We start from the raw sequence: 57,671 nt of genomic DNA on the forward strand, positions 1-57,671 counted from the left end.
ACCTTGCTCGATTACAAGTTTAACGGCATCGATTTTAAATTGTTTCGAGTAGCTCTTTTTCTTCGTTGTCATTTTGCACCTCCAAAAGTTTTATTCTTATAACACACTTTTCGAGGTGTCCACTATACCTGTACCACTTCACTTCAAACTTTTTTCTGTTTCGTGCTTTCCTTATTTTGTGTTTTCGTGATTGTTTTTTAATTTTTTGCCGTAAAATCCACAAAATTTATTGTTAAGAAACTAAAACCTGAATTAGTTTCCTATTTTTTTCTTAAAACTTGCTATTGTTTTTTTATAATTAGGGCTTCCAAAAATCGCTGATCCAGCCACAAAGACGTCCGAACCCGCAATTGAAATATCTTCAATGTTTTCTTCGCACACCCCGCCATCTATTTGGATCAGGGTGGACAGGTTCCGCCCCTCAATCATGCTGCGCATGGTTCTGATCTTCTCGAGCGTGTTTGTTATAAATGTTTGCCCTCCGAATCCGGGGTTAACGCTCATTATTACCACAAGATCGACATATTCCAGAATCCAGTCTATTGATGAAATAGCTGTTGAGGGGTTTAGCGCTATTCCGGCACGGCAGCCGGATTCTTTTATCATCTGGATAGTTCTGTTTGCATGAACACATGCTTCAATGTGGATGGAAATCAGGTCTGCTCCGGCTTTTGCAAAATCCGGAATGTAGCGGTCAGGCGCTTCTATCATCAGATGCACGTCTATGGGCAGCGATGTAGCACTGCTTGCCGCTTTAACGATTAATGGCCCCATTGTTATGTTTGGGACAAAATGACCATCCATAACATCAACATGTATCCAGTCTGCCCCTGCATCTTCAACAGATCTTATTTCATCTCCGAGCTTTGAAAAATCGGCAGATAGTATTGAAGGCGCAATAAGTTTCTTCATTATCATATCTCCTGAAGTTTGTTCTATTATGAGTCAAAAACCTGAGTTTTAACCAGTTTATTGTTTTCATATAGAAGAATGGTTGAATCATGATTTTTGGGGACTATCAGCAAGATTTCTTCACCGGGTTTTGCAAAGTTATCAAAAAGATCAATTGAAAGCCCGGAGCTGTTTAAGTGTACAAGAATATGTCTTTTTAGAAATCCGTTACTTAAGCTGTATCTGAAAATGCTTGCCCCTTTTTCAGCATGCAAATATGGCTCTTTTATCCGGTCGTGTTTTTGGTTTATGATAATATTTATAAATGTACCCTCTACAACCCGATGTCCATATAACGGTTCCTGGCCGACAACGACATTTTTTGGTTTGTCTTCACGGGGATAAAATTTAATTTCTCCAAGTAATAGATTGTTTTTTTCAATTAAAAATATTGCATCCTCAAGAGAAAGCCCTTTTAGATCAAGCATCTTATATGCTTTTGGCCGCATACCACCGCTTACAAGAATATCTACATGTGCGCCACGCTTAATAATGCTGCCATGGGGGGCGGACTGGCCGACAATTTCCTCTTTTTTAATATTTTTACTATATATTGTCGATAATTCTCCTGAATGCAATCCGTTTTCTTCAAGAATTATTCGTGCCTGCTGAATGGAAAGACCTTGAAGATTAGGCATTGAAATAGTTTTTGTTCCTTTTGAAATAATTATTCTGACATCACGCCCAATTTTTATTTCCGAGCCTGGTTCGGGTTCCTGAAAGATTACATAGTCTGCTGGAATATCTGAGCTGTATTCAGACCCCTTGATTTTTACATTAAGTTTAAGGTCTGTTAAAATTTCAAGAGCATACAATACTTTTTTTCCGACAAGAGCAGGGACGACAACCGTGTCTTCACTCTTAATAATGAGTGTGAGAGTAACATAGGCAGATACTACGATGATAATGATTAATGCGATAATGAAGGTTGAAATTTTTACAATTCGTGTGATCACTTCAATAGCCGGTATACATATTAGCAGGTTGCAAAATCTTTGTGTCTACCTCTTCCCTGATAGGTTGGAATTCAATCCTCAGGTATGTTGCAAACGCGATTCTAAAAAACTCTGTTGCCCTGCGTCTGAGTTTTAGAAAATCATCGGTCTTGATCCTATGTGTTTTTCTGATTTCTTCAAGCTTTTTTATATGTTCGGCCTTTTCTATTTCCCTGCCGTCAAGACCATATTGGACGACCTTTAAGCCAAGGGCGAAGAGATCTTTAATTGCCTCAAAATATTTTTCTTTAAATTCTACATAGTGAATTAGACTGTCGCCCCAAAAATCGGGATTTTCGATCCGGCTTTCCGTGGTTTGTCGAAAATTATCGGATGGTATGAGGGATTCAAGGAGACTGTAAATTTTTTTTAAAATCGGTTTAACAAGCGCTGTATTGCCGGCCATTGGAAATACCAGCTCGTTCATGATTTCCTGAAATTCAATACTGAGTCGTTCACATTCATAAGACAGGGCTTGACCGAGCTTTTCCATTCGATTTTCATCTACCTTGTTTTCTTGCGGCTGAATATCCGGAAGCTCGGAGTGTTCATTAATTGAGCGAAATATTAAAAAGTTAGCCATTATAGATACAATATACAATAGCCCTGATGCGTTATTTATATCAATATCTCGTTTCAATAAGAAGCCCTTGATTTCCGTTGTCATTGGGTGTTTTTTTGCTGTTTGAGATTGGTTTTTTGCTCTTTCTTGTTTAAATCGACTTTTTCTTCCCATAATTTATCCCCAATCTCCCCAATCTGGATTAATCTGAACCGCAATAGCGAGCGCATTCCCCGTAGCTTGCTGCCGGGTTAGCAAGCGAATCCTCAATTTATCGCAACTTGTTATTTACAACTATCAAAAAAGACTGTTACTGTCAATTATGTTGGGCTGTTTATGTTCGGCATAAAAATGTTTTTGTTTTTTTTCATGAAATATTCGGGTTAGCGGCAGGAGGATTAGCATGTATGGTTTTTATGGCAGGATTTTAAAGGTCGATCTTTCCACGGAAAGATTTAATATAACAACAATAGACGAGAAAATTTATTGTAGATATCTTGGCGGAAAGGGGCTTGCTTCTTATCTTCTTTATACTCTTAATCCTGAAGGGGTTGACCCTCTTTCTCCTGCCAACTGCCTGATTTTTGCAACCGGCCCTGTTACCGGAAGTGTTATATGGGGTTCGAGCAGATACGGGGTTTTTACCAAATCACCTCAGACAGGCCTTTATTCAGAATCCTACTCAGGAGGCAGAGTGCCGGAAGCCATTGATTCAACAGGATTTGACGCTATTGTTATTGTGGGTAAAAGTAAGAAGCCAGCTGTTCTGGAAGTACACCCTGAAGGGGCTGTTTTTCACGATGCCGGTGATATATGGGGAATGGAAACTTATGAAGCAGAAGATGCTGTTAATCATCGGTTTGGAATCGCCGGAAGTAAAAGAAAAAAGACAGGTTCAGTAGTAATAGGGCCTGCCGGCGAAAAGCTTGTTTGCTTTGCTGTTATCGAAAACGACTACTGGCGTTCTGCCGGAAGGACCGGAGTGGGAACGGTCATGGGATCAAAAAATCTCAAGGCAGTAGTTTTTAAAGGCGATAAAAGGCGTTTGCTTTTTGATAAAGAGAATATCAAACCCTTTTCAAGGCAGGTTGCGGAAAAATCAAGGGATAATCCGTCGGTTCTGGCTTTCAAATCCTGGGGGACTCCAAACATGGTCAGGACCGCTAATTTGGCCGGGGCATTTCCAACAAGATACTGGGCGCAGGGATTTTTTGACGGATGGGAAAATATCAGCTCACAGGCGCTGCATGAGCGCTGTAGCGTTACACCTCATGCCTGCCCCAAATGTTTTATTTCATGCGGAAGGATGACCACGGTTGTCAGCGGCCGCCATGCAGGGCTTAAGATCGAAGGGCCTGAATACGAGACTATCTATGCCTTTGGCGGCCTTTGCCTGATTGACAGTATCGAGGAAATCGCTTATTTAAACGATATTTGCGACAGGCTTGGTATGGACACAATAACAGCCGGCAACCTTTGCGGGTTTACAATCGAAGCTGCAAGAAAGAAAAGCATAGAATTTCATATAGATTATGGCGATGTAGACGGCATTGCCGGTTTGCTTAAAATGATTGCAAAAAGAGAAGGGATCGGGGATGTTCTTGCAAGGGGGATTAGATATGCCGCAAAAGAATGGAACCTGGAGGATTTGGCAGTTCATGTTAAGGGCCTTGAGCCGCCAGGATATGATCCAAGAAGCCTTAAGGGAAGCGGGCTTGGTTTTGCGGTATCTGACAGGGGCGCATGCCATTTAAGAGCAAACTTCCATAATCCGGAATTAACCGGCCTGATCGATCCTGCTGTTATTAAAGACAAAGCAAAGCTCTTTGTTGATTTCGAGGATCGTCTGACCCTCATGGATGTCCTGATACTGTGCCGGTTTTACAAAGACCAGTGTTCCTGGGAAGGGCTGAGCCGGCTCATTCAAATTACAACAGGGTTAAAGGAAAGCAAAGAGTCTCTTCAGAAAAGAGCTGCGGAAATAAAGAACCTGATCCGTTGTTTTAATATTCGTGAAGGCATGAGGCCGGAGGATGACAATCTTCCCAGTCGTTTATACAAAAAGTTTAATAAAACCAAAAGCAGAATAACTGAAGATGAGCTCAAGGCCATGCTGAAGGATTACTATAACCTTAGAGGATGGGATCAAAACGGTCTGCCGAAAGTTAAACAATAACTCAAGGTTTGCACCCTTATTATTTATTAAAGCCCTTAACCCTACTAAGGCGGATAAAACGGTAATGGCCAAAATAAATTTTTAAAGCGAAATATTATTTCTTAAGCTTCGACAACGGCACCGATAACAAACATCAAGACAATACTTGAAACAAGGTATGAGTTTAGCAAGTTATATATCCTTTGTGCCTGTTCTTGGCACAAGTCATGGAGTGCTGGTTAAAAAAGACAGATAAATCATTTTTGCTTGAAAAATTGAATTTGGCTCCTTTACCGCCTTGACTTTGATAGAAATCAAGAGTGCGAAATTTGAGTAATAAAAAATGATTACTAAAACGCAAAAGCTTTCCGGTGACCGTGCTATCCATCAGTTCAGAGGCAAAACCAGCAATATTTATATTGTTGAGGCTAACAGGGAAGATGCTACATTCCTTATTGACTGCGGAATGCCGTCCGATGCAGAGGTTTTATTTGACACTTTAAAGCGATTGCCGGAGTTGAGGCGCATTGTTTGCACACACTTTCATGTGGATCATGTTGCAGGATGGATCAATCTTAAAAAAGTCTTCAAAAACTGCGAAATCTGGTTTCACGAAAGGGCAAAACCTTTTGTTGCAGGCCGCAGACGCATCCCTTGTCCTTCATTTGGCGATTATATTAAAATACTCCTGCCGTGTATGAAAGAGTATGGTTATTCCCCGAAGTTTGGTGATCTGTTTAATGGCGGGCTGTATGGCACGCCGTTTAAAAAAGGATTTCCCCTGGATCGAGTCGAATTCTTTGCAAATGAACAAAAAGTGCTGCCGGGCTTTATTACAATACAGACTTCTGGTCACAGACCCGGCTCGGTCTCCTTTTTTGACCCTGACAGCGGAATACTTGTTTCCGGAGACTTCATTGTGGTGATTCAGGATAAGCTTGTAAACAATTCATTTGTGGCAAGCAGGAAGGATCAGAAAAATTCAATCGATAAAATCAAGCAGATGAATGGTATAAAGTTTATCTATCCAGGGCATGGTTATTGTCGGCGGTTCAATGCGGATGAATTATAATTTTGAGGATATATTTAATGATTTAAGATAATACCTGTTGTCTTTATGTTTTACCTGCAAGTTATACATTTTGATTGTTTCAGTTAAAGGACGGCCAAACATAAAATCAATCATATCAGGGTTTATTCCAGCCTTTTCAGCAAGCAAAGGGCGCAGATGAATGTCATATCGGATAATATCGAGTATGTCTTCAACGGCCTTATTTTTTTTATCACAATTTAATTGACTTACAAACCCGCTGACCTTTTTATATGAGCACCGGGCCTGATGATCTTCGATCAGATTCCACAGTCCATTGATTTTTGATAACAGGTCTTTACGGGTCAGCCGGTTTTTTGAATAGATCCTTTCTAATTCTTCAGTATCCCAGCATTTAAGGGCTCTGCATTCAATCGGCCTGTTCTTATATATTTTGCAGTTATTATCATCTTCGTTGAAAAAGATGCACATCCATGAATGCTTGCCCCCTTTTATTTTTATTATGTCGGTGGTTGCCGTCAGAAACCGGCCTTGAACATTATCAAAGACAGGTTCACCCTCTCTGATAGTATAAATATATTTTGATAAAATAATACCCTTTTCAATCAGGTTCTTATCTTCAATGTGAAAACATGGTCCCCCTTTTTTGCAACAGGTTCCACATCGGTTACAATTAGATTGTTTAGGTGCCGATACCATAAAATTATCATAGCAAAATAAATGCTGGTTTACAATTGTCGTCCTGTTTAATTTTGCATAACATGGTGTAATTTGTTAATGTATAAAAAATGTTTTTTTTGACGGGATTTACCGGGCATTTCGCGGCTTCGTCATTTTCGCCTGCCGACGCCTGAGGCAGCATTCAGCTTATGTGCCGGCATCTCTGGAGATAAAACGATTTGTATCTTGCTTTAAAAACGATCAAAGGGGAAACTCATTATTTTATCAGGGAATCCTATCGTGACGGGACATGCCTGCGGAACCGCGATCTGTTTGATTTAGGGACAGACCCATCTCAATATATTATTTATCCTGGAGGAAATGCATTCTATGTCGATGAAACACTTGATGACAGACTCCGGACTTTAAGCTGTAATTATTCTGTTTATGATCTTGACGATCTTTTCTGGCCTTTTTTAAAGCCTGAAATCAGAGCCGCGCTTTCACCGTGTCGTCACAGGGGAGAAATATCGAGAGGGAAAAGAGCCGATAAAGAAAAAGAGGAAAAAACGCTGACAGAGATTCATCTTTTCGACAAGCGGAGAGTTCATTATTTAAAGTTCGGCCATATAGACCAGGGAAGAATTGGACTTGTGTCCCCCAAGCTGTTTAATAGGCTCATAAACAAATCAAGGGATGAGCTCGAACAATACTTTATGGACACGGAGAGGTCTCTTGATAGATCAGAATTCAAGCTATATGTTTATGTAATTTTTGATCTGCAGAAGTATTTTACTGAGTTGATAGCAAAATCAATGCCCCAGGGCCTTAATCAAAACAAGATTGATCAATATTTCCTCGAAGAAATATGCCTGCTGAACAAGGACAGCTCTTTCTGGAGCGGAATGGATACAGAGGGGAACCTGGACGAATATCTGATCAGGTATGTTATTATGTTTTTTGATAGCGAATATGGCAGGAGTTCTTTCCTGGACGACTATATCCGCGACTACATGAACAGCAAAAGAGGTTATGTTCCTCCACGCAGAAGCGCTTCGGTAATTTTAGAGGAGGCAAGTACAATATTTGGTGTAAAAAAGGATGCACTGAGAAAAATAAGCAAAAAGGGTTTAACCCGTATATACCGGCAAATGGCCCAAAAACTGCATCCCGACAAAGGGGGAGAAAAGGAAAAATTTGTCAAATTGTCGGAAGCATATAATGAATTGTTGAAAAGCAAAACATAACGGCTTACATCACACAAAGTAAGGTATCAGGATATGTTCAGCCCACCTGTTTCTTTCGGAGTTTGTGTAAGAATATGGAGAAAATTAATATTAACTCCTTGACGATGTAAACTCATAAGCTGAGGAACGTCCGATAGATTCCGCAGTATTTCGAGTTAGCTTTTATACGAGCAAGCCTATAAATAAAGGAAATTTATGAAATCAAACAGCAAACATTGGGATGAAATATTTTCCAAAACAGAAGATGCAAAGTTGGGGTGGTATGAAAAGGACACTTCTCAGACATTTAAGTTGTTGCATAAAATTCCTGATTGGGAAAAAGCCACAGTATTCCTTCCTGGTGCCGGCACGTCTGTTCTCATAGAAAATCTTATTTCCAGGGGGATCAAACTGATTCTTAATGACATTAGCAATGAAGCCTTAAATCTGGTCAGGCAAAGATTGCAAGACAAATGTGAAAAAATTGATTGGCTTTGCCAAGATATTGCTCAGCCGATCAAAGGGTCCATACCGGAAGTCGATATATGGATTGATAGGGCTGTTTTACATTTTTTAACCAATGAATATGATATCAAAGGGTATTTTGAAAATTTAAAATCAATGCTGAAATCAGGTGGTCATGCCATATTTGCAGAATTCTCAATGATAGGTGCGCCCAAATGTGCGGGTTTGACGCTCCACAGGTACTCTATTGATGAATTGTCGAAAAACTTGGGCTCATCTTTTAAAATTGTGTCTCATTTTGACCATACGTACATAAATCCTTCCGGTGATCCAAGACCATATATTTATGCTCTCTTCAAAAGAGAAAAGTAAAACCATTTGCAACGGCATTAACTTTGTTACCCCATGATTCTATCCGAAGTGGCCACAGTTCTTTATATTTCTTGCGATTATTACTGTCTGCATGAGGATGGTCCCAGCGTTCCCCCCGGTTATTGGAATACTTGTCTATCTTTTCAAAGCATTTCGGGAAATCCTTAATAATATAATTTTCGTCAAAGGTATTAAATCTAATAATTATATGCCAATGTGGGCTGTTTTTCAGCGGTGATGTATCGTGAAAAGCCTGTGCTTGCCTGTCAAATTTCTCTTGTGATAAATGGTGCGCCCGGCTGGATTTGAACCAGCGGCTTTCAGCTCCGGAGGCTGACGCTCTATCCCCTGAGCTACGGGCGCATATTTTTGAAGCTCCTCGCCGCACGCGGACGGGGTGTTTTCGACCGTAAGGAAGCTTGCTGTTTTTGGATTCGCTTGCTAACTCCGCCGCAAGCAGCGGGGAATGAGCTCGCTTTTGCGGTTCAAAGATCTTACATGATAATTATTTAATTAGCGATGATAAGTCAAGAGCCTCTTTTGCTTCTCCAACAAGGTATAGAGAGCCCGCGATGCAAATCGCATCATTAACGGATGTTGTTTTAATTGCATGCTTAATGGCTTTGCCGACGTCAGGGATAATCTCTATATCCTGAATGATTTTCTTTGCTGCGGGAAATAATCTTTCCGGAGATAAAGCTCGATCAACCTTAGGGCGGGTTAATATTGCCTTGCTGCAAAGAGGGAGAAGGCAGGCAAGCATTGCAGCATAAGGTTTGTCGTCCAGTATGCCTGTAACAAGTGTTATCTTCCGTTTAGCCAGATTTTCGGACATAAATTTTGCCAGATAACGGGTGGCGATTAAATTATGTGCTCCGTCAAGGAGGATGAGCGGAGAGGAGGAGACTATTTCCAGTCTTCCGGGCCATCTGTTTTGCGCAAGACCATCTTTGATATTCTGGAAGGAAAGGTTTGCTTTATTCTGGTTGAGTATTTCGCATGCGGCCAGGACAATGGCTGCATTGTCAATCTGGTAGCTGCCGAGCAGACCTGTGCGCATATTTCTCCATACTGTGTTAATACCAAAGTAGGAAAAGCTTTTATCTTTATTTCGCCTGATACGGAATTCATTGCCTAGGCGATAAAAAGGGGCGGATTGTTTTGCGGCCATCTTTTTTAACACCGAGATTGCTTTTTTTTGTTTTACGCCGGCAATAACAGGAACCGATTTTTTTATTATGCCCCCTTTTTCACCTGTTATTTGCGCTATGGTGCTTCCCAGATATTTTTTATGTTCAACAGATATATTGGATATTATAGAAATGACCGGTTTTATAATATTTGTTGCATCAAGCCTTCCTCCCATGCCTGTTTCTATGACAGCCCAGTCAACCTTTTGCCTGCTGAATTCATAAAAGGCCATTGCGGTTGTTAATTCAAAAAAGGTTGCTTCAAGGTCGTTTGGTATAACCTTATTTACAGCCTTATAAGATTCTACAACTTTTTTGTCTGAGACAGGGATGTTGTTTATGCGGATCCTTTCATTAAACTTTACAAGGTGAGGTGAAGTATACAGGCCGACTTTATATCCGGATAGTTGCAGAATTGAGGAAAGAGCAGAGGCGATTGATCCTTTTCCGTTTGTTCCGGCTACATGTATGCATGAAAAACCATCCTGCGGATTATTTAGGCTTTTTAGAATGCCTGTGATGGTTGAAAGACCTAATTTTATCCCGAAATTTCCGAGGCTATTCATAGCCTTCATGCAATTAATATAAGAATCTTTTAGATGCATATTAATAAAAAAAACCCGGCAGAATTAATATTCATGCCGGGTTGATTTTCCATATAAATTTGTATTATCTATATCTCGAAGCTGTAATTCTTCGCCTTCTTAAGGCTTCACGCTGTTTACGACGTTTGTGCTCACTCGGCTTTTCATAGTTTTTTTTGAGTTTTAATCTTTTAAAAAGCCCGTCGTTTTGAATTTTTTTTTTCAAAATTCGCATAGCCTTTTCAATATCATTATCGAAAACTTTGACCTGAATTTCCTTCAAACTCCTCGCCCCCTTCTTTCCATCAGATGATTTAAGATGAGACCTTTGTAAAAAAGACCCTTAAATCATGAATATTTTTTGATGGTTATTAAACATTTAATTTTTTTGAATTAGATAATATAAATTAAAATATATCGTTAAGCAAGAAAAATATTTCCTGTAAACACAAAACATCAAACACAGGGCAAGAAATTGAAGAGTCTTCTCGCACGGTTAGGCTTGTTTTTACAGCTTTGAAACAAGCTCTGCAGTAACATTCCCTACGCTTGGTTTGCCGTCAAGCGTTATATATTTAATAGAGTCGTTTTTAGCGGCAAGATCTTTAAAATAGTAAGATGCTGCAAGTGTGCCGTTTTCGGTGTTATAGTAAATACCGTGTCGTTTGCTGATGGCGGTTTCATCCTGATCGTCTGCTCTTTCGCTTAATCCACCTCCGCACACTCTGCATTTGTCTCCATCAGGTTTAATGGCATCAATATAAATGTTGTTTGGATGGTTGTTGTTATTAACACAGAGCCTGCGGCCCATGATCCTGTTTTTGGCAATTTCGCGGTCAAGAATAATTTCTACGACAATATCGAGTTTCATATTTGCTTTTTTAAGAGATTCGTCCAGCTTTATGGCCTGAGTTTTATTTCTCGGAAACCCGTCAAGAAGCCATCCGTTTTTGCAGTCATCCTTTTGCAGGCGGTCAAGTATCATGGGTATGGTGATTTCATCAGGCACCAGATCTCCTCTGTCGATATATCCCTTGGCTTTTGTGCCAAGTTCTGTTCCACCTTTGATGTTTTCACGAAAAATAGCGCCTGATTCAATATGAGGAGTGTTGTATTTATCCTTTAAAATAGCTCCCTGAGTTCCCTTGCCGCTGCCGTTTGGCCCAAAAAACAAAATGTTCATCAAATTCTCCTTTCTCAATTATAATTAGGTTCTTTAAGATAGTTCGCTGATATTCTGATTTAATTTTTAATTTTCAAAGGTCTCAGATTCAGTTCGTCATCTTTAACTTTACTATTAAAATAGCTATGTTTTGTCAAGAGTTGATGAATCTGATAAATTTAATTTTATCAGAAATTTACAAACTCATTATAAGCTTGACTTGAGGCATCGGACAATTAAATTTAAGAACGGCTGAAACTCGCGCATAAGTGACCCTAAAGAAAGAACTTAGAGCAATCCTTTCATAAAAAGCCAGGCTAAAGTCGGTATTATCCGACTCATAGAAAATTTTATTAAGTCGTCGTTCTTTCTTAACGCTCACTAATACGCTCAAACAGTCAGCTGTTTTAAATCTAAGTGTCCACCACCTCAAGCTGCTAACAGGTTGTTTTTTTGAGTTTGTAAATTTCTGTTTTACAGGTTTGTCAAAAAATTTTTTACCAGGCCGAGGGCTTCCTGTTTGGTGTTGATTTTATCAGACAGCCTTTCTTCTTGAACAATCTTCAGTATTTTTTTAAATAAAGGCGAAGGTGTCAGGCCGAACTCATGAATCAGGTCGTAACCTGTTATAAGGGACGGCTTTGTTCTCCCCGGCATAAAATCCGAAAAAAAATCGTGGAGCATGGTTTTTGCAAATTCGATAAACGCCGCGTCCCTTACATTCTCTTTGTTACATTTTCCTTGAATATCGGCGATTGTATGAAGCAATAAAGCAGGGGCATTATCGCCACATTTTATAAAGAATCGTGTTATACTTTTTTTGGGCAGCATTTTTTTCTGATGAGATATAAAAAGAAATAACGATCTTATATGGTTGCGGACAATAAAATCTATATAATATCTTTCATTAGTTGAAAGTTTCAGCCTTTTGCTGATTTTGTTTGCCATATCGGCTCCCTTTTTACCGTGCCCGTAAAAATGAATATTGCCCTGGCTGTCGATGCTTTGCGCAACAGGCTTTCCTATATCATGCAGAAGTATTGCGAATTTTAGAAGATATCCTTTGTTATTGTTAAGCTGGTTTATGTTTTGGTTATATATTTCAGGCATATACTCCGAATAATCATTAAGGATTTTTTCAAGACAGCAAAAAGCCTTCATTGTATGGTCAAAAACATCATAAGAATGATACCTGTTTTGCATGCATCCTTTTAATGCGTGGAGTTCGGGGAAGATTTCACTAAGAAGTCCGGAGCTAGCCATTTGGGATAGATAGTAATATGCTTTATACGATCGGAGTATCTTGAAAAGTTCTGCCCTGACCCGTTCTCCGGCTGAGTTTTTAATAAGCCCTGCATCTTTTTTAATTGCGCAAACTGTTTGCGGATCGATTTTAAAATCAAGCAATGCACATATCCTGTATGCCCTTATCATTCGTATCGGATCCCTTATAAAGGCCTGTTTTGATACCATGCGAATTTTTTTGTCGGCAAGGTCCTGTATGCCGCCGAGCGGGTCGATAATTCTCCCTGAAGATAAAGAGTATGCTAAGGCATTGATTGTGAAATCTCTTTTATTAAGGTCATCTTCAATCGAGGCGTCATTTATTGATGAAATATCAAAAATTTTATTGCCTGAGACCACACGGATTATCATCCGCCCTGGTTTTCCCATCCTGACAATCCGGCCTGATGTTTTAGAGGCAATATTTTTTGCGAATTGTTCTGGATTTCCTAAAACAGCGATGTCATAATCAATTGGAGATAATCCTAAAAGAAGATCTCTGATTGAACCGCCGACAAGATATGCGTTTTTTGTTTTGGGAATAATATTTGAATTGATTTGAATCATAAGCCTATTAAATTTAACATATCTTAAAATTTAATTTTTTTCAATGAGCCATAATAAACAAAAAAAATCGGGTAAAAATCTATGCTTAAAATTGCCGTGACAGGCTGCGCCGGTTCCGGCAAAACATCTGTTTGCAACCGTTTTAAAGAGTTGGGTGTAAAGGTCATAAGCTCAGACATCCTCGCAAGAGAAGCGGTTGCAGAGGGTTCGCCTGCTTATAATAAGGTTGTTAATTACTTCGGTAAAAAAGTGTTAACAGAGGATGGCGGTTTAAATCGTCGAATGCTGCGCAGAATTATCATTAATGATAATTCTGCAAGAGAGTCTCTTGAGAGCTTTGTGCACCCTGAAATAATAAAACTGATGCATTCACAGATGATTAAAGCAGAAAAGGATGGGAACCATGTTGTGCTGGTAGAGGTTCCGCTTCTTTTTGAGTTAGGCTTAGAGGGTTGCTTTAATGTGGTTATTGCTGTAATCGCAGGTCGTAAACTGCGTGTAAAAAGGCTTATGGATCGTGATGATGTTTCCCGCGAAGATGCCGAAGCCCTCTTGAACCATCAATTACCGGATGAAGATAAAGCAAGGCGGGCTGAATTTGTAATAAAAAATGACGGTTCATTCGCCCGGATGATACGATCTGTTGATCATCTTTACAAAGATCTGGTTCAAAAATATGTAAAAGAGTTTGAAAGTACTTGACAAATACAAAATTATAATTTAGCCTTTTTAGAATTAAAGCAATTGAATTTGCTTGTTGGAGAGAATGCCTCAGTTAATTCCTTCAGTTAAGACCTTTGATTTACTCCCATTTTAAAGCCTTTGATAGATTCTGTTTGATTTTTGCATATGATATATAGAAGATTATATGTTGTGATATTTAATTTGAGATCTTTGCAAAAAACCGTCTTTTGCCTAATTAGTGTTTTAGTAAAGCGTCTATGTCAGGCTCAAGTATAATTTTGAGCTTTCAAATTTTAATTGTGAATGAAGAAGAAACTAGATTTTATGAATAACCCTGTAGCAAGCTAAAGTCCCGCTTTTGCGCGGGATTCGACCGCAAGGAAGTTGGCTGTTTTTAGATTTGCTCGCTAACCCCCTACCTCTGAAGCGGGACTACAGGGGATGCGCTCGCTATTGCGGTTCAAAATTTTCCATGTATTCCTCTGGTTATACGATGGGCAGGAGCCCCTCCTTAAACAGAAAAAACAGAGCAGAAAAAATTGAGTATTTTTCAACGGTTTCAAATAAGAAGGATAAAATATTTTGAGAGGTAATGATTCGATGAATGTAGTTAAACTAAAAGACAAGAAAATAAATGAACTTATGGAGATGGCAAAAAAATTTCAGATTGAGGGCGCTGCTGGAATGAGGAAGCAGGAACTTATTTTTGCATTACTTCAGGCACAGATTGAGAAAAACGGGCAGATATTTGGAGAAGGCACACTGGAGATACTGCCTGACGGTTTTGGATTTTTAAGAGCGCCTGATTACAACTATTTGCCGGGGCCTGATGACATATATGTATCTCCATCACAAATACGTCGATTCAATCTCAGGACCGGCGATACCATATCAGGGCAGATCCGCCAGCCCAAGGAAACCGAGCGGTATTTCGCATTATTAAAGGTCGAGGCCGTTAATTATGAAGATCCGGAAAAGGCCAGGGATAAAATACTTTTTGACAACCTGACCCCGCTTTATCCGGACAGGAAGATGAATCTTGAAAACTCTTTCGATAATTATTCTATGCGTATTATGGACCTTATGACTCCAATCGGGTTTGGCCAGAGAGGGCTGATCGTTTCGCCGCCCAGATCAGGGAAAACAATGCTGCTGCAAAATATTGCAAACAGCATTATAGCGAGTCACAAAGATATTATTCCGTTTGTGCTCCTTATTGATGAACGGCCCGAAGAGGTTACCGATATGGCGAGATCGGTAGATGCTGAAGTTATCAGCTCAACCTTTGATGAACCTGCTGAAAGACATGTCCAGGTTGCTGAAATGGTTATTGAAAAAGCAAAAAGATTAGTAGAACATAAAAAAAATGTGGTTATCCTTCTTGACAGCATAACCAGGCTGGCGCGGGCTTATAATTCCGTTATGCCGCCAAGCGGGAAGATCCTGTCAGGCGGGGTTGATTCAAATGCGCTTCAGCGTCCCAAACGTTTTTTTGGGGCTGCCAGAAACATTGAGGAGGGCGGAAGCCTGACTATTATTGCAACTGCTTTAATTGATACAGGAAGTCGCATGGACGAAGTTATTTTTGAAGAATTCAAGGGCACTGGAAACCTGGAGCTTGTATTAGATCGCAGACTTTCCGACAAACGGCTGTTCCCTGCGATTGACATCAAGAAATCGGGCACACGGAAAGAAGAATTACTTCTTGATAAGGAAACACTTGCCCGCGTATGGATATTGAGAAAAGTTCTTTCTTCATTAAATCCTGTTGACAGTTTGGAGTTTTTGCTTGAAAAAATGAGCGGAACAAAGGATAATAAATCATTTTTGGCTGCTATGAATGCATAAAATTAACAAACAGGGGGTTTAGAAAACATGAAAGCCGGGATTCATCCTGAATATTATGAAACATCAATAAAGTGTGCGTGCGGAAATGTCATCGAGGTTGGTTCTACCAAAGAGGATATTCGAGTTGAAATCTGTTCAAAATGCCACCCTTTTTTTACAGGCAAACAAAAGCTCATAGATACAGCCGGTCGAATTGAGCGTTTCCGCAAAAAATATGAAAAATTTCAGAACAATCAAAAAAAATAGCTTTTTCCTGTATACTTTATATTAGAAAGTCACACCACGAGGGACACGAAGATAGACATTAGTTAAGAACTTCTTCGTGTCCCTCGTGGTTTAATTTAAGATTCCCTGTAGCACAAGCTACAGGGTTCTTCGACTGTAAGGAATTTGGCTATTTTTAGATTCGCTCGCTAACTCCTCAGCTCCGCTGGGAAGCGATCTCCGCTTTGCTCCTACAAGCTACGTGGAATGGGCTCGCTATCGCGGTTCACTTTGTTTTGTTCCTGTATGGGGATATGTAGTTAAAATTATGTTTAATAAATTAAAAGGGGTTGAAGAACGCTTTGTAAAGCTTGAAAAACTTTTAAGCGATCCCGAGATATTGCAGGATCGGGATGCATACCAGAAATATAGCAGGGAGCATTCTGATTTAAACAAGATTATAAGGGTTTTCAGGTTGTATAAGCATACATTGACGGATCTCGACGACAGCATGGAGCTGTTAAGGGATGGAGACTCTGATATAAAGGATATGGCCAGTGATGAGGTTGATGCCCTTACACTTAAAAAGGAAGATTATGAGGATGAGCTAACAAGGCTGCTTATTCCCACCGATCCTCTTGACGAGAAAAATGTTATCATCGAAATACGGGCAGGCACAGGCGGTGAAGAAGCGGGTCTTTTTGCGGCCGATCTTTTCAGGATGTACAACAGGTATGCTGAAAACAGAAACTGGAAAGTGGAGATCATGAACCATCACACAACAGGTGTCGGCGGTTTAAAAGAGATTGTTGCGATGATTCATGGCAAAGGGGCATACAGTCGTTTTAAATATGAAAGCGGCACTCATCGCGTTCAGCGCGTTCCAACAACAGAGGCTCAGGGAAGGATACATACATCTGCCGTTACTGTTGCGGTCCTGCCGGAAGCAGAGGATATTGAAGTTAACATTGATCCTGCTGATATTAGGGTTGATGTGTTCCGGTCGTCCGGCCCGGGAGGCCAATCGGTCAATACAACCGATTCTGCAGTACGCATTACGCATCTTTCCACCGGGTTGGTGGTTACATGTCAGGATGAGAAATCACAGCTAAAAAACAAAATCAAGGCGATGAAGGTACTCAGGGCGCGTCTTCTTGACAATATCACCAAAGAACAGGATGAACAAAGATCAGAAGATCGGAAAAGCCAGATAGGCAGTGGAGATCGGAGCCAAAGAATCAGGACTTATAACTTTCCCCAGGGAAGGGTTACTGATCACCGTATCGGGCTGACATTATACAAACTGGAAAATATTTTGCAGGGTGATATAGACAAAATAATAGACGAGCTTTCAACATTTTATCAGAGTCAGGCTTTACAGCATGCAGAATCAATTGAAGACCAGCGCCAATGAATGGACCATACTTAACATCCTTAAGTGGACCGCTTCCTATTTTCAAACCCACGACATAGACAGCCCAAGGTCTGCAGCCGAAATACTTCTTGCGCATACCTTAAAATTAAACAGAATAGAACTGTATATGCGTTATGATCAGCCGCTTTCAGAAAAAGAGCTTGCGCTTTTTAAGGCTTTGATAAAAAGGAGGATAGCCAGAGAGCCCATTGCTTATATTGTGGGGGTTAAGGAGTTCTGGTTGATGGATATTGCTGTTACAAAGGATGTTCTTATCCCCCGCCCCGAGACCGAACATCTTGTTGAGGCAGCGCTTTCTCTTTTGCCAATAAGTTCAGCGCCTGATTCTTGCAACATCCCAAAACGTATTTTAGAGCTTGGCACAGGTTCCGGAGCAATAATTTGCGCTCTTGCATTGCATCGCCCTGAGCATATTTTTATTGCTTCAGATCGTTCAATTAAGGCTGTTGAACTGGCCGTAAAGAATGCAACACATCATAATCTTAATAAAAAAATCATGTTTTTTTCAGGTGATTGGTTTATGTCGTTAAATGAGGATACTCATCTGTTTGATATGATAATATCAAATCCGCCATATATTAATACCCGGCTTATCAATAAGCTTCAGCCTGAAATCTCTATGTATGAACCAGTCATGGCTCTTGACGGAGGTAAGGACGGACTTTGCTGGCTCAGGCATATTATAAGCGGCGCGCATATCTATCTTAAGCCCGGAGGCAGTCTTTTGTTGGAGATAGGTCATGACCAGAAAGAGGATGTCAGCAGGATTGTCAATTCCTGTGGTCATTATGAACAGGTCGTGTTCACAAAAGACTACAGCGGATACTATCGTGTGGTTCATATGAAAAGGTCGATTAATTGCTGATAGACTTTTTACGAAATTCTCAAATTTATATTGCGAAGTTTATTTAAGTTTGATACAAAAAATAGTTTAAAATAATTCACAGACCTTTGGACCTGTTTCCTGGTGCTTTCATTTTTTGAGGGTCGGAAGCGGGGTTGATGGAGGTGAAAGGAAAAACCAATTAAAAGAGAGGAAAAACTATGGCTTATCTTAAAATGAAGGAGCTTCTTGAAGCTGGGGTACATTTTGGGCATCAGACAAAGCGCTGGAATCCAAAAATGAAACCATACATCTTCGGAGCAAGGAACGGTATTTATATTATCGATCTTCAAAAAACTGTTCGCATGTTTAAAACAGCGTATGATTTTGTAACCGACATCGTCACAGAGGGAAAATCGGTTCTTTTTGTAGGCACCAAAAAGCAGGCCAGGGAATCTATTTATGAAGAGGCTAATCGATGCGAAATGTTTTATGTGCATAACAGGTGGTTGGGTGGAATGCTGACAAATTTTCAGACCATTAAACAGAGTATAGATCGTCTTAACTATCTTAACGATATAATTAATGATGGATCTATAAATTTGTTTCCCAAAAAGGAGCGACTGAAACTTGAGCATGAAAGGGTAAAGCTCGACAACAATCTTGGCGGAATCCGGACCATGAACGGGGTTCCAGGCGCTATCTTTATTGTTGATTCTAAAAATGAGGCAATTGCAGTGCGTGAGGGGAAACGTCTCAATATACCTATTATTTCTATTGTTGATACTAACTGCGATCCTGATGAAATTGATTATATCATACCGGGCAATGATGATGCCATACGGGCAATACGGCTGATTACAGCCAGAATTGCCGATGCCTGTATAGAGGGCAGAAAGCAAATGCTCGAGAAACAGCAGGCAGAGGCCGACAAAGAAATCGAAAAGCAACCTGAACCAGTATCTTTCGGTGAAAAATTAGAAGCAGGTCAAAGGAGAATTGTCTCGGACGGTGCAGATGGACCGATTATAGAGATAATAAAAAAAGTAAAACCTGTGGATGATTCTGGAAGCGAAGAACTGGTAAATATTACTGAGGCAGAATAGACAAGAGGGCTTTGAAAAGCGCTAATCGGGCAAAAGAGGGCGTTTTTTAAGGGTCTCGACAGGAGAAAAAGGATGGCAACAATTAGCGCAGCAATAGTTAAACAGCTCCGTGAAAAGACAGGAGCAGGTATGATGGATTGCAAAGAAGCTCTTACAGAGTGCGATGGTGATATAAACAAATCCATTGATTTCTTAAGAAAAAAAGGGCTGGCAACAGCCTTAAAGAGATCCGGCAGGGTTATGAGTGAAGGCCTGATAGAATCTTATATTCATACGGGCAGCAAACTTGGCGTGTTGGTTGAGATTAATTGCGAGACCGATTTTGTTGCAAAAAACGATGATTTTATTGAGTTTGCAAAAAACATAGCGATGCATATTGCAGCCATCAATCCTGTTGGGATCAGGCCTGAAGATATTTCCGAAGAGACAATTAACAGGGAAAGGGAAATCTATCGTGCGCAGGCTATAGAAACAGGCAAGCCCGAACAGATTATAGATAAGATAACAGAGGGTAAGCTGCAGAAATTTTATAAGGACAACTGTCTCATGAGCCAGGCATACGTACGGGATCCCAATATAACTATTGAGGATCTTTTAAACAGCTTGATTGCAAAGATCGGCGAGAATATTACGATTAAGCGTTTTGTACGGTTCCAGCTAGGGGAGTCTTGAGACTTTGGCATTAGCTCGGTATAAAAAAGTTTTGTTAAAGCTTAGCGGCGAAGCCCTTATGGGCGATAGGGACTTTGGAATCAGCCAGGAAAGGATAAAATATATGGCTGATGAAATCTGTTCGGTATTTAATCTCGGGATTCAGATTGCCGTAGTTATCGGCGGAGGCAATATATTCAGAGGGGTTAGCGCAGGTTCATTCGGCATGGATAGAACAGCTGCTGATCACATGGGCATGCTTGCTACGGTGATCAACAGTATTGCATTGCAGGATGCTCTTGAGAAAAGAGGGGTTCAGACCCGTATACAGTCGGCCATATCAATGCATGAAATAGCTGAACCGTATATACTTCGCAAAGCTATACGCCATCTTGAAAAAGGGCGTGTTGTGCTTTTTGCAGCTGGTACCGGCAACCCATACTTTACTACGGACACCGCTGCTGTATTAAGAGCCCAGGAAATTCATGCTGAGATTTTACTAAAAGCTACCAGGGTTGACGGCTTTTATGATTCAGATCCTGAAATTAACATGGATGCTAAATTCATAAAAAAAATAACTTACATGAAAGTCCTTGAAAAACAGCTTAAGGCCATGGATACGACAGCTATTTCTCTGGCTATGGATAATAAACTCCCAATTGTTGTTTTTAATCTGAAAGAAAAAGGAAATTTCAGAAAGATTGTCTGTGGTGAGGAGATTGGGACACGAATTGACAGTTGAGATAAAGTGCCTAACGTTAAGGAATTCTGCCATTTTATATAGGTTGCTTAAGCCATCAATGCACAGGGGAGCAAACTACTTCTATCTTTGGGTTATCAATTAGCACGCCGAAGGCGTACCACAACTTTAGGCACTTTAAACTTTATGATTAGGTGAAAGAGATGATTGATTCGATTTATCAGGAAACAAGAGATTCGATGGGCAAGTCGGTATCAGCCCTGAAAAATGAAATAAAAAGGGTCAGGACAGGGCGTGCCTCCCAGTCGCTGCTTGACGGCATACGGGCTGATTACTACGGCACTCCGACCCTAATTGCCCAGATGGCATCTATTTCAGTTCCTGAAAGCAGTCTTATTACAATACAGCCGTGGGATAGCTCCGCAATCAAGGAGATTGAAAAGGCGATATTGAAATCGGATCTTGGCCTAACACCTTCAAATGACGGCAAGATAGTAAGAATATCAATTCCATCGCTTACAGGGGAGAGAAGAAAAGAGCTCGTAAAGATCGTGCATAAAATGTGCGAAGATTATAAGATTGCGCTGCGTAATATAAGGCGTGATTCAAAGGATCTGTTAAAAGGTTTAAAAAAGGATGGTGAGATTGCGGAAGATGATGCTTTCAGGGCTCAGGATCATGTCCAGAAAATAACAGATGAGTATATCAAGCAAATCGACGATGTCTATAACGAAAAAGAGAAAGAGATTCTTGAATTTTAGTGAAGCTTACCATGTTTATACAGATCGCAGTACTGCAAATCCCTCTCATGTGGCCATCATTATGGATGGAAACGGCAGATGGGCAAAACAGCGCCTTTTAAACCGTATAAAAGGTCATGAAAAAGGGGCTGAAACAGTTCGAACAATTGTCGAATGCTGCCGTGAAATCGGAATTTCCATCCTGACCCTGTATGCTTTTTCCACAGAAAACTGGCAGCGACCAAAAGTGGAAGTCGCTGCTCTTATGACCCTTCTTGCAAACTTTCTTAAATCAGAGCAAAAAAAATTATTGGATAATAATATCCGGCTCAATGCAATAGGGCAGATTGAGCGTTTGCCGGAAAATGTCCGGAATGTACTATATAAGACCATGGCTTTAACGGAAAAAAATAACGGCATGCTTCTAAACCTTGCGTTGAGTTATGGTGCCAGAGCTGAGATAGTCAGAATGGTAAAAGATATTGCAATAAAGGTTAAAAAGGGCATAATCGATCCTGATTCAATAACAGATGGTGTTATATCTGATTCCCTTTATACAAAAGGGATGCCTGACCCTGATTTGTTGATAAGAACCAGTGGCGAGATGCGCATAAGCAATTTTCTTCTGTGGCAAATCGCTTATACTGAAATTTATGTTACAGATACATTGTGGCCTGATTTCAGCAAGGATGAGTTTATGCAGATTTTGAAAGATTACCAACACCGAAAACGCAGATTCGGCAAAGTGTAAAACACGACGAATAATTGAAAAACAATATGCATTTTAAACGTTGGATTACAGCTATTGCGGCTCTTCCCCTTGTTGTCTTGCTGATTTGCAAAGGGGGGGCAATTCTGTTTGCTATATTTATCTGTATAGTATGCATGCTGGCGCTTGTAGAATATTTTGGCATAACGTTCAATAAAGCTCAAAGCTCAAAGCTGGAAGCTAAAAATCTTTCAGGTTTCAGCTTTCAGGTTTCAGCTTATGTTTTTGGCACTATGATTATTATGGCCGCATATATAAACTCGTTTAATATTATTTTTGGCCTTATTATTTTAAACCTTATTTTTTCCGGACTGATTTCTCTATACTACTTCAAGACAAATCCCTCGGTTGTGGAGCTGATTGCAAGGCAGGCCCTTGGCATTATATACATTCCATTATCTCTTTCCTGCATGGTGTTAATACGAAATGATGCAGATGGCACAGCCTGGATTTTTTTTCTGATGGCTCTTGTTTTTGCGGGTGATACAGGCGCATTCTATGTGGGCTGCCTTTTCGGGCAACATAAACTTTGTCCTGCCGTTAGCCCGGGAAAGACTATTGAAGGCGCTATAGGTGGACTTGCAGCGACTTTGGGGGCAGGGCTTATCTTTATGAATTATTTTTTAAAATCATTGCCATTGGGGCCAGGCATCCTGTTTTTTCTTTGCATCGGAGTTGTCGGGCAGGTTGGCGATCTGTTTGAATCCGAACTTAAAAGATATTCCGGCGTGAAAGATTCAGGCTCAATCCTGCCCGGTCACGGCGGCATCCTTGATCGAATTGATGCGCTTTTGTTTGCAGCCCCTGTGATGTTTTTCTTTAAAGAATATATATTTGTGTAGGTTTACAGATTGTCTTGTATTGAACCACGGTTAAAATTGGCAGCGTCGAAGGCGCATTCCTTAACTTTAGGCATTTTAGGCACTTTAGCTCACTTATAACTTTTACTATACAATGAAACAGCTTTCCATACTTGGATCTACAGGATCAATCGGTTGTAATGCTCTTGCAATTATAGAAATGTTTCCTGAGCAATTCGGTATTAAAGCCCTTGCGGCCGGAACCAATATTAAACTGTTAGCCGACCAGATCAAGAGATTTTCTCCTGAGCTTGCCGTTGTTATTGATGGGAACAGGGCTCTTGAACTGAAAAAAATACTTCCCCCAAAGACCCGCGTTGAAATAATGTACGGGGAAGATGGATACAGAGCCGCAGCCACACATGGATCTGTTGATATGATTGTGTCTGCAATGGTAGGCGCAGCAGGTCTTGTTCCGACTCTTGCAGCAATAGAGGCAGGCAAGAACATTGCTCTGGCTAACAAAGAATCCATTGTAATGGCAGGCGAGATTGTTGCGAAAAAAGCTGATGAAAAAGGGATAAACATACTTCCGATCGACAGCGAGCACAGCGCTATCTTTCAATGTATTGCGGGCCAGCGAAAAGAGGATCTTGACTGTATTTTACTTACAGGCTCAGGAGGCCCCTTTTTGAACCGGCCGGCAAGTGAATTCGCAAGCATAACGCCGGAACATGCTCTTGCGCATCCAACCTGGCAGATGGGCAAAAAGATCAGCATTGATTCGGCCACACTTATGAACAAGGGGCTTGAGGTAATAGAGGCCAAATCCCTTTTCAAGGTTTCTCTGGATATGATAAAGGTTGTAATTCATCCGCAAAGCGTGATTCATTCAATGGTTTCTTTCAGGGATGGAGCAATAATCGCCCAGCTTGGCATACCGGATATGAAGGTGGCCATAGCATATGCCATATCATATCCAAAGCGTCTTTCTTTAAGACAACCGATACCTGATTTTGCAAACATGGATCCTTTGACATTTAAAAAGCCTGATTTAGATAAGTTTCCCTGTTTAGGCCTGGCTTATACCGCAGGCAAGACAGGCGGAACCCTTCCCGCGGTTTTAAATGCATCAAACGAGATGGCTGTGCAGGCTTTTTTAGACAGACGCATTCCATTTGTTAAAATACCAGAGGTTATAAGCAGGACAATGGAGATTCACTCTGTTGTCGCAAATCCCGAGCTGTCCGATATTATCGAATCTGACAAATGGGCCCGGGAATACTCAAAAAAGGAGATAATCGGCTGTTAATAGCCGGAACTCAACATCATCAACTAATCTATTTTATTGTTAATTACCACGAAGAACACGAAGGTTTTTTCTTTATCTTTACTCACTTCGTGCTCTGGTGGTAAAAATATCGCAGTGTGTGCCTCCGGGTTTTCTTAAGTTAATGGCATTAGATTGGAACTTATAATTATGTTAACTACCATATTTTCATTTGTCGTAGTTTTGGGGATACTTATTTTTTTTCATGAACTTGGCCATTTCCTTGTCGCAAGGCTTTTTGGAGTGGGCGTGGAAAAATTTTCATTGGGGTTTGGCCCTAAACTGTTCGGAAAAAAGATAGGCAGAACCGAGTACATTGTTTCTATAATGCCGCTTGGCGGATATGTTAAGATGGTGGGAGAAGAACCAAATGCAGATATATCTCCTGCTGACATGCCTGTTTCGTTTACACATAAGCATGTTTTTAAACGGATTTTAATCGTTGCGGCAGGTCCTTTTTTTAATTTTCTTCTTGCCGCAATAATATTTTTTGGAATTTTTCAAAGTTACGGCGCTATTATTTTAAAACCTGTTATCGGAGATGTTACCGAAGGTTCACCGGCTTATCAGGCAGGATTGCAGAAGGATGACGAAATAATAGAAATTGATGGACTTGCTGTCAAGAGCTGGGAGACGATGGCTGAAATTATTACCGAGAGCAAAGGTAAAAGCCTTGCCTTAACAGTTCGCAGGGTAGGATCGAGTCTTGTTTTAAATGTTATTCCAAAGCAAATTCCCACAAAAAGTATATTCGGCGATGAAATTAACCGATATGTAATCGGAATTACAGCCTCCGGTGCTACATTTGCAAGGGAGTTGAATCCGTTTCAGGCTTTTTCAGAGAGTATTATCCAAACCTGGAAAATTTCCAAATTAGTTGTAATTAGTATTGGTAAAATGATACAGGGAACTGTCTCTATGAAAACCATGGGCGGCCCGATAATGATTGCCGAGATGGCTGGGCAGCATGCCAGGGAGGGGGCGACCAGCCTTGTTTTTTTTATTGCTCTCCTTAGCATCAATCTTGGCGTTTTAAACATACTTCCTATACCGGTTTTAGATGGCGGTCATCTGATTTTCTTTTTTATCGAAGCTGCAACAGGACGTCCGGTCAGTATAAGAGTTCGTGAAATCGCTCAGCAGGCAGGGATCTTCATATTAATATTGCTGACGATCTTTGTGTTTTATAATGATATTTCACGCGTATTTTTTAGTTAAAAGGAATGTAACAATTTAGGTTCACAGTTCCACGGTTTACGGTTCCAAATTAGAAAGAGACGAACCCTGAACCCTGAACCCTGAACCATTATGCCGTATCGACTCGAAATAGCGCTTAACCAGGATCTTGTTGATGCTGAAGGGGAAGGTATTCGCCGGAAGGCATTTGATTATTTTGGCCTGAAGCTTTCACGTGTACGCACTATTAATGCACTTACCATTGATGCCGACCTGACCACCGACCAGTTAAAAACCATTCAGACAGAAATCTTTACAAACCCTGTAACACAGACATCCTCTTATAATCCTCTTTTAATTGATTTTGACTGGATTATCTGGGTTGGTTTCAGGCCGGGTGTCAGGGACAATCCAGGCAGCACCGCTGTTGAGGCGGTCGAGGATATTTTAGGAATAAAGTTTAAGCCCGGGGAGGCGATCTATACTTCAAAACGGTATTGCCTGAAAGCAAAAGGGCTGACAGCCGAAGATGTTGACAAAATCGCCGGCGAACTGCTTGCCAACAACATTATACAAAAATGGAAGATATATTCGCAACAGGATTGGGACAATAAATCAGGAACTGGAATTATTATTCCCAGGGTCAGGCTTGATCATAAGCCGGTTGTTATGCCGATTCCGATTGACACTGATGAAACACTGAAAAGAATAAGCGATGAGCGGAACCTTGCTTTGAATCCAAATGATATTCCAACCATCAGGGCCTATTTTTTAGACACCAAGGTTCAGGCAGAGCGGGCCCTGGTCGGTCTTGCAGAACCCACAGATGTTGAACTTGAATATATTTCCCAGGCAAGAAGCGATCATTGCAACCATAATACCTTTCAGGGGCTGTTCCATTACAAGGATCTTTCAACAGGCCATGCAGAGGTTGTGGACAATATTTTTGAAACCTGTATCAAGCAGCCGACACTCTCATTAAAGGAAAAAAAGCCGTGGGTTGTGTCTGTGCTGTGGGATAATGCCGGCGCAGGACAATTTGACGACGATCACTATTACGTTATCACAGGTGAGACCCACAATTCCCCATCCAACATGGAGGCTTACGGCGGAGCAATAACCGGTATCGTCGGCGTGTATCGTGATCCCATGGGAACAGGCAAGGGCGCAAAGCTGATTATGGGGGGGTATGGTTATTGTGTAGGGCATAGGGATTATAATGGCGATCTTGCCCCGCATCTTCATCCAAGACGTCTTCTGGATGGGGTTATAGAAGGTGTGAGGGACGGCGGCAACAAGAGCGGGATCCCCACAACCTTTGGACAGCTCATTTTTCACCCTGGTTATATGGGAAAGGCCCTGGTTTTTGTGACAGCCGTCGGCATAATGCCCACGCAGATAAAGGGAGAGCCTGCGGAACAGAAAAAAACATCACCCGGAGACCTGGTAATTATGTGCGGCGGAAGGGTCGGCAAAGACGGGATTCATGGCGTGACCGCGGCATCTGAGGTTTTTTCTGAAAGCACCCCTGCCGGTCATGTGCAGATAGGGGATCCATATACCCAGAAAAAGATGCATGATTTTATATTAGAGGTGCGCGACAAAGGGTTTATAAGATTTATTACAGACAACGGAGGAGGAGGGCTTTCATCCTCTGTCGGGGAATCTGCTCTGTTTTCAAACGGATGCGAAATCCAGCTTGAAAAGGTTCCTTTAAAATATGAAGGCCTTGATCAATGGGAAATATGGATTTCAGAATCCCAGGAGCGCATGACCGTGGCTATAAGGCCGGAGGATCTGGACAGTTTCCTTGCACTTTCAAAAAAGCATGCTGTTGAGAGCACCGTTATCGGTAAATATACGGATTCAGGGAAACTTCATATCACCTATAACGGGAAGACGTGCGCCTGTATTAATCTTGATCTATTAAGCGCTGGTTTTCCACAGTGGGAATTTGATGCGCACTGGCAGGAGCCTGAAAAAAGGGGACTCTTTGAACCGGTTATCAGAGAGCCTCGTGACTATGAATCTTTACTGACAGACATTTTGTCGCGTCCCAATATATGTTCCAGAGAATGGATATCCAGGCAGTATGATCATGAAGTGCAGGGAACAAGCGTTATTAAACCCCTTGTAGGCGTTGGTCGCGATGTTAACACTGATGCGTCGGTTATAAGGCCTGTGCTTGATTCTGAGAAGGGGCTTGCTTTTGCCCAGGCGCTGCTACCCACATATTCGGAAATAGATGCTTATCACATGACAAGTTGCACTATTGATGAGGCTGTGCGAAGGCTGATTGCTGTCGGGGCAGACTTGGACATGATAGGCGGTGTGGATAATTTTTGCTGGCCCAACATTCAATACCATCCTGAAGATAATCCTGACGGCAGATTTAAGGCAGCGCAACTGGTTCGCTCATGCCGGGCGCTTCGGGATATCTGCCTGGAATATGGAATACCGCTCCTTTCAGGCAAAGACAGCATGTATGTTGATGGATATCTTGCAGGCCGGTATGGTGAAACCCACAAGGTATCTGCTCTTGAAACCATCCAGTTTTCAACTATCTCTGTTATCGACGATATAAACAAATGCATTACAATGGACTCCAAGATACCTGGTGATCTGGTTTATATTCTTGGAGAAACAGGAAACGAGCTTGGAGGCTCAGAATACTACGAGCATTATGGATATGTCGGCCTGAATGTCCCGCAGGTGCATGCCGGGCGGTTTGCCTTGCTTTACAGAGCTCTTGGCAGCGCTATTGAAAAAGAGGTTGTCGCATCTGCCCATGGAATATATCGCGGCGGTCTGGGAGTGCATCTAACAATGGTTGCCATGGGCGGAGATCTGGGCATGAAGGTCGATCTTGCTCTTATTCATTCCAAGAGGATTAATCGTATTGACACCATTTTATTTTCAGAATCAGCGGGTCGTTTTATAGTGACAATAGATCCTGAAAACAGAAAGATCTTTGAAGATATTTTTAAAGGGCTTCCTTGTTCCTGTATAGGGGTTATAACAGATAAGTCCGGCGATTTGGTTATCAGCGATTCTAAAAACAGAGGGAAAAGCAAGACCATTATTTCCATGCCTGTTCAAGACTTGAAAACCGCGTGGAAAAAACCGTTTGGAGAGTTGATATGAAGAGGGTAAATGCTCTTGTCTTGGCCGGATACGGCCTGAACTGTGATAATGAGACAGCTTATGCCCTTGAACTGGCCGGAGCTTCAGCCAGTAGGGTGCATATCAACTCGCTTATTGACGGTTCCGTGACTCTTGATGATTTCCAGATAATGATTTTTGTGGGAGGATTTAGCTGGGGAGACGATCACGGCGCAGGTGTGATTCAGTCTGTTCGTCTGAAGACAAATATAGGCGATAAGATACTTGAATTTGTTGACAAGGGGAATCTTGTGCTTGGAATATGCAATGGATTTCAGACACTTGTCAACCTGGGGCTTTTGCCCGGCTTTAAGGGCGATTACAAGACACGATCTATTGCCCTTGCATTTAATGATTGTGGAAATTTCAGGGATGAGTGGGTAATGCTTAAGGTTAATCCTTTATCTCCATGTGTATTTACAAAAGGATTCGATACCCTGGAGCTTCCTATAAGACATGGAGAAGGAAAGTTTTATTCAGGCAAGGCCGTAATTGAGCAATTATTTGATAACAACCAGGTTGCTATGCAGTATGCCATGCCAAAAGGCAGTCTTGCCGACAACAGGTTTCCATTTAATCCAAACGGATCAATAAATGATATTGCCGGTATATGTGATCCCACCGGCCGGATCTTCGGCCTTATGCCTCATCCCGAAGCCTTTAACCACTGGACAAATCATCCGGACTGGATGCGCGATAAGGAAAAGATAAAGCGTTGCGGAGGCGCAATAAATCCAGGTACTACAGCCGGCATACGCATGTTTCAAAATGGCGTGGATTTTATTTGCGGCAGGTAGTTGATTTTCCCCCGGAACTGGTTATTTTCACTGTTTTTTCTTTTAGATTTAGCCACCCTGGTTAAATAGTCCTTTGGAATTTAACAGGGCAGGCAGACTCATCCCAGTACGATTGTTCCGACCTGCGGGGTCGGCGTAGACAGGCTACATGGCAACAACCGTTTGATCAGTTAACTACTCGACTAAAGGTAGTGGGAGACCTTTGCAAAATGCCCCCTTTTGCCCAATTGAGCGCTGATGCTTCACTTCGTGTTGGCGTCAGGCTCAAATTTTAAGCCTCGAAACACTCAATGTATTCCTACGGTTAAAAATTTCGCCTTCCTTGAACTTAAACAAAATTGAGCATTTTTCAAAGGTCTCGTAGTGGCTGGCGCAAAATTTGCATATAAATCAATTTTAATGGATTCGCAAAAAGTCGTCATTTCGGTAGATCCCGGATCAAGTCCGGGAGGAGTCCAGATGATCTGCAACTACTTGAAAAGACTGGATTACGGCTTTCGCCGGAATGACGGAAATGAGGAATCGAGGCTCTATGCGGCTTTGCAATAAACAATCCGGCTTTACACTTATTGAACTGATCGTTACAATTGCTATTCTGGCGGTGTTTGCCGGCATTGCCGTTCCAAATTTTCTGTCTTACATGCCGAAAAGCAGGTTAAATGGAGCGGCCAGGCAGGTGATGGGTGATTTGATGGCAGCAAGGATGAGAGCTGTTAAAGAGAACTCCACGGCTACGGTAACGTATCTTAGCAACCATGAGTATAAAATATCGACTGTCAGTGAAGAGAAAACCGTGAATATCTGGCCCAATTATCATGACGTAACTATCGGCAGCGTTAGCGGCGGCAGCTTTAGTAGTAACAGCTTCAGTAATATTAGTTTTCTTTCCAGAGGAACATCAAACACCGGCAGTGTTGGTCTAACCAATTCGACCAACTCAAAGAAGGTGAGTGTTACTATAACAGGACGTGTTAAGATAACTCATTTATAATTATCTCTACAACACCATTTGCCATTTAGATGTCATTTCGAGAAGCGAAGCGACGAGAAATCTTACTGCAAAACATATAGTTAAGGATTCCTCCTTTTGGTCCTGTCTGCGTGCGGACACGCACAGGCAAGCGAAATGACAAGCGTCATTGTAGGATTATTTAACATAAACATAAGGAAAAACTTCCCTAATGTGCAGATTATGCGACAGCAACAATGGTTTTACCCTAATGGAAGTTCTGTTTGCCATGCTTATTTTGACAGTAGGACTGCTTGGAACGGCTGCCCTGATAACAGGGGTAATTAACAGCAACAAGCTTAGCAACAGGATTAGCACCGCCACGATTCTGGCGCAGGATAAGATGGAAGAGATCAGAGGGGTTGGATACGCTGGCGCTGATGCTGAAGCTGGGACAGAAGGCTATAATATCATTCCAAATTATCTTTTATATAAAAGAATCACAGCCGTAGTTGCCGGTGATCCAGCCGCTGGCATGAAGAAGATAACTGTTACCGTATATTGGGATTCTGATGCCCATTCGGTTGTTTTAAATACTATCCTTGCGGAGTAAACCTATTGCATTATTTGCCTAAAAATAGAGAGAGCGGTTTTACCCTGGTGGAAATGCTGATTGCCATGACAATTGGTCTGATTATCCTGACGGCATTGTCGAGCACCTTCCTTATTCAGCGCAAAACATATGATGTTCAGGAACAGATTGTCGAGATGGTTCAGACAGCAAGAGCTGCCATGGACATGATGACCAGAGAAATCAGGATGGCGGGGTATAATCCGGCTGGTGTAAGTTTTGATGGTATTCCATATAATGCGGATTCATCGACAATCGATGTATATGCGGACCTTAACGGCAACGGCAGTATCGACACCACCAGCGGTACTTACGAACATATAACATATTTATATGACAGCACGAATAATCAGATCGACAGGAATACGAATACCGGTGGCGGCAACCAGCCATTTGCCGAAAACATCGAGACGTTTGAAGTTTTGTGCCTAAAAGCTGATGGCGTGACGGAAGTAACTACAACTGCCGAAAATGCTGATATTCGACAGATAAGGATTACAATAACCGCCAGGACAACTGAAGCAGATGCTGATTATTCCACAAATGGCGGATACAGGACACATACTTTAACCTCTTTGATAACGCCAAGAAATCTTGGTTTATAGAAACTGGTTACGGGTTCCGACTACTCGACTTTCAAAGGTCTCAATAAAGGGTTTTAAATGTCAGATATGGGTTTGACATATAAAAATGAAAAAGGAATGGTCCTTCCTCTTGGGCTTATGTTCCTTGCTATTATAGCGATTCTGGGAACTACTGCGGTTATAGTAACAACAACAGACCTTAAAATCGGCAGCAATTACAGGGCCAGCGAAGAGGCATTTTATGCGGCGGAAGCGGGAATCGAAGAGGCAAGGGCGAGGCTCCGCCAAAGTGCGGCAAATCATATTAATGATGGACATCCCACCTCTGACCAATGGAGGGCATATATTGGAGAGAATGTAAAAGCGCAAGGAAAGGGATACAACAGCAGTAATGCGATGCATATTAGGGTATCCAGTCTTCAATCCTATCTGGCATATGTTGTAGAAATAAAACACCAGACAGATACATCAGGCAATATTTTATACTGGGGAGATCCTGACGGCGACGGGATCAGCCAGCGCAATCTTGATGGGACGTACTCCGGCAACAAAAATATCTATCTTGTTACGAGTTACGGCTATTCAGGCACTTCAAACAAGGCAATATGTGTTGAAATGACACTGGTTCCTCCTGTAACTGCGCCGGCCGCTCTTTATATTGAAGCCTCAACGACTATTCAGGGTTCCAGTACTAATATTATCGGCACAGATAGTTGCGGAAGCGAGGATAAGCCGGGGATTATTACTTCACAGGCCGAGGGGTCGATTACGGAGAACGGCAATCCCACTATTTCCGGCGACCCCGCTATCTCATACAACGGCGCAAACATGGACATCCAGTCTGTAGTTGATTCCTTTAAAGGCTCCGCTGATTTCGCGTATACTGTAAATAGCGCCACTGATACAGGAATGAACTGGGGAACTCCGACACCAGGTGCAACCCTGCAGGATCCTTCTTCTTGCAGCTCCAGCAACATTGTTTATTACAACACACAGAATACCTATATAAAACTTAGTGGAGGCTCTGCAGGATGCGGGATACTTCTTGTTGAGGGAGATCTGGATATGAGTGGCGGGTTTTCATGGTATGGTATAGTTATTGTGACAGGAGCTATTACAATTACCGGCGGCGGGGATAAGAACATTACTGGCGCTTTGATTGCCGGCGGATCCGTAGATGCTGATATTGTAGGTGGAAATTCCAATATAGTCTATTGCAGTTCAGCGATAGATAATCAGACAGAAAACCATCCTTTGCTCATACTTAGCTGGGAAGAGGAAATGTAAAGGGGATGCTATTTGAAGCTCTACTTTTTTACCCACCAGCCTTCAGGCAGCTTTCCATTGTTAATTTCCTTTACCTTGTCAGTAATATCATATATCTTAGCGGAAATCTTTCTCATTTCATCCCTTGCTTTTTTCTTGGCTTCCTGATCTTTATTATGTGTAGCTTCCCGGATTTTTTCCAGGCTTTCATCAAGTTTGGCCACCAGCTCTATTTTTCTTTTTATATAGTATTTTACATCTAATGTTTCAGGTTTTATTTTCTCTTCTCTCGTTACAATACCAGTTTTTCCGTTGGTTTTACTTTCCATGTCAGTTATATTTTTTTCAGAATCTATCTCTTCTTCATATTCTATATCTGTTTTCTTTATTGTTCTTACAAAATTCTTTTCAATCCCCACAATTCCGCCGCGATAATAGAACTTTATCTGACGACCTTCCTTCCAGTAGTGGTTAGTTATGAATGTAGAGCCGTTTTTTAACTCAATAAGATAAGAAGAAAAGCATACAGCAGGCCATATGATGAAGAAAATTATTATTAGCGGAATAAACTTTTTCATAATATTTTCATGATATAATATTAGTTGTAATAATTCCATCAAATATTAAAGTCAATATTGATAAACTCGTAAAAAGTCCAAAAACACGTCATTGCGAGCAAAGCGAAGCAATCTCATGGATTGCAACAGCCTGTAATTGCTGGATAGCGCTGACGGTTAGCGCTTCCGCTTCACTACGTGTCACTTCGTGCCCCGCCTTCGTGGGAATGACGATTAAGGGGTATGCTGGACTTATTACGAAACCGTCAAATATTGGTTTCTGAAAAAAATTGGTAAAGTTAATTTTATACAAACGATTAGAACATTAAATATTTTAATAGCTAAGATATAATTTATTTTAAAGTAAGAGTTTGAATCCCATAATATAATATGATAATATAATTTTTGTTGATTACCAACAATTTTTATTGGAAATGCCGAAATGGCATATAATTTGCGGGACTTAATAGTAGAAGAAGGCAATACTTTGTATCCTTAACCGCCAAAACTGTCGAAGCAGGCTCTGATTATTCAGCAAATAACGGTTACAGGACACACACTTTAACCTCTTTAATAACGCCGAGAAATCTTGATTTATAGAAACTCGTTACTGGTTGCTCGTTTCGACTGCTCGACCTTCAAAGGTCTCAATAAAGGGTTTTAAATATCAGATATGGGTTTGATATATAAAAATGAAAAAGGAATGGTCCTTCCTCTTGGGCTTATGTTCCTTGCTATTATAGCGATTTTGGGAACCACAGCGGTTATAGTAACGACAACAGACCTTAAAATCGGCAGCAATTACAGGGCCAGCGAACAGGCATTCTACGATGCAGATGCCGGCGTTCAATACGTAATTGCAAGCATAAAAGATGGACTTGAAAATGAAACCTTTGCTCTGCCTGCAAATATCGAAGATACCGTTTCTTTTACTTCTTATTATACAACACCTGCGGATTTTTCCTTTACTATCTCAGACATATCAATGACTGATTCAAATACCTACACCTTCACCAGCACCGGCAGCGGTCCTGGAAACTCGCAATCCGTCATAGAAGTCTCATTTGCGAGAGAGGTCACAAGCGCTATTAATTACGCTGGATTTGGTGATGCAAAATTAGATACGAAAAATGGCGGAACTACTTTGAGTTATGACAGCAGCAGCCCCGATCCCACAAAAAACGATCCTTCTAACCCGTCATTTCAAAGCACGCATGAAGCCGATGTTGGATCTAATGACTGGCTGGTGACCCATAATGGGGTGTTGATTGATGGAAGCGGAGTATTTGGCGAACAGTCAGACGGCTCTCCTACAACAGACGGCATTCATGGCGGCACAACATTTTATGAAACAACCCCTGTCAATGCAGGAAGGATCGATCCTGACCCTCTTGGTGTAAATTCCGGAGGCATATATGATCCTTCTACCTATAGTGTCAGCAACGACAATGACCTCTCCGGAGTCGGCACCACAATCAACACCAGCGGCCCCGTCACTCTCGTCGGAAAAGCAGGTGGAGCCAATTATTACTTCACGGATATCACCCTGAAAGTTGGGTCAAGCCTCACTGTTGATGTAACGGCAGGACCACCGGTCAACATATTCCTGGAAGGTGGTCTTGAAGCCAAGAACGGCTCGACAATTAATGTTGTTGGGAACGCAACGGATTTTGCTATTTTTTCAAACTCTGCTTCTAAGATCGATTTTAAACACAACAGTGAATTCAAGGGGCTGGTATATGCTCCATTTGCACCTGTTGACATGAAAAACAGTTCATCGGTCTATGGAGCAATATGGGCTAAAACCTTAGATATAAAAAATTCAGGTACACTCTATTTTGACACAGCCTTGAAAAACAAGTATTCAAATACAACAAACAATATGTTAATTCAGTCTTGGAAAGAAGTTTTTTAGATTTTATTTTTTACATCTGGTCATCCTTATCCCACCATGAAGGAACTTTACCCCCATAAGCGGGTTTTACCTTATCGCTGAGAGCTGAAAGTTCTTTTTGTAACAACAGAAGCTTTTCCCATTGCTCATCTGTTTGCTTACCATCCTTTTTCCTCTTTGCTTCCATGAAGGCAGCGGAAACAGTCTCGATTTCCGTTGCGATACGCATTTTTTCCTTAAGAAATGCTTCTTTTTCAGGATGAGACAACAGCCCTGTCTCTTTTTCCTGCCCCGATTCCGGTTTGTATTCAGATTCTGCTTTGACCTCTTCTTCTTTTACCGGCCGTGATTCTTCCTTTATGTAAGGCAAATCAGACTTCCTGATTTCCCGGACCAGGCTTTTTTCAATCCCCACAATTCCGCCGCGAAAGTAAAGCTTTATCTGGCCTTTTTTCTCCCAATAGTGGTTAGTTATAAATGTAGAGCCGTTTTTTAACTCAACGAGATAAGAGGAAAGACCGACAGATGGATATATGAAAAAGGCGATGAATACAATTATTAGAATAAACTTTTTCATAAGATCATCCAACAATCCCATCATTCCGTGAACGGTTACCATTAGACTAATTAATCCTTTTTATAGCCCAGCAGTTCGTATATCTTCAGGTTTCCGAGTCTGTCATCAACATCACGCAGTTTCAGGCGTGACCGTGCGGAATGGCAGGTTTTTTCACTAATCAAAATACCGTTCGGAATGGATTTGGTAAGCCCCTGAAGCTTAAATACATCATTCACGGGATCGCCGATAACAGTATAATCCATTTTCATGTCAAAGCCGAAGTTGCCTACAACTACTTCACCAGTATGAACACTTATACCTATACTTATAGAAGCGCCAAATTCCCCGGCAAAATAATCATTTACGGTTGCAAGCGAGTTTTTCATTTCAAGCGCTGCCAGCACAGCATTATCTGAATCCATAGTGCTTGAGACAGGCGCTCCGAAAAGCGCGAGCAGCCCATCACCAAGATACTTATCAACAATACCGTGATATTTGAAGACTATGCCTCCCATAACGGAAAAGAAATGATTGAGCAGAGCAACTGTTTTCTGATATCCGATTTTTACTGAAAGCTCTGAAAATTTCCTGATATCAACATTCAGCATAGTAATAGTCTTTACCTCTTCAGCCATTTCCTTTCCTGTTTCTGAATGGTGGATGATCTTATCGACTATATACTTGGGTACAAATTTTTGAAACACGTTCCTTATACCACGCTCATGCTCGGCCATTGAGACGGTTTCCTTGTAAAGCCTGGCGTTTTCAATGGCAATACTTACCGATGATGATATAGACTGCAGCAGATCTTCATCGTTGGAGTCAAAATCCCCCTTAATTTTATTTAGAACTTCAAGAACCCCGACAACCCTTCCCTGAGAAATCATCGGCACGCACAATGCAGACAACGTCTCAAAACCTGTAGTGTTATCTACATTAGGATTAAAGTGCGGTGACTTGTGTGTATCATTTATAATAATTGATTCCCCCCGTGCCGCCGTATAACCGGCAATTCCCTGACCCATTTTAAGTCGCAGATTTTTCAGATCTTTCAGAGATTCAAGTTCAACATTAAATCCAACAGCAAGCTCAAGCTCGTTTTCCTTCACAAGATATAGAGTACCCGCTTCAACGTTCATGATTACTTTAATCATATCCATTGTATACTCAAGAACCTTGTTCATATCAAAAGTTGATGAAGCAAGGGCGCTTCCAATTTGTTTGATCGAATCCAATTCTTTATTGCGTTTAACAACAGATTCAGACAACTTATTGCGCTCTATGGCAACGGAAAGCGCATCCGCCATCCATTCTATTAATTGCTTATTATCATAAAACACAACTGACTCCTGTGCAGTTAACGCAACCAATCCATACATAACCCCGCTCATCTTCAATGGTGCAAGAATGCATGACTTAACACCCTGATTCACAAAGAGTTTTTTCTCAACCTCACTGGAAAGCACACTGGCATCATCTATAATAAGAGTGTTCCCCTGTTTCAGAATCTTATCAATGATAGTACCCCTCTGGTATTGATAAAAGGCGTTTTTGGTAATATCTGTTGGCGCATTGGCCAGCAAATCAATAATTTTTATCTGATTAGGAATGTTTTCAACTATGGTTATCACCAAAGCTATACTAAACGGAACAACGGCTTGAATCTCATTCATAATAGCATGTAAAAGTTCACTATCCCTGAGACTTGAGTTCATTGTCTTGAAGATTTTCTCAACTGCCTTTAGAATGAGCTCTTCCTTTTTATTATACTTCAAAAGACTGAGGTTTTCATATGTGAAAGCAGCGTTGCTCAAAAGGGGAGTCAAAACTTCCACGTCGTCCTGTGTATAAATTTTATCACTACTTCTACATGAAATTGTAAGCACTCCGACAATATCTTTGCTGGTTTTAATCGGCATACAAACAAAGGATTTCGAGGCATATTGAGGACGGTTTGCCCTTCCGAACCTGGTGTCCTTTTCAATGTCTTCAACCACGATAGGCGATTTATTGATTACAGCATACTTGGCGATACTTGTTTTAAAATCCACCTCGTCATCTATCTTGATGTATTCCCCAGCCCCAATGGTCGCCTTAACAATAAACGACTCGCTGTCACGATCCAGAATCATGACTGAACCCACGTCTGAAACAGTTAATGCCAGGGAACGCTCCAGGGTGATATAAAGGATTTCAGTTGGATCAAATGTAACATAGCAAAGTTCGGAAAGCTCCTTTAGTATTGATATTTCAGAAGACTTCTTTTGAAGCTGCTGGAAAGTCTTGCTGAATTGATTCTCAATTGCGTTAAAAGATTGGACAAGGCTGTGTATTTCATCCGTGCCTGGATGAATTCCTTCTCCTGTCTCTGCAATATTTTTCTTGGAAATCTTATCGGATATATTCGTTATCTCATTAAACAACCTCCTTAGCATCGTATATCCTGAAAATGAAAAAACCAGAAGGCCCAGAAAAAACAGCAAAACATATTCGTCATTCATTAAGTTATATCTGATTCCGAACATAACAAATCCCAGTACAGGGAACAGAAAAAAGAGGCCAAATATTATAATGAGCTTATAATGAAGATTTTTATTTTTAAGGGAATTATTCCCAAACCACTTCTCAAAATTCATCTTATAACTCTTTCTCCGAAATTTGCATTGTAAATGTTTTGGTACGCGAATTGTCTGGATTTCCGCTCCCCGATCGAAGTCGAGGACAAGCTTCGCTGGGATGACAAAAGCGTGTGCTTTTGATTTTTTGCTAAGTCATCAACCTTAATGGTCTATGGTCTCATTTTTTCGGTAAAGGGCTGCAGATTTTAGCGCCCGGAGTAATACTTTTATCCGACCTTGTAATAAGAACTGTAGCTGTGTTCTGTTCGGTGCGCAGGACAAACAATGTCCCAAAATCTACGACCGAAAGAAGGGTATATTTTTTACTTTTGGGATCGAGCCGCTTTTTTTCCTGGTAATATATACTGTAGTACTGCCCCGGCATTACGCCTTCCTGACTGCCCCTGTCAATAAAGGCTATTGCGCCGTCTCCGCTGATGGTTGCTTTTTCTTCTGAGCCTATGATTGATCCTTCAAGCCCTTTTTTGCTTTCGGCAATTAATATTTTCTTTGACAGCGGCTGATACGGCATTAAAAGATCATTGACTGCAATAGAGCGGAAAGATTGAACAACCTTTGCTACAGAAAAATCAGGATGCTTTTCTGTAATTTCAAGTATCCCGGTCAGATAGTGCTGAAATCCAACAGTATCCTTTGTTTTTTTGTTTATTACATGTTCTATGGTTCTATATGTTGTATATTTTTGCCCTGGAATAAATAATGCATTATTATTTTGTTTTATATAAACCTTGTCACCATGACTGATCATAATTTTATCGTTATATGACTTGAATATATGTCCTGAGGGGGTAACAGGTTCTTTTTTAATAAAACCTATTTTGTCAATTGCAGTATAAAGGAGATATGGAGGTTCTTTTTGCGGCTTTTTTTCTTGCAAGGACTTTTCAGCCACATCTGTTTCAGCCGTTGTTTTAATCCACCCTTTATGAAACAGGCGTATCCTTTCGCCAGGGTAAACCAGATGGGGATTGGGGACCTGTCTGTTTTCTTCCCACAAATCAGGCCACTGCCATGGTGAATCAAAGAATCGCTGCGAAATATCCCAGAGTGTGTCTCCCCTTTGAATAGTATAATAAAAGCCTGTTTCATGTTTGATTCCCTTTTCATCTTCAGCACAAAGATATAAGGGGCAAGCAATTATTACTGTGAATATCCACAGACAGGGAATTACTTTGATAATTTTACTATAATTCATAGATTGCTCCGATATTTGATTTTCAGCCTGATTCAGCAGATAGATTTTTATTTTTTATATCCCTCCTGTTATTTATTTGTCAAGCTTTTCAAAAAAAAGCCCTCATGCTGTAACAGCAAGAGGGCTTTTTTTGTTTTAAGATGATCGGTATCAATATGAAGACGGCTTTATTTTACATCATTCCGCCCATTCCGCCCATTCCGCCCATTCCGCCGCCCGCCGGCATGCCGGACTCTTTTTTATCTTCAGGCTTTTCAGCTATCATGGCTTCTGTTGTCAGCATCAACGCAGCAACACTTGCCGCATTTTGCAGAGCAAAACGAACCACCTTGGTAGGATCGGCAATGCCTGCTTTAATAAGGTCTTCGTATGTATTAGTTGCAGCATTGTATCCAAAGGCGCCTTCGCCATTTTTAACCTTTTCAATCACAACGGAGCCTTCTGCACCTGCATTATTGGCAATCTGGCGCAGGGGCTCTTCTATGGCGCGCATAACAACCTTTACGCCCAGCTTCTGGTCTGCCTCCTTGATTTTAATCTTGTCCAGAGCGTCCAGGCAGCGTACCAGCGCCACGCCGCCGCCAGGCACAATACCTTCTTCAACAGCAGCCCGGGTGGCATTTAATGCATCCTCGACGCGTGCCTTTTTCTCTTTCATCTCGGTTTCGGTTGCTGCGCCGACATTAATCACAGCCACACCGCCGATTAATTTAGCAAGACGTTCCTGGAGTTTTTCACGATCATAATCGGATGTTGTATCCTCCATCTGAGCGCGAATCTGTTTTACGCGGCCTTCCAGAGCGCTGCGAGCGCCGGCGCCGTCAACAATAGTGGTGGTGTCTTTGTCAATGGTAATCCGTTTGGCTTTGCCAAGGTCTTTAATCGTAATGTTTTCCAGTTTGAGTCCAATGTCTTCTGATACAACCTGGCCTCCGGTAAGAATTGCTATATCCTCAAGCATGGCTTTTCTTCTGTCGCCAAAACCAGGAGCTTTAACCGCGGCAACATGTAATGTTCCTCTCAGCTTGTTTACAACAAGAGTGGCAAGAGCTTCGCCGTCCACATCCTCTGCAATGATTACAAGAGGTTTGCCCATTTTGGCGATTTGCTCGAGTATGGGAAGAAGGTCTTTCATGGAGCCTATCTTTTTTTCGTTGATGAGAATATAAGGATCTTCAAGTGAAGCAACCATCTTGTCCGGATTTGTAACAAAATATGGAGAAAGATATCCACGGTCAAACTGCATGCCTTCGACCACCTCAAGTGTGGTTTCCATGCTTTTTGCCTCTTCAACGGTGATAACACCCTCTTTGCCAACTTTGCCCATTGCTTCGGCAATGATATTGCCTATTGTTTCATCGTTGTTTGCGGAAATGGTGCCTACCTGGGCTATCTCACGCTGATTTTTGGTTGGTTTGCTCATTTTTTGAAGTTCATTGACCGCAACCTCAACGGCTTTTTCAATACCGCGTTTTATGGCCATAGGGTTGTTGCCTGCGGCAACCAGCTTTTGTCCTTCCTCATAGATACTTCTTGCCAGAACTGTAGCAGTTGTTGTTCCGTCGCCTGCCATATCGCTTGTCTTGCTGGCAACCTCTTTCACCATCTGAGCGCCCATATTTTCAAACTTGTCTTCCAGTTCGATTTCCTTAGCCACAGTTACTCCATCCTTTGTAACCGTGGGAGACCCCCATGATTTATCAATAACAACGTTTCTTCCTTTTGGCCCTAGAGTCACAACCACCGCATCAGAAAGGATTTTAACACCGTTGAGCATAGCTTCACGGGCCTTCATGTTATATTTTATAATTTTAGCCATCTTGATCAATCCTCCATTATAGTATCAATTTATTATTCGATTATTCCAAGAACATCATCTTCACGCATGATGAGATATTCTTCGCCGTCAATCTTCACCTCTGTGCCGCCATACTTGCTGAATAAAATCCTGTCACCCTTCTTTATCTCAAGAGCTATTCTCTTGCCGTCATCACCTGTTTTGCCCTTACCAATAGCAATAACCTTTCCTTCTATCGGTTTTTCCTTAGCTGTGTCGGGAATGATAATTCCTCCCCTGGTGGTGGTTTCTTCTTCAACACGTTCTACTAAAATTCGATCTTGTAATGGTCTGAGTTTCATTGTTTACAATCTCCTTTTTTCTTTTCACGAATTATCAAAATCAGTTACACCAAATTCCTAACTTTGGTTTTTTGTAAAACACCCTGTGTTTATAACTTAAATAAAATAGTTACAGATTTAAATTTGTAAAGAGCAATAAATTTAATTTCTTAAAAGGTCAAAAATAAGACGACGTTATAAAAAATACATTTATGCGTTTTTTCAAAGGGCTGTAGGCGCATTGGATGGACTTTTTAAAAAATCGCCAGTTTTAATCATCTTTTTTGGCTGATTTAGCTGATTTGTCGGTTTTTGAAGTCGATGCCTTGTCTTTTGCTTTGCATGGAGCAGAAGAGGCTTGGGGTTTGTGTGAATAGTCTGTTACATACCAGCCTGTTCCTTTTAGATGAAAAGTACTTTGTGAAATAAGTTTTTGAAGCTTTCCTGCACAATGTCTGCATTTAGTTAGCGATTTGTCAGAGAATTTTTGTATTACCTCTTCAACCTCGCCACATTGAGTGCATTCATATTCATAAACTGGCATTGTTTGATGACCTCCTTATTTAAGCTTTGTTTTGTATTATAGTAAGTGTTTTTTTATTGTCAAGCAACGGCTATCAGTTTTTTTCCTGATCAGTTCCGTAATCTATCAAAGCTTGCGTGCCATTTGCTATAGAACTTTAATACATCTGCCAGCCCTGCAATCCTTACAGAGCTTAAAATTTCACGAGTTTCTTCATGCACCCGTTTTTCTTCCATATTTCTTTCTTCGCATGAAGCATCAAAGCTCTGGATAAATTTGCTGAACCTGACGATATGAATTAATTCATGGACTATAATATATAGTATAAACAGGAAGAGCTCCATACCGGGTGATTGTTTTAATGCTGCAAGAATGGAATGGTCCTGAAGGCATATTTTATAAAAATCATATGTCGACGAACTGAGCGATGTATCTTTTAGTCGGCCTTTATAGCGGACAATTTGTGCAAAAGGCCCGTCGGTTGTTTCATCGGGGCAAAGATCAACCAGGGTTTTGACATCATACCTGCGGTGAAGCCACTGAGCTTCCGACATCTTGTAAAAGTTACTGACAAGTTCCTCAGCTATTGCCACTGAATCGTTAACTGTTTTGAGCTGATCCGGGTTGAATTTTTTCAGTTGTTTCATCATAAATTTGCTTTCACAACTGAGCACAAAGAGATCACAGAGGAAATATTGTAATTGCAAAGAATTATCTTTGTGTTTACTGTGCATTCTGCGCTAAATTATATTTTTTACGAGATTGTCAAATTTAACTTACTAAGAAAATTGTGGACAAATAACAATAAATAGTGTTAAAAATAAAAATTATGTAATTAAATATTATCATTGGAGGTGATTCGTTGAGTAGTGTAGTTAAGAAACGGAGAAAGAAGATGCGAAGACATAAACACAGAAAGCTTTTGGCACGCACACGCCATCAGAGAAGAAAAGGTAAATAAGGATTAGAGGATTAAGGCATTAGTGGCGGCAAATCACGATATTTTTTAATCCTTAATCCTCTAATAAACCTCTAATTAAAATCTCCTTTAAGATATTTAAAAAATTCTGAATCTGTTGAAAGAACAATAGAGCTGTTTTCATCAAGAGATATATTATAAATTTCAAGGGTCTTGACAAATGAATAGAACTTCGGATCTATTCCAAATGCTTCGGCAAATAATTTAGTTGCCTCTGCATCGGCCTTTCCTTTTATCCCCTGGGCGGTTTTGTAGGCCTCTGATGTTATCTTTTTCAAGTCCCGCTCTTTTTTGCCGAGAACTTTTCGGGATTCCCCCATTCCTTCGGAACGAAATTTTTCCGCTATCTGACTGCGTTCCGCAATCATTCTGCCATAAACAGATGCTCTAACCTGTTCCACATAATTAATACGCTTAATCTTAACGTCGACGAGTTCAATTCCGAACTTGGCAAGTTTTGGTTGAGCCTGTTCCAATATCCCCTTTGATATCTTTTCTCTGCCCGTATTAATGGAATATATGTCGCGCTGCTTTTTCTTTTCATCTTCTGCGGTTATTTCAAAAGCCTCCATCTCTCTGTTTGACGTGCGAACGGTTTCAATAAGCTTGTAGGAGGTTATAAAATTTCTTACTGCCGGATCTATGATATCATCAAGCCTTCTCAGAGCGCTTACAGTATTGTTTACTGTCTGAAAAAATTTGACGGGATCGACAATTTTCCACCTGGCAAATGTGTCAACCCATATATAGGTTTTTTCCAGAGTCGGTATCTGCCCTGGATCACCATCCCACGCCAAAAGATTTTTTGGAAAATATGTGGCATGCTGGATAAAAGGTACCTTGAAGTAAATGCCTGGTTCTGTTTTTGGAACGCCGACCACCCTTCCAAATTGAGTGACTACTACCTGCTCGGTTTCGTCAACAGTATAAGCTGAAGCAAATGCAACAAGAAAAAACGCAATTGCAGCGATAATTAAAATCATACCTTTAGGTTTCATTTTTGCGCACCATTTTGTTTTCCAAGATTAAGTAAAGGTAAAAAATTCTTTTGTTCAGAATCTATAATATATTTATGGCCAAGCTTTGGAAGCAGCTCCTGTATTGCTTCAAGATAAAGACGCCTTTTAGTAACATCCTTTGCTTTTATGTACTCTTTATAAACGGCTGTAAACCTTTCGGAATCACCTTTAGCCCTGTTTATCCTGTCTAAAGCGTAGCCTTCTGCCGCCTGAATGGTTCTGTCCGCTTCACCCCTGGCTGCCGGTATAGCCTTGTTATAATCCTCTTTGGCTTTATAAATCATTTGTTCCTTTTCCTGAACCGCCTGGTTGACTTTGTTAAACGATGACTGCACAGGCTCTGGAACGTTGGTCCTTTTCATTTCTATTGTTACAATACTAATGCCGGCTTCTGCATTGTCCATCTCTTTTTGCAGGACGTTTCTGGCATCAATTGCAATTTCTTCCCGTTTTGTAATGACCTCATTGATACTCCTGTCGCCCACTACAAGACGCATTGCCGCTTCCGACATATCTCTGAGCAGTTTAGGAGCATTTTGCACCTTGAACAGATATTCATAAGGATCCTTTATCCTGTACTGGACAATCCATGGAACCAGCCCCACATTAAGATCTCCGGTAAGCATAAGTGATAAGTTCTCATTTTCACTGTCTGTTTGGAAACGTTCTCTAAGGTCACTTTCTGGTGAACGGAAGCCGAATTCCTCTTTATAGACACGTTTTATCTTTACTTTTGTTATTTTTTCAATTCCTGAAGGCAGCTTGAAATTAAGTCCTGGTTGGCTGGTACGGATATATTTCCCAAACCGCTGGACAATACCGACCTCATCCACTCCAATAGTATAAAACATCGAAGAGCCGAAAAACAGGGCGATTAGAATAAGAATAATAATCGGGCCGCCTGGTAATTTGAACTCTTTAATTTTTTTTACAAGTTCATCCACATTCGGCGGCATTCCGCCCCTGCCAACATTCTGTTGTTGTTGCTTAAGTTTGTCCCAATCCCAATTCATAAATTTAATATCCTGTAAATTTTATCCAGATAACATTTATAATATCGTACACTTAATTATAAAATCTATCTTGCTTGATATTGTAAGTCAAGCTAAAAGCAGAAATTATATGAGACTAGGGTTTTTCTTGACAATAAAGCTGATGAATTCGTAAAAAGTCCAACACACACCTTAACCGTCATTTTCGCGAAGGCGGGGCATGTAGTGAAGTGGGAGTGACTTGACTTTATAATTTTATTATTATGGTGGAAAAAAGGAAAAATATCAAAGAATTTGAACACATAGGCGGTGTTATTAATAATTTCCTGAAAACATGCCGGCATGAATCTGATCAAGAGCTGGTTAAAATTTGGAATTTGTGGAATAGCGCGGTAGGAGATGTTGTTGCGGAAAATACCAGGCCTGCCGCATTCAAGGGACGGCTTCTTCTTGTGCATGTAGTCAGTTCAACATGGATGCACCAGCTTCAATTTTTAAAAACAGATATTATAGCAAAGGTAAATGATGCTCTGGGCAAGGACATGGTCGGAGAAATAAAATTCAAGATCGGTCCTTTAAGCTGAACTCTTACAAAAGATGAAAACTTTAACAACAGATACTTTTTTTAACGGTCGTCTGCAGGTCAAACAGAATCGGTTGGGCTACCGTTTTTCGATTGATGCAGTTTTGTTGGCAGACCATATCAGGTTGCGGCCTGGCGACAATGTCCTTGATCTTGGAACAGGATGCGGAATTATCCCCTTGATTCTTGCGTATAGGCATAAAAAGATAAAAGTTTATGGCGTTGAAATTCAAAAGGAGCTTGCTGATATTGCATCTGAAAATGTTAAAGAAAATCACATGGAAGATCGAATTTTCATCCTCTGTTGTGATATGAAAGAGCTGAAGCATGATATGGTTTCCGGTCCCGTGGATCTGATTGTATGCAATCCCCCATACAGGAGGGCCGGGTCAGGAAGGATGAATCCGGATCAACAAAAAGCGGTTGCCAGGCACGAAATTAAGGTTAATCTGAACGATGTTATTGAAACAGCCCGTTGCATGTTACGAACTTCAGGAAGGTTTGTTATGATTTATCCTGCCCAGCGGATAACCGATATGCTCACTCAAATGCGTTCAAATGGTATTGAGCCTAAATTTTTCCGTATGATTTATTCAGATCTGAGTTCAGAAGCAAAACTTATTTTGGTGGAAGGGATTAAAGGCGGACGCCCCGGCACAAAGATTGGCCCACCCCTTATCATCTATTGTAAAGATGGCAAAGATGGTTCCTATACAGATGAAGTCAAAAAGATGATGGAAGGATTATAGATTTTCAGAATCTGTCTATAGCTTGTTTATCACCTGGCCGGTTATTACCTTGGGATAAAAATAGGTTGATTTTCTCGGCATTATCAGCCCCTGCTGGGCTATTTCACGCACCTGGTTAATTTTTGTCGGGTTAAGAATAAAGGTGATATCGCATCTGCCTGAGACAACCTCCTGGATCGCCTTTTCTTCGCTGCTTGAATATGCAATCAGTTTTTCATTATCAAGCATTGACTGGTCAAAACCAAGAATCTCCATTAATATAAGACGGGTCAACACGGTCACGTCAAGACTTTTTAATGGATCCGGGAGGTTTTCGCCTGTCACATGATTCATGACATTTGGCTTTAATGTCAGCAAATAAAATTCCGGATGGTTTTTCATAAAGGCTCCAATCATATTTTTTGAGCTGTTTGATTTAAGAGCCGATATAAAGTTTGCCCTGGCTTTTCCTATTTCGTTGTTTTCAAATGGTATTCTATTTATGCAAAAATAATTTTCTGCTTTTTGGATAAATGAAGCAAGAATTGAATCTTTAATCCCTGTCAGCATTCGGTGTGCCGGAAGTATAACCAGACCGGGATCTTCCATGCTGCAAAGATACATCATTACATAGTTGGCCGGATTGTCGTTATTAAAATCAGGCGTTGTGCTTGACAGGTGGTTTTTATAGTTAAGGGCTGTTTCATATCGATGGTGTCCATCAGCTATAAAAATGCTTTTTTCTTTCATTGCATCGGCAACATATCTGTGCACAGAGCTGTCGGTTATGCGCCATAGCCTGTGTTTCATGCCTTGTTTATCGATAATGTCTATGTCAGGTTTTTTGCTGCATGCAGCATCCTTTAATGAATCCAAAATAATGTTTTGATCTGAATAGAGTGAAAATATGGGACTGAAATTGGCATTGCAGGCCTTTATCAGCTCGAATCTTTCCGCGCTTACCTTGGAGAAGGTTTTTTCATGGGGAAGAATTATACCCTTGTCAAAGGGTTCAAGGCGGACCAGAGCGTTCAGCCCATAGCGCGTAACTATTTTATTTCCCAAGGTAAAACCAACAGTTGTCAGATAAAAGGCCGGCGATGTATCCTGCACCATTATTTTTTCTGAAATCCATTTGTTAAGCAGGTTTGCGGCCCTTGTATACCGGTTGTTTTTATCCGTGTCATTTTTTGTTGATTTACCCAGGTCCAGCCGGACAATATTATACGGACTTTGTTTGTAAAAATTACACTGATCTTGTTCAGTAATGATATCATAAGGCGGTGTTATGACTTCAGATAGATTATGAATTTTGTGCTGGTTATAGAGTATTCCCCTGAAAGGGATGATTTCAGCCATGTTTTTTTCCTGTTTCCCTCTGTTTGTTATTTCCGTGAAGTTTATCCCCTTTTACGCAACCATCAATAATAGGATAATCTTATTCAAGTCAAATAATTATTGAAAAAATTTTATTTGTTTTTTTTTCTTTCCAAAACATCTGGGCATATAAAGTTTATTGACATGAAACAGCAAAAAAATATAAATAAACTATTTACTGCCGGAGAGGTTGCCGAGTGGCTGAAGGCCCCGCTCTCGAAAAGCGGTATCCTGTGAATAACGGGATCGTGGGTTCGAATCCCACCCTCTCCGCCAGGAGATTTAACGTTGTTAAATCTCACCAGTGGCTTGTAGCCAGCAGCTCAAAGGCTTTGCCTACTCGTAGCTATTAGCTATAAGTAGCCGTTAGGCTCTTAAGGGATTCTATGAAATTTAGATTCAAAGAGTTTAGAATTTACAAAGACGCTAAAGACTATTGTAGATTTTGCCGGGACGTTATTGCGAATCATTTAGCCAGACAAGACAAAAGTTTAACAAGCCAATTGGATAGAGCACTGAATTCAATTGTGCTTAACATTGCTGAAGGATCTGCTGACAATTCTGATACTGAGTTTGCCCGGTTTTTAGGTATATCAATGAGATCTGTCTATGAAACCGTTGCAGGATTTGATCTTGCAACCCTATATGAATATATTGATGAGGATTTAAACCAGAGAATTGAAGAAAAGGCACACTCTCTGGTAAAGCAATTAGCATCATTTCGTAACAAGCTTAAAACATAATGCTATTAGCTAAGAGCTATTAGCTAATAGTACCCCCGCTTGTAGCGGGGGTTGCGGAGAGATGTCCGAGCTGGCTGAAGGAGCACGACTGGAAATCGTGTGTGCTGCCAAAAGCGGCACCCAGGGTTCGAATCCCTGTCTCTCCGCCAAAAAATCTTTACCACAGAGAGATTTAAAGCGGTTAAAATGGAATATCATCTGTATGTCTTATATTGTTCTTGCACGCAAATACCGTCCCCAGACATTTGAGCAGGTTATTAAGCAGGATCATGTTACCCTGACTTTAACCAATGCGATTTCATTAAATCGTGTTGCACACGCAATTTTGCTTACAGGGCCCAGGGGAACAGGCAAGACAACCGTTGCCCGTATACTGGCAAAAGCCATGAATTGTAAGGATGGCCCTACTCCTGTTCCATGCAATAAATGCAGATCCTGCCATGAAATCACTTCAGGCAGTTCAGCCGATGTGTATGAAATTGACGGTGCATCAAATAATGGTGTAGAGCAGATCAGAACTTTGTGTGACAACATCAAGTATATGCCGGCATATAGCCGTTACAAAATATATATTATTGATGAAGTCCACATGCTCAGTAAGGGCGCATTTAACGCTCTTCTAAAGACCCTTGAAGAGCCGCCGTCCCATGTCATGTTTATTTTTGCCACTACCGAGCCAAACAGAATCCCGATAACCATTCTTTCCAGATGCCAGAGATACGATTTCAGGCATATAGATATTGAGTCGCTTTCTGAGCACATGAAAGATCTCTGCGCCAAAGAAGGGTTTGATATATCTATTGAGAGCCTCGAGCTTATTGCCCGTGAAGCAGGAGGAAGCATGAGAGATGCTTTAAGTCTTCTTGACCAGGTTATCTCTTGCGTGCAGGGCTCTATAACGCACGACAAAGTCTTGGATATTTTAAGCGTTATTGACAGAAAAATTATTTTTGATATTTCCGGTGCTGTTTTACGCGGGGATCTTCCGGCGATTCTTGATATTTTGGATGATATTTATGCCCGTGGTTATGAAATGCAAAAGCTGTATGCTGATATGGTTGAACAATTCAGGAATTTGCTTGTTGTAAATATGGGGGAAAATATCGGCAAGCTGGTAAATCTTCCCGCGCATGAAATAGACCTTATGCGTGATCAGGCAAAGGATGTCTCTCCGATTTTTTTAAATCAGATTTTTGATCTTCTTTTTAAGGAGGAGCCTGCGATAAGGTTTTCAGCTCAGCCAAAGCTGGCAATTGAATTGCTGTTTATCAAGATGTTTCAGATAAAACCGGCCATGCCCATCGACCTGCTTATTGAAAAGCTTGATAATCTTAAAAATGGTATTTATGAAAAAAAGGATTATGGGATTTCCGAAGACCAGGCATCTTACGGCTGTCACGAAAAAGGTCATCAATTGAACAGCCACGAGCAAGGCCGGCCTGAAAAGGATCTTCAGGGCTGGACAGGGTCGGCAACGGAAATCAGGGAATTAAAAGAGCCTGATGATCAAACAAATGTTTCATATAAAGACGATCTTGATCTGACATGGAAAAGGCTGCTTGATATTTTTCTGAAAAACCATTCTGCACTTGCTGCAAACCTTGAAAAGTGCATCCTGAAAAAACTGACGGAACATAGCCTGGAAATCGAAATCAACGGCAATGGTTTTAATGTTAACATGATAAAGCGCAGTAAAAATGTGGCTATTATAAAAAAGGTATGCGAAGATTTTTTTGGGAAAAGAATGGATCTGGCCTTAACAATTAAAGAGAACCAGAAAAAAGACAACCAGGAACATAAAACAGACAGAGAAAGCCGTTTGAAACAGGAGGCTTTAAGCCACAGCCTGGTCGCGGACACTATAGAAATTTTCAATGGACGGATATTGGATGTAAAAATATTATAGGAGGTATTTTTCATGAAAGGCATGGGGGGTATGATGAAGCAGGCCCAGAAGCTTCAAGCCAGGATGGCAAGCCTGCAGGAAGAGATGGCTGAAAAAGTTATTGAAGCAACTGCAGGCGGAGGCATGATAAAGGTCGCAGCAAACGGCAGGCAGCAGATTCTGTCTATTCAGATAGAAAAAGAGGTTGTGGATCCTGATGATGTTGAGATGTTGCAGGACCTGATATTAGCGGCGGTAAATGACGCTCTGGCAAAGTCAAATGAAATGGTTTCAGCAGAAATGAGCAAGCTTACAGGCGGCTTGAGCATACCAGGATTAATGTAACATGAGCTTTTATCCATTGCCAATCTTGAATTTGATTAGAAATATATCAAGGTTGCCGGGAGTTGGCGAAAAAACAGCCGAACGTCTTGCAATGCATATATTGCGCACTCCGCTCAGGGAGGCTGAGGAGCTTGCCCGCAGCATACTGGAAATGAAAGACAAAATAAAACTGTGCTCAACATGTTATGCTTTGAGCGACAGCCATATTTGCAATATTTGCAGCGACCAGACAAGGTCAGCCGCCATATTATGCGTTGTGGAGCAGCCTGCTGATATGGTTGCTATTGAAAAGTCAGGCTCATATAAGGGCTTGTATCATATTCTTCAAGGGGTGCTTTCCCCAATGAACGGAGTGGGCCCGGATAAGATCAGAATCAAAGAGCTTGTATTAAGGATAGAGAAAAACATGGTCAAAGAGGTTGTGCTGGCAACAGGCACAAATGTTGAAGGTGAGGCAACCGCCTCTTATATTGCGCAACTCCTTAACAAATATCCGGTTAAAATAACCCGGATAGCGTCCGGCGTGCCGATGGGAGGCGACCTGAAATACGTGGATCAGGTTACCTTGAAAAGGGCCATGGAAACCAGGCATACTGTTGATTTTGGCGGTTAATGATATGAACCCATCCGATATCTTCAAATGTGAAAAATGCGGTGACTGTTGCAAGGGATATGGCGGGACTTATGTTACTGAGAAAGATATTGAAGCAATAGCAGCTTATATCAAGACGGATAAAGAGAATTTTGTCAAAGATTATTGTTATATGTCCGGAAGCCGGCCGGTTTTGGCACAGAAAAAGGATGGCTACTGTATATTCTGGGACAAACTTTGCACAATTCATCCGGTTAAGCCTAAAATGTGCAGGCAGTGGCCTTTTATCAAAAATGTATTGATAGATATAAATAACTGGCAGATCATGGCCAGCATATGCTCGGGCATGCGCATAGATGTGCCTGATGAAACAATCAGGGAATGCGTAAGGAAAGAACTTTTAAAGAATCAATAATGACAAGCTCGCAAAAAGTCCAAAAACACCGTTTTCCGTCATTCCGTCGAAAGCCGGAATCCAGTCTTTTCAAGCAGTTGAAAGCCATATGGACTCCGGTTTTCACCGGAGTGACGACTTTTTACGAGTTTATCAATAATTATGAACTTGCAAAAATATGATTGGAATATTTGATTCAGGAATAGGTGGTCTGACCGTTGTGCGAGCATTTATGGAACAGCTGTCAGGTTATGATATTATCTATTTTGGTGATACTGCCAGAACTCCGTATGGCAACAAGAGCCCTGAAACAGTTGTCAAGTATGCTCTTGAAAACACAGATTTTCTTTTAAGCAAAGGCGCAAAGATAATTGTCATGGCATGCCATACAGCTTCAAGTGTTGCAACGGAAAAGATGGCTGAAAGGTTTGATGTCCCGATTTTCGAAGTTATCACACCGGCTGTAGAGCTTGCAATAAAGTCTTCCGGAAAGTCCGGAATCGGCGTTATCGGAACAAGGGCTACGATAAACAGCGGCATCTATGAAAAAAAGATAAAGCAAATGAATCCTGATGCAAAGGTTTATTCCTTTCCGTGCCCTTTGCTTGTCCCATTGGTAGAGGAGGGGTGGCTTAAAAAACCGGAAACAAGGATGATAGTAAAAAAATATCTGCATCCCCTGAAGATCAGGCAGATAAAAACCCTTATCCTTGGTTGCACCCATTATCCAATCTTAAAAAACATCATACAGCAAAAGGTTGGCAAGAGGGTAAACATAATCGATTCTTCTATCGCTGTTGCAGGCAAGGTAAAGGCTTTTTTAGAAAATCATATTGAAGTCGACAGTATGCTCGATAAAAAAGGGGGGTGCAGGTTCTTTGTGTCTGATGTAACAGCGCAGTTTGAAAAAACAGCAAAAGACATGCTTAAAAGAACCCTTATTCTTGAGCATGTAAGGATATAAGGCAACAGTTCACGGTTGTCGGTTTACGGCTCACAGTTTTTTCAATGAACTATGCAAAGAGCGGCTTTTATGCTTTGATCAACCGTTAACTGTAAACTGTTAACCGTAAGCGGTTACAGATATTAGACGTGATTAATATTTATGGAGAGAAAGTCGTGAAAGACAAAGAAGGATTATACTATTATCCGTTTCCCGGGAACAAACAAATCCGCACGTATGTTCGCGAATCTGAAGGAAACATTTGGTTCAGGCTCTGGAATAAAGAAGACCCTGGCCTGTGGATGGAACACGGGTGGGTGCCGTACGGGGCCATCAAGCTGGCTGCAAGCATGTTCAAGCGCGGCGGTTTTGACCCTGACCAGGCTTATGATATCAGGGTGGCAAAGGCGCTTCTTGCAGAAAAATAATCGTTAAGCATGCATTGTGAATAAGGTTGAAAATTCATATCCTTATTTTGTGCCTTTGTGGCTGAACTGCTGTCTTATTTTGTGTTTTCGTGATTGTTTTTTCAAGGGTCTCATCTGCTGATTATAAAAATATTGACAAATAAATATTTTTGACATAATTTAATTAACTTGGGATGCGGGCATAGCTCAGCTGGTAGAGTACAAGCTTCCCAAGCTTGGTGTCGCGAGTTCGAATCTCGTTGCCCGCTCCATGTGTCTGTGTGTCCGCCTTTTTTCATTTATAAAGGTTTAGTAAAGAGATATCTGGAGAATGGAGATGACCTTCGGCAATCTCCTTGATGATGGGACTTTTATCTATATGCTCGGGTTGGAGTAAATTGTTTCTTATGGTTATTTCGTTGAACAGATAAAGGTTCTATCTATTTCAAAAGAGTTATAAATGAGAAGAAACGGGCTTTAGCCCGTTTTTTTTGTTTTTTTGATATGGGTTATAGACAGGTGAGAACTAAAAGGGAAAAAATAAAGAGATCTGAATTTAATAGAAAAGATCGGGAATTTAAAATAGGGCCTCGGGCGGCTCAGAAAGAAATCGTCAGATGGATAAAGGAGTCGGCACAGCTATTATGCGAAGTCGAAGGCATGGAGCTGGTTCATGTTGAGTGTCAGCGGGAATCAGCCCGTATGATAATACGTCTTTATATAGACAGGCCCGGAGGAGTTACGCTGGATGACTGTGTGCATATCAGCAGGCAGATGAACAATTCTATGGATGTTGATCTAAAAGAATCGGATTTTGAAAACATTGGGCCATATAATCTGGAGGTTTCATCTCCAGGGCCTAATCGGCCTCTTGGGGAAAGGTCGGACTTTGAAAGGTTCAAGGGACAAATTGTTGAAATTAAGACATTGAAACCTGTTGAGGAGCAAAAAAAATTCAAGGGCGTTCTGCTGGGTATGTCAGAAGAAACTGTTGAGCTTTTAAGCAACGACAAGACAATTGCTATTCCTTTTAAGGAAATTACCAGGGCGTGCCTTATTAATTATAATGGAGAAAATCGATGCTTATAACAGAAATTAAGCGTGTAGTTGATCAGGTTAGCCGAGATAAGGGTATTGAGCGCAAAGTTCTTATTAAGGCTCTTGAAGAGGCATTAAGATCGGCTGCTAAAAAAAAGTTTGGAAGCAAAGTCGATATTGAAGTGCAATATAACGAAGAAACCGGTGAGATAGAGGTGTTCCAGTTTAAAGAGGTCGTGGAGGAGGTAACCGAACCTGATCTTCAAGTCAGCATGGCAGAAGGACGCAATCTGGATCCGGAATGTGCTGTTGGAGACAGCCTTGGCACAAAAATGGATACCTCAACCTTTGGCAGGATAGCTGCGCAGTCAGCCAAACAGGTTATTATTCAGAAGATGAAGGATGCGGAAAATGATGCGATTTACGCCAGCTACATCGACCGGAAAGGTGAAATAATAAATGGAATTGTCCAGCGCATCGACCGCGGTAATATCATTGTTAATCTTGGTCATACCGAAGGTATTCTTCCAGCCAGAGAGCAGGTTCCAAAAGAGACATATCGACGTGGAGATCGAATTAGAGCGCATATAATTGATGTGTTGCGTGACACTCGCGGGCCGCAGATAGTTCTTTCCAGAACACACCCTAATTTTCTTGTTAATCTTTTTAAAACAGAAGTTCCTGAAATTAATGAAGGGATTGTTAAGGTCATGGGCACGGCTCGTGAACCAGGAGTCAGGGCAAAATTTGCGGTAGTATCAAATGATTCTGATATAGATCCGGTCGGAGCATGTGTTGGAATGAAAGGAAGCCGTGTGCAGAATGTTGTTCAGGAGCTCAGAGGTGAGAAGATAGACATTATATCCTGGCATATTGATCCTGCAAAATTTGTGTGCAATGCTCTGGCGCCTGCTGAAATATCCAGGGTAATTATTGATGAAGAGAATCGTTCAATGGAAGTAATAGTCCCTGACGAATTCCTGTCAATAGCTATTGGGAAAAATGGCCAGAACGTGAGGCTTGCTTCAAAATTGACCAAATGGCACCTTGATGTCATAAGTGAGGCGCGTTATAGCAAGGCCATGCAAAACGGTTACGATTCTTTAGTGGCATTGACCGGAGTAAGCATAAGCATGGCGGACACACTGTATGAAAAGGGCTATTTTTCTGCTGAAGAATTAAGCAAAGCTGCTCCGGAAGATTTGATTCAGACCAGAGAGATTGATACAACAAAAAAAGCCGAAAAACTAATCAAAACCGCAAAGGATTATTTGGCAAATATAAAAGAAATTAAGGCAACATCTGAAGAAGAATTATCTGACGATTCGCATGAGCCGGCCAACCGAAACGGATCAGAGCCTTTATCATTATCAGATGATCAAAAAGATTCCGGAGAAGAAGCGGACAAAGAAGAAAATGTATTGAAAAAGGATTAATGTCATGCCAAGGAATGCAATAGCATTAAAACAATTAAACTTTAGGAGGATTGATGGCAAAAATCAGAGTATATGAGTTTGCCAAGACTCTTAACATAGAAAACAAGATGCTCCTTGAAAAGTTAAGGGATATGGGCGTTTCTGTAAAGAGCCATATGAGTGCTCTGAATGAAGAGACAATGGCCAGAGTCAGGGCCGAGCTTTTCGGCCCAAAGCCTCAGGAGATTGAGATTACGCGCGTTAAACCAACCGTTATTCGAAGACGCGCAACACCTGTTAAGGCAAAAGTGGTGGATGCTGAAGCAGTGCCTTTGGAAGATGTAACTCTTCTTGAAAAGAAGGTTGAAGAAAAACCGGTTGAGAAAAAGGTTGCTGAAAAAGCGGTCGCTAAAAAGAAGAAAGATCTTCCCAAAATAATCGAAGAGCCTAAGCAAGCTGTTGAATCTGTTGAGCCGCAAAAAAAGGAGAAGGTCGCTGCTGGATTAAAACCCGCAAAGGTCCTGAAACCTAAAAAAGGGCTAAAGAAAGAGGTCCCTGCGAAGATCATAAAGATGCCGATAACTCCCGAGAAAAGGGTTAAGATTGAGCCAAAACCCGAGCCTGAGTTAAAACCTGAAAAAAAACCGGCTGAGATAACCGAAGTCCCTGTTAAAAAACACAAGAAAAAGGTCGAAAAAAAGAAGCCGGAAGAAGCTGTTGAGGACAGAAAGTTTTTAAAAAAGAAAATCTCTTTTCGAAAAAAAGAGATCGTGGAAGGCAAAGACCTTTATGCCAAGGGATATCCCGGCAGAAAAGGCCGCAAGGGGGCTAAGGGAAGAATAGCAGCTTATGGCCAAAAGCCATTGATTACCACGCCTAAAGCCATTAAACGGAGGATTAAAATTGACGATGCTATTGTTGTATCGGATTTGGCTAAGCGCATGGGAGTTAAAGCAGGTGAAATAATAAAAAAACTTATGTCATTAGGCGTTATGGCAACCCTTAACCATGCAATAGACTTTGATACAGCGGCTATTGTTGCCGAAGAATTTAATTATGAAGTCGAACAAGCCACTTCTGTAGAAAAATTTATTTTAAAAACCGAAAAGGATGATCCTGACAAGCTGATTGTCAGGCCGCCTGTTGTTACTGTTATGGGGCATGTGGATCATGGTAAAACATCTCTCCTCGATGTGATACGTAAAAGCCATGTAACCGATACCGAAGCCGGTGGTATTACGCAACACATAGGCGCATATTGTGTTTCTACAGATAAAGGGCAAATCGTCTTTTTAGACACTCCAGGGCATGAAGCTTTTAGTGCAATGCGTGCACGCGGGGCCAAAGTTACAGATATTGTAATTCTTGTTGTTGCTGCCGACGACGGTGTTATGCCACAGACGATCGAGGCTGTTAATCACGCAAAGGTCGCAAAAGTGCCGATAATTGTAGCTGTTAACAAGATCGACAAACCAGGTGCGGATCCTGAACGCGTTAAACGTGAACTATCCGACCTGGGACTTGTGCCAGAGGATTGGGGAGGAGATGTTTTCTTTATTAATGTTTCCGCCAAGGAGAATATCGGCATAAACGATCTGCTTGATATGATACTCTTTCAGGCGGAATTATTGGAGCTAAAGGCCAATCCTGACAAGCTGTCAAATGGTCATGTGGTTGAATCAAAAATTGATCCTGGCAGAGGGGCTGTTGCCACAGTGCTTGTGCAGGAAGGCACTCTTCGTGTGGGTGATACGTTAGTTTGTGGAATACACTATGGAAAGGTTCGAGCCATATTGAACGACAGGGGGTATATGATTAAATCCGCGGGGCCATCAATGCCTGTGGAGGTAGTCGGCCTTTCTGGTGT

Annotated in this window: 56 protein-coding genes and 4 tRNA genes (1 of these 60 running past the window's edge); 40 read left to right on the plus strand and 20 right to left on the minus strand. The window is 41.2% G+C overall.

The window, feature by feature from the left end:
• Nucleotides 1-252: 252 nt before the first annotated feature.
• The 3 genes from rpe to VMW78_00015 are packed head-to-tail and all read right to left on the minus strand — an operon-like array spanning nt 253 to nt 2,586.
• The gene (gene rpe, locus VMW78_00005; protein ID HUV49399.1) at nt 253-912 is read right to left on the minus strand and encodes a ribulose-phosphate 3-epimerase; all 660 of its coding nucleotides are present in this window, start codon (nt 910-912) and stop codon (nt 253-255) included.
• A gap of 26 nt (nt 913-938) precedes the next feature.
• A complete protein-coding gene (locus tag VMW78_00010; protein HUV49400.1) occupies nt 939-1,907 on the minus strand; it encodes a PASTA domain-containing protein in 969 nt (322 codons plus the stop codon).
• Nucleotide 1,908: 1 nt separating this feature from the next.
• The gene (locus VMW78_00015) at nt 1,909-2,586 is read right to left on the minus strand and encodes a hypothetical protein (GenBank protein HUV49401.1); all 678 of its coding nucleotides are present in this window, start codon (nt 2,584-2,586) and stop codon (nt 1,909-1,911) included.
• Nucleotides 2,587-2,911: 325 nt separating this feature from the next.
• On the opposite strand from VMW78_00015, the gene VMW78_00020 reads away from it, so the two are divergent.
• Nucleotides 2,912-4,684 (plus strand): aldehyde ferredoxin oxidoreductase family protein, encoded by a 1,773-nt coding sequence (locus VMW78_00020; GenBank protein HUV49402.1) that lies wholly within the window; start codon nt 2,912-2,914, stop codon nt 4,682-4,684.
• 322 nt (nt 4,685-5,006) lie between these two features.
• Entirely contained in the window at nt 5,007-5,735 is a 729-nt protein-coding gene (locus tag VMW78_00025) for an MBL fold metallo-hydrolase (protein ID HUV49403.1), read from the plus strand.
• Here the strand turns inward: VMW78_00025 and VMW78_00030 are convergent.
• Nucleotides 5,730-6,413, minus strand: coding sequence for a YkgJ family cysteine cluster protein (locus tag VMW78_00030; GenBank protein HUV49404.1), 684 nt, complete (start codon nt 6,411-6,413; stop codon nt 5,730-5,732). The two genes, VMW78_00025 and VMW78_00030, sit on opposite strands and share 6 nt — an antisense overlap.
• A gap of 200 nt (nt 6,414-6,613) precedes the next feature.
• Here VMW78_00030 and VMW78_00035 point away from each other — a divergent pair, with 200 nt between their 5' ends.
• Complete coding sequence (locus VMW78_00035) at nt 6,614-7,621, plus strand: J domain-containing protein (GenBank protein HUV49405.1); 1,008 nt, start codon at nt 6,614-6,616, stop codon at nt 7,619-7,621.
• Between the two features lie 195 nt (nt 7,622-7,816).
• Nucleotides 7,817-8,437, plus strand: a complete 621-nt coding sequence (locus tag VMW78_00040) for a class I SAM-dependent methyltransferase (GenBank protein HUV49406.1) — start codon at nt 7,817-7,819, stop codon at nt 8,435-8,437.
• A 287-nt stretch (nt 8,438-8,724) separates the two neighbouring features.
• On the opposite strand, the gene VMW78_00045 is transcribed toward VMW78_00040, so the two are convergent.
• The 5 genes from VMW78_00045 to VMW78_00065 form a co-directional block, all read right to left on the minus strand.
• Nucleotides 8,725-8,800, minus strand: a tRNA-Arg gene (locus VMW78_00045).
• 142 nt (nt 8,801-8,942) lie between these two features.
• A complete protein-coding gene (locus VMW78_00050) occupies nt 8,943-10,232 on the minus strand; it encodes a folylpolyglutamate synthase/dihydrofolate synthase family protein (GenBank protein ID HUV49407.1) in 1,290 nt (429 codons plus the stop codon).
• A gap of 64 nt (nt 10,233-10,296) precedes the next feature.
• Nucleotides 10,297-10,485, minus strand: coding sequence for a 30S ribosomal protein S21 (gene rpsU / locus VMW78_00055; GenBank protein ID HUV49408.1), 189 nt, complete (start codon nt 10,483-10,485; stop codon nt 10,297-10,299).
• A 234-nt stretch (nt 10,486-10,719) separates the two neighbouring features.
• Complete coding sequence (locus VMW78_00060) at nt 10,720-11,394, minus strand: adenylate kinase (GenBank protein HUV49409.1); 675 nt, start codon at nt 11,392-11,394, stop codon at nt 10,720-10,722.
• Nucleotides 11,395-11,847: 453 nt separating this feature from the next.
• A complete protein-coding gene (locus tag VMW78_00065; GenBank protein ID HUV49410.1) occupies nt 11,848-13,224 on the minus strand; it encodes a CCA tRNA nucleotidyltransferase in 1,377 nt (458 codons plus the stop codon).
• 81 nt (nt 13,225-13,305) lie between these two features.
• Between VMW78_00065 and coaE the strand changes: the two genes are divergently transcribed.
• The 19 genes from coaE to VMW78_00160 all read left to right on the plus strand — a co-directional run bounded on the left by coaE (nt 13,306) and on the right by VMW78_00160 (nt 32,900).
• A complete protein-coding gene (coaE, locus tag VMW78_00070) occupies nt 13,306-13,926 on the plus strand; it encodes a dephospho-CoA kinase (GenBank protein HUV49411.1) in 621 nt (206 codons plus the stop codon).
• Between the two features lie 582 nt (nt 13,927-14,508).
• Entirely contained in the window at nt 14,509-15,756 is a 1,248-nt protein-coding gene (gene rho / locus VMW78_00075) for a transcription termination factor Rho (protein ID HUV49412.1), read from the plus strand.
• A 27-nt stretch (nt 15,757-15,783) separates the two neighbouring features.
• Nucleotides 15,784-16,002 carry a 50S ribosomal protein L31 gene (gene rpmE, locus VMW78_00080; GenBank protein ID HUV49413.1) on the plus strand — a complete coding sequence of 73 codons (219 nt, stop codon included), beginning with the start codon at nt 15,784-15,786 and terminating at the stop codon, nt 16,000-16,002.
• A 286-nt stretch (nt 16,003-16,288) separates the two neighbouring features.
• Nucleotides 16,289-17,374 (plus strand): peptide chain release factor 1, encoded by a 1,086-nt coding sequence (gene prfA, locus VMW78_00085; GenBank protein HUV49414.1) that lies wholly within the window; start codon nt 16,289-16,291, stop codon nt 17,372-17,374.
• On the plus strand, nt 17,343-18,260 hold the full coding sequence (prmC, locus tag VMW78_00090; protein ID HUV49415.1) for a peptide chain release factor N(5)-glutamine methyltransferase: 918 nt from the start codon (nt 17,343-17,345) through the stop codon (nt 18,258-18,260). The genes prfA and prmC overlap by 32 nt, the downstream gene beginning before the upstream one ends.
• 179 nt (nt 18,261-18,439) lie before the next feature.
• A complete protein-coding gene (gene rpsB / locus VMW78_00095; GenBank protein HUV49416.1) occupies nt 18,440-19,324 on the plus strand; it encodes a 30S ribosomal protein S2 in 885 nt (294 codons plus the stop codon).
• Between the two features lie 72 nt (nt 19,325-19,396).
• Nucleotides 19,397-19,996, plus strand: a complete 600-nt coding sequence (tsf, locus tag VMW78_00100; protein ID HUV49417.1) for a translation elongation factor Ts — start codon at nt 19,397-19,399, stop codon at nt 19,994-19,996.
• A gap of 4 nt (nt 19,997-20,000) precedes the next feature.
• A complete protein-coding gene (gene pyrH, locus VMW78_00105; protein ID HUV49418.1) occupies nt 20,001-20,717 on the plus strand; it encodes a UMP kinase in 717 nt (238 codons plus the stop codon).
• Nucleotides 20,718-20,878: 161 nt separating this feature from the next.
• Complete coding sequence (frr, locus tag VMW78_00110) at nt 20,879-21,436, plus strand: ribosome recycling factor (protein ID HUV49419.1); 558 nt, start codon at nt 20,879-20,881, stop codon at nt 21,434-21,436.
• On the plus strand, nt 21,396-22,166 hold the full coding sequence (locus tag VMW78_00115) for an isoprenyl transferase (GenBank protein ID HUV49420.1): 771 nt from the start codon (nt 21,396-21,398) through the stop codon (nt 22,164-22,166). The genes frr and VMW78_00115 overlap by 41 nt, the downstream gene beginning before the upstream one ends.
• A gap of 26 nt (nt 22,167-22,192) precedes the next feature.
• On the plus strand, nt 22,193-23,026 hold the full coding sequence (locus tag VMW78_00120) for a phosphatidate cytidylyltransferase (protein ID HUV49421.1): 834 nt from the start codon (nt 22,193-22,195) through the stop codon (nt 23,024-23,026).
• A gap of 112 nt (nt 23,027-23,138) precedes the next feature.
• The gene (locus VMW78_00125) at nt 23,139-24,296 is read left to right on the plus strand and encodes a 1-deoxy-D-xylulose-5-phosphate reductoisomerase (GenBank protein ID HUV49422.1); all 1,158 of its coding nucleotides are present in this window, start codon (nt 23,139-23,141) and stop codon (nt 24,294-24,296) included.
• Between the two features lie 168 nt (nt 24,297-24,464).
• Nucleotides 24,465-25,532, plus strand: coding sequence for an RIP metalloprotease RseP (rseP, locus tag VMW78_00130; protein ID HUV49423.1), 1,068 nt, complete (start codon nt 24,465-24,467; stop codon nt 25,530-25,532).
• A gap of 90 nt (nt 25,533-25,622) precedes the next feature.
• On the plus strand, nt 25,623-28,634 hold the full coding sequence (locus VMW78_00135; protein ID HUV49424.1) for an AIR synthase-related protein: 3,012 nt from the start codon (nt 25,623-25,625) through the stop codon (nt 28,632-28,634).
• Nucleotides 28,631-29,449, plus strand: coding sequence for a phosphoribosylformylglycinamidine synthase subunit PurQ (locus VMW78_00140; protein ID HUV49425.1), 819 nt, complete (start codon nt 28,631-28,633; stop codon nt 29,447-29,449). Before VMW78_00135 ends, VMW78_00140 begins: the two co-directional genes overlap by 4 nt.
• Before the next feature lie 532 nt (nt 29,450-29,981).
• A complete protein-coding gene (locus VMW78_00145; GenBank protein HUV49426.1) occupies nt 29,982-30,440 on the plus strand; it encodes a GspH/FimT family pseudopilin in 459 nt (152 codons plus the stop codon).
• Nucleotides 30,441-30,630: 190 nt separating this feature from the next.
• Nucleotides 30,631-31,011 carry a prepilin-type N-terminal cleavage/methylation domain-containing protein gene (locus VMW78_00150; protein HUV49427.1) on the plus strand — a complete coding sequence of 127 codons (381 nt, stop codon included), beginning with the start codon at nt 30,631-30,633 and terminating at the stop codon, nt 31,009-31,011.
• A gap of 5 nt (nt 31,012-31,016) precedes the next feature.
• A complete protein-coding gene (locus VMW78_00155; protein HUV49428.1) occupies nt 31,017-31,634 on the plus strand; it encodes a prepilin-type N-terminal cleavage/methylation domain-containing protein in 618 nt (205 codons plus the stop codon).
• A gap of 57 nt (nt 31,635-31,691) precedes the next feature.
• On the plus strand, nt 31,692-32,900 hold the full coding sequence (locus VMW78_00160; GenBank protein ID HUV49429.1) for a pilus assembly PilX N-terminal domain-containing protein: 1,209 nt from the start codon (nt 31,692-31,694) through the stop codon (nt 32,898-32,900).
• Between the two features lie 20 nt (nt 32,901-32,920).
• On the opposite strand, the gene VMW78_00165 is transcribed toward VMW78_00160, so the two are convergent.
• A complete protein-coding gene (locus VMW78_00165; GenBank protein ID HUV49430.1) occupies nt 32,921-33,457 on the minus strand; it encodes a hypothetical protein in 537 nt (178 codons plus the stop codon).
• A gap of 652 nt (nt 33,458-34,109) precedes the next feature.
• Here VMW78_00165 and VMW78_00170 point away from each other — a divergent pair.
• A complete protein-coding gene (locus VMW78_00170) occupies nt 34,110-35,351 on the plus strand; it encodes a pilus assembly PilX N-terminal domain-containing protein (protein ID HUV49431.1) in 1,242 nt (413 codons plus the stop codon).
• Nucleotides 35,352-35,361: 10 nt separating this feature from the next.
• Here VMW78_00170 and VMW78_00175 read toward each other — a convergent pair whose 3' ends face one another.
• The 7 genes from VMW78_00175 to VMW78_00205 all read right to left on the minus strand — a co-directional run bounded on the left by VMW78_00175 (nt 35,362) and on the right by VMW78_00205 (nt 43,014).
• Nucleotides 35,362-35,949 carry a hypothetical protein gene (locus VMW78_00175; protein ID HUV49432.1) on the minus strand — a complete coding sequence of 196 codons (588 nt, stop codon included), beginning with the start codon at nt 35,947-35,949 and terminating at the stop codon, nt 35,362-35,364.
• Nucleotides 35,950-35,957: 8 nt separating this feature from the next.
• Nucleotides 35,958-38,525, minus strand: coding sequence for a GAF domain-containing protein (locus tag VMW78_00180; protein ID HUV49433.1), 2,568 nt, complete (start codon nt 38,523-38,525; stop codon nt 35,958-35,960).
• 160 nt (nt 38,526-38,685) lie between these two features.
• On the minus strand, nt 38,686-39,723 hold the full coding sequence (locus VMW78_00185) for a LysM domain-containing protein (protein HUV49434.1): 1,038 nt from the start codon (nt 39,721-39,723) through the stop codon (nt 38,686-38,688).
• 172 nt (nt 39,724-39,895) lie between these two features.
• Entirely contained in the window at nt 39,896-41,542 is a 1,647-nt protein-coding gene (gene groL / locus VMW78_00190; protein ID HUV49435.1) for a chaperonin GroEL, read from the minus strand.
• A gap of 32 nt (nt 41,543-41,574) precedes the next feature.
• On the minus strand, nt 41,575-41,862 hold the full coding sequence (groES, locus tag VMW78_00195) for a co-chaperone GroES (protein ID HUV49436.1): 288 nt from the start codon (nt 41,860-41,862) through the stop codon (nt 41,575-41,577).
• A gap of 250 nt (nt 41,863-42,112) precedes the next feature.
• On the minus strand, nt 42,113-42,385 hold the full coding sequence (locus tag VMW78_00200) for a zinc ribbon domain-containing protein (GenBank protein HUV49437.1): 273 nt from the start codon (nt 42,383-42,385) through the stop codon (nt 42,113-42,115).
• Between the two features lie 89 nt (nt 42,386-42,474).
• Nucleotides 42,475-43,014: a hypothetical protein gene (locus tag VMW78_00205; protein HUV49438.1), complete on the minus strand. Its 540-nt coding sequence runs from the start codon at nt 43,012-43,014 to the stop codon at nt 42,475-42,477.
• Nucleotides 43,015-43,226: 212 nt separating this feature from the next.
• On the opposite strand from VMW78_00205, the gene VMW78_00210 reads away from it, so the two are divergent.
• Nucleotides 43,227-43,325, plus strand: a complete 99-nt coding sequence (locus tag VMW78_00210; protein HUV49439.1) for an AURKAIP1/COX24 domain-containing protein — start codon at nt 43,227-43,229, stop codon at nt 43,323-43,325.
• Nucleotides 43,326-43,396: 71 nt separating this feature from the next.
• Here the strand turns inward: VMW78_00210 and hflC are convergent, their stop codons facing one another.
• Nucleotides 43,397-44,341, minus strand: coding sequence for a protease modulator HflC (gene hflC, locus VMW78_00215; GenBank protein HUV49440.1), 945 nt, complete (start codon nt 44,339-44,341; stop codon nt 43,397-43,399).
• Entirely contained in the window at nt 44,338-45,375 is a 1,038-nt protein-coding gene (gene hflK, locus VMW78_00220; protein ID HUV49441.1) for an FtsH protease activity modulator HflK, read from the minus strand. Before hflK ends, hflC begins: the two co-directional genes overlap by 4 nt.
• Before the next feature lie 242 nt (nt 45,376-45,617).
• Here hflK and VMW78_00225 point away from each other — a divergent pair, with 242 nt between their 5' ends.
• Entirely contained in the window at nt 45,618-45,938 is a 321-nt protein-coding gene (locus VMW78_00225; protein HUV49442.1) for a DUF721 domain-containing protein, read from the plus strand.
• 13 nt (nt 45,939-45,951) lie between these two features.
• Nucleotides 45,952-46,686, plus strand: a complete 735-nt coding sequence (locus VMW78_00230; protein HUV49443.1) for a tRNA1(Val) (adenine(37)-N6)-methyltransferase — start codon at nt 45,952-45,954, stop codon at nt 46,684-46,686.
• Between the two features lie 15 nt (nt 46,687-46,701).
• Here the strand turns inward: VMW78_00230 and VMW78_00235 are convergent, their stop codons facing one another.
• Nucleotides 46,702-48,024 carry a DUF1015 domain-containing protein gene (locus VMW78_00235; protein ID HUV49444.1) on the minus strand — a complete coding sequence of 441 codons (1,323 nt, stop codon included), beginning with the start codon at nt 48,022-48,024 and terminating at the stop codon, nt 46,702-46,704.
• A gap of 201 nt (nt 48,025-48,225) precedes the next feature.
• Between VMW78_00235 and VMW78_00240 the strand changes: the two genes are divergently transcribed.
• From VMW78_00240 to infB, 13 genes are all read left to right on the plus strand, one after another.
• A tRNA-Ser gene (locus VMW78_00240) sits at nt 48,226-48,318 on the plus strand.
• Between the two features lie 110 nt (nt 48,319-48,428).
• Nucleotides 48,429-48,785 (plus strand): four helix bundle protein, encoded by a 357-nt coding sequence (locus VMW78_00245; protein HUV49445.1) that lies wholly within the window; start codon nt 48,429-48,431, stop codon nt 48,783-48,785.
• A gap of 55 nt (nt 48,786-48,840) precedes the next feature.
• Nucleotides 48,841-48,934, plus strand: a tRNA-Ser gene (locus tag VMW78_00250).
• A gap of 53 nt (nt 48,935-48,987) precedes the next feature.
• A complete protein-coding gene (gene dnaX, locus VMW78_00255; GenBank protein ID HUV49446.1) occupies nt 48,988-50,691 on the plus strand; it encodes a DNA polymerase III subunit gamma/tau in 1,704 nt (567 codons plus the stop codon).
• A gap of 12 nt (nt 50,692-50,703) precedes the next feature.
• Complete coding sequence (locus VMW78_00260; GenBank protein ID HUV49447.1) at nt 50,704-51,015, plus strand: YbaB/EbfC family nucleoid-associated protein; 312 nt, start codon at nt 50,704-50,706, stop codon at nt 51,013-51,015.
• A gap of 1 nt (nt 51,016) precedes the next feature.
• The gene (gene recR / locus VMW78_00265; GenBank protein ID HUV49448.1) at nt 51,017-51,628 is read left to right on the plus strand and encodes a recombination mediator RecR; all 612 of its coding nucleotides are present in this window, start codon (nt 51,017-51,019) and stop codon (nt 51,626-51,628) included.
• Nucleotides 51,629-51,632: 4 nt separating this feature from the next.
• Nucleotides 51,633-52,022 (plus strand): YkgJ family cysteine cluster protein, encoded by a 390-nt coding sequence (locus tag VMW78_00270; GenBank protein ID HUV49449.1) that lies wholly within the window; start codon nt 51,633-51,635, stop codon nt 52,020-52,022.
• Between the two features lie 157 nt (nt 52,023-52,179).
• Nucleotides 52,180-52,965, plus strand: coding sequence for a glutamate racemase (murI, locus tag VMW78_00275; protein HUV49450.1), 786 nt, complete (start codon nt 52,180-52,182; stop codon nt 52,963-52,965).
• Between the two features lie 155 nt (nt 52,966-53,120).
• A complete protein-coding gene (locus tag VMW78_00280) occupies nt 53,121-53,372 on the plus strand; it encodes a hypothetical protein (protein HUV49451.1) in 252 nt (83 codons plus the stop codon).
• Between the two features lie 175 nt (nt 53,373-53,547).
• Nucleotides 53,548-53,623, plus strand: a tRNA-Gly gene (locus tag VMW78_00285).
• Between the two features lie 247 nt (nt 53,624-53,870).
• Nucleotides 53,871-54,440, plus strand: a complete 570-nt coding sequence (gene rimP, locus VMW78_00290; GenBank protein HUV49452.1) for a ribosome maturation factor RimP — start codon at nt 53,871-53,873, stop codon at nt 54,438-54,440.
• Nucleotides 54,431-55,825: a transcription termination factor NusA gene (gene nusA, locus VMW78_00295; GenBank protein ID HUV49453.1), complete on the plus strand. Its 1,395-nt coding sequence runs from the start codon at nt 54,431-54,433 to the stop codon at nt 55,823-55,825. Before rimP ends, nusA begins: the two co-directional genes overlap by 10 nt.
• A gap of 53 nt (nt 55,826-55,878) precedes the next feature.
• Nucleotides 55,879-57,671: the 5' portion of a translation initiation factor IF-2 gene (gene infB / locus VMW78_00300; GenBank protein HUV49454.1), read on the plus strand. 781 nt of this gene lie beyond the right edge of the window; 1,793 of the gene's 2,574 nt are visible here — the first part of the coding sequence; its start codon is at nt 55,879-55,881; the stop codon falls past the right edge of the window.

This window comes from Anaerolineae bacterium (assembly GCA_035529315.1).
In the GTDB taxonomy this organism is placed as follows: domain Bacteria; phylum Desulfobacterota; class Desulfobacteria; order Desulfobacterales; family ETH-SRB1; genus Desulfaltia.

Excerpts from the sequence above, each read along its gene's own strand:
- rpe (HUV49399.1), bottom strand. The coding sequence starts at position 912 with ATGAAGAAACTTATTGCGCCTTCAATACTATCTGCCGATTTTTCAAAG.
- VMW78_00020 (HUV49402.1), top strand. The coding sequence starts at position 2,912 with ATGTATGGTTTTTATGGCAGGATTTTAAAGGTCGATCTTTCCACGGAA.
- VMW78_00025 (HUV49403.1), top strand. The coding sequence starts at position 5,007 with ATGATTACTAAAACGCAAAAGCTTTCCGGTGACCGTGCTATCCATCAG.
- VMW78_00030 (HUV49404.1), bottom strand. The coding sequence starts at position 6,413 with ATGGTATCGGCACCTAAACAATCTAATTGTAACCGATGTGGAACCTGT.
- VMW78_00040 (HUV49406.1), top strand. The coding sequence starts at position 7,817 with ATGAAATCAAACAGCAAACATTGGGATGAAATATTTTCCAAAACAGAA.
- VMW78_00050 (HUV49407.1), bottom strand. The coding sequence starts at position 10,232 with ATGCATCTAAAAGATTCTTATATTAATTGCATGAAGGCTATGAATAGC.
- VMW78_00060 (HUV49409.1), bottom strand. The coding sequence starts at position 11,394 with ATGAACATTTTGTTTTTTGGGCCAAACGGCAGCGGCAAGGGAACTCAG.
- VMW78_00065 (HUV49410.1), bottom strand. The coding sequence starts at position 13,224 with ATGATTCAAATCAATTCAAATATTATTCCCAAAACAAAAAACGCATAT.
- coaE (HUV49411.1), top strand. The coding sequence starts at position 13,306 with ATGCTTAAAATTGCCGTGACAGGCTGCGCCGGTTCCGGCAAAACATCT.
- rho (HUV49412.1), top strand. The coding sequence starts at position 14,509 with ATGAATGTAGTTAAACTAAAAGACAAGAAAATAAATGAACTTATGGAG.
- rpmE (HUV49413.1), top strand. The coding sequence starts at position 15,784 with ATGAAAGCCGGGATTCATCCTGAATATTATGAAACATCAATAAAGTGT.
- prfA (HUV49414.1), top strand. The coding sequence starts at position 16,289 with ATGTTTAATAAATTAAAAGGGGTTGAAGAACGCTTTGTAAAGCTTGAA.
- prmC (HUV49415.1), top strand. The coding sequence starts at position 17,343 with ATGCAGAATCAATTGAAGACCAGCGCCAATGAATGGACCATACTTAAC.
- rpsB (HUV49416.1), top strand. The coding sequence starts at position 18,440 with ATGGCTTATCTTAAAATGAAGGAGCTTCTTGAAGCTGGGGTACATTTT.
- tsf (HUV49417.1), top strand. The coding sequence starts at position 19,397 with ATGGCAACAATTAGCGCAGCAATAGTTAAACAGCTCCGTGAAAAGACA.
- frr (HUV49419.1), top strand. The coding sequence starts at position 20,879 with ATGATTGATTCGATTTATCAGGAAACAAGAGATTCGATGGGCAAGTCG.
- VMW78_00115 (HUV49420.1), top strand. The coding sequence starts at position 21,396 with ATGTCTATAACGAAAAAGAGAAAGAGATTCTTGAATTTTAGTGAAGCT.
- VMW78_00120 (HUV49421.1), top strand. The coding sequence starts at position 22,193 with ATGCATTTTAAACGTTGGATTACAGCTATTGCGGCTCTTCCCCTTGTT.
- VMW78_00125 (HUV49422.1), top strand. The coding sequence starts at position 23,139 with ATGAAACAGCTTTCCATACTTGGATCTACAGGATCAATCGGTTGTAAT.
- rseP (HUV49423.1), top strand. The coding sequence starts at position 24,465 with ATGTTAACTACCATATTTTCATTTGTCGTAGTTTTGGGGATACTTATT.
- VMW78_00135 (HUV49424.1), top strand. The coding sequence starts at position 25,623 with ATGCCGTATCGACTCGAAATAGCGCTTAACCAGGATCTTGTTGATGCT.
- VMW78_00140 (HUV49425.1), top strand. The coding sequence starts at position 28,631 with ATGAAGAGGGTAAATGCTCTTGTCTTGGCCGGATACGGCCTGAACTGT.
- VMW78_00145 (HUV49426.1), top strand. The coding sequence starts at position 29,982 with ATGCGGCTTTGCAATAAACAATCCGGCTTTACACTTATTGAACTGATC.
- VMW78_00150 (HUV49427.1), top strand. The coding sequence starts at position 30,631 with ATGTGCAGATTATGCGACAGCAACAATGGTTTTACCCTAATGGAAGTT.
- VMW78_00160 (HUV49429.1), top strand. The coding sequence starts at position 31,692 with ATGTCAGATATGGGTTTGACATATAAAAATGAAAAAGGAATGGTCCTT.
- VMW78_00165 (HUV49430.1), bottom strand. The coding sequence starts at position 33,457 with ATGAAAAAGTTTATTCCGCTAATAATAATTTTCTTCATCATATGGCCT.
- VMW78_00170 (HUV49431.1), top strand. The coding sequence starts at position 34,110 with ATGGGTTTGATATATAAAAATGAAAAAGGAATGGTCCTTCCTCTTGGG.
- VMW78_00175 (HUV49432.1), bottom strand. The coding sequence starts at position 35,949 with ATGGTAACCGTTCACGGAATGATGGGATTGTTGGATGATCTTATGAAA.
- VMW78_00180 (HUV49433.1), bottom strand. The coding sequence starts at position 38,525 with ATGAATTTTGAGAAGTGGTTTGGGAATAATTCCCTTAAAAATAAAAAT.
- VMW78_00185 (HUV49434.1), bottom strand. The coding sequence starts at position 39,723 with ATGAATTATAGTAAAATTATCAAAGTAATTCCCTGTCTGTGGATATTC.
- groL (HUV49435.1), bottom strand. The coding sequence starts at position 41,542 with ATGGCTAAAATTATAAAATATAACATGAAGGCCCGTGAAGCTATGCTC.
- groES (HUV49436.1), bottom strand. The coding sequence starts at position 41,862 with ATGAAACTCAGACCATTACAAGATCGAATTTTAGTAGAACGTGTTGAA.
- VMW78_00200 (HUV49437.1), bottom strand. The coding sequence starts at position 42,385 with ATGCCAGTTTATGAATATGAATGCACTCAATGTGGCGAGGTTGAAGAG.
- VMW78_00205 (HUV49438.1), bottom strand. The coding sequence starts at position 43,014 with ATGATGAAACAACTGAAAAAATTCAACCCGGATCAGCTCAAAACAGTT.
- hflC (HUV49440.1), bottom strand. The coding sequence starts at position 44,341 with ATGAAACCTAAAGGTATGATTTTAATTATCGCTGCAATTGCGTTTTTT.
- hflK (HUV49441.1), bottom strand. The coding sequence starts at position 45,375 with ATGAATTGGGATTGGGACAAACTTAAGCAACAACAACAGAATGTTGGC.
- VMW78_00225 (HUV49442.1), top strand. The coding sequence starts at position 45,618 with ATGGTGGAAAAAAGGAAAAATATCAAAGAATTTGAACACATAGGCGGT.
- VMW78_00230 (HUV49443.1), top strand. The coding sequence starts at position 45,952 with ATGAAAACTTTAACAACAGATACTTTTTTTAACGGTCGTCTGCAGGTC.
- VMW78_00235 (HUV49444.1), bottom strand. The coding sequence starts at position 48,024 with ATGGCTGAAATCATCCCTTTCAGGGGAATACTCTATAACCAGCACAAA.
- VMW78_00245 (HUV49445.1), top strand. The coding sequence starts at position 48,429 with ATGAAATTTAGATTCAAAGAGTTTAGAATTTACAAAGACGCTAAAGAC.
- dnaX (HUV49446.1), top strand. The coding sequence starts at position 48,988 with ATGTCTTATATTGTTCTTGCACGCAAATACCGTCCCCAGACATTTGAG.
- VMW78_00260 (HUV49447.1), top strand. The coding sequence starts at position 50,704 with ATGAAAGGCATGGGGGGTATGATGAAGCAGGCCCAGAAGCTTCAAGCC.
- recR (HUV49448.1), top strand. The coding sequence starts at position 51,017 with ATGAGCTTTTATCCATTGCCAATCTTGAATTTGATTAGAAATATATCA.
- VMW78_00270 (HUV49449.1), top strand. The coding sequence starts at position 51,633 with ATGAACCCATCCGATATCTTCAAATGTGAAAAATGCGGTGACTGTTGC.
- murI (HUV49450.1), top strand. The coding sequence starts at position 52,180 with ATGATTGGAATATTTGATTCAGGAATAGGTGGTCTGACCGTTGTGCGA.
- nusA (HUV49453.1), top strand. The coding sequence starts at position 54,431 with ATGCTTATAACAGAAATTAAGCGTGTAGTTGATCAGGTTAGCCGAGAT.